Below are 54770 nucleotides of genomic sequence, written 5' to 3' on the forward strand. Positions count from 1 at the left end.
CGGCCTGCACTCCCTGAACGCCGCGCAGCAGCGGGTGGACGCGCTGGCCCGGGTGGCGGTGAACCTGCGCGGGGTGTCCCGGGACCGGCTCGCCCGCGGCGACGCGCTGCTCAGCCCCGGTCGGTTCCGGCTGACCGATCTGCTGGACGTGCGGCTCGCCGGCGACCCGGCCGCCGACCTGCCGGCCACCCTCACCCTGCATGTCGGCTCGGCCGCGGTGCCCGCCCGGGTGCGGCCGCTCGGCCCCGACACGGTACGGCTGCGACTGGCCCGTCCGCTGCCGCTGCTGATCGGCGACCGGGCGCTGCTGCGCGACCCGGGCCGGCACCACGTCGCCGGCGGGGTGACCGTCCTGGACGTGGCCCCGCCGCCGCTGCGCCGGCGGGGCGCGGCGACCGCCCGGGCGACGGTCCTGGCCGGGCTGGACGGCCGGCCCGACCTCGCTGGGGAGCTGCGCCGTCGGGCCCTGGTCCGGGCCGGTGAGCTGACCCGGATGGGCGTGCCGGTCACCGTCGCGCCGGTGGCCGGGGACTGGCTGGCCGACCGGGAGCACTGGCGCCTCCTCGGCGTCCGGCTCACCGAGGAGGTCACCCGGTACGCGGCGGAACACCCCCTCGAACCGGGGGTGCCGGTGGACGTGCTGCGCCAGCGCCTCGCCCTGCCCGACCGGGCCGTGGTGGAGGCGCTGCTGCGGCCGCCGCTGCGGCTGCGCGCCGGGCGGGTCACCGCGGTGGCGGTCGACGCGCTACCGGAGCCGGTGGCCCGGGCCGTCGACCGGGTCCGCGCCGAGTACGGCGACCGCCCCTTCCAGGCCCCTGAGACGCACCGACTCGGCGACCTGGGGCTCGGCCCACGGGAGATCGGCGCCGCCGTCAGGGCCGGCGTCCTGCTGCGGGTGGCGGAGAACGTGGTGCTGCTTCCCGGCGCGCTCGACGATGCGGTGCGGGTCCTCGCGCGCCTGCCGCAGCCGTTCACCCTCAGCGCCGCCCGGCAGGCCCTGGACACCACCCGCCGGGTCGCCGTGCCGCTGCTGGAGCTGCTCGACCGGCGGGGCGCCACCCGCCGGCTGCCCGACGACGCCCGCGAGGTGGTCGCACCGCCGGGCTGACCGGCGCCGACGAAGACGACCCGCCCGGCCGGCGTGGTCGCCTACCGTGACGCCATGGACCCTTCGGCGGTCTGGCGGGACAAGCAGCACCGATGGCGGATTGAGGCGTACCGGGCACCGGACCTGCGCTTCGCCATCTTCGCCACCAACGGCACCACCGAGTCGGCGCCGCTGTGGCTGTTCGGGATGGCCGCGCTGGCGCGATGGCTGATGACGCATGCGATCTCCCTGGACGACCTGGAGAACGACTGACCGGGTGCCCCGGCGGCGTGCGGCGGTGGAGCGGGAGGGGGTGCGATGGCCGGTCAGCTCGCCCTGGTGGCCGTCCTGGTCCTGGTCAACGCGGCCCTCTCCGGCAGCGAGATGGCCCTGGTGACGTTGCGTGAGGGGCAGCTGCGGCGGCTGGGTCGCTCGGGTCGGACCGGTGTCCGGCTGGCCCGGCTGGCCCGGGAGCCGAACCGCTACCTGGCCACCATTCAGCTCTACATCACCCTGGCCGGCTTCCTCGCCTCGGCGGCGGCTGCGGTGTCGCTGGCCGAGCCGTTGGTCGGACCGCTGGGTTTCCTCGGCGGCGCGGCGCACGCCGTGGCGGTGCTGCTCGTGACGGTGGCGCTCACCTTCGTCACGCTGGTGGTGGGCGAGCTGGCGCCGAAGCGGCTGGCGATGCAGTGGGCGGAACGGTGGGCGCTGCTCAGCGCCGCCCCGCTGGACCTGCTGGCCCGGCTGTCCCGGCCGGCGGTCTGGCTGCTCAGCCGCAGCACCGACCTGCTGGTCCGGCTCAGCGGCGGGGACCCGCGGGCGCGTCGGGAGGAGGTGACCGAGGAGGAGCTGCGGGAGATGCTGGTCAGCCAGCGTGGCCTCTCCGCGCAGCAGCGGGAGATCCTTTCCGGGGCGTTCGACATCGCCGGCCGTACGCTGCGGGAGATCCTCGTCGCGCGCCGCGACATGACGGTCCTGCCGGCGTCCGCGCCGGCGACGGAGGCGATGCGACGGCTGGCCGCCGCCGGCCGCTCCCGGGCCCCGGTCGTCGGCCCGGGCGGCCTGGACGACGTACGCGGCGTGCTGCACATCCGCGACCTGGTCGACGCCGGCGACACCACCGCCGGCCAGCGGGCCCGGCCGCCGTTGCTGCTGCCCGGGACGCTCCCGGTCGCCGACGCGATGCGCCAGTTCCGCCAGCGTCACGAGCAGCTCGCCCTGGTGGTCGACGAGTACGGAGGCATCGACGGCCTGGTGACCATGGAGGACCTGCTGGAGGAGGTGGTCGGCGAGCTGTACGACGAGACCGACCGGGACGTGAGCGGGGTGGTCCGGGAGCCGGACGGCGCGCTGCTGCTGCCCGGCGACTTCCCGCTGCACGACCTGCCGGACGTCGGGGTACGGCTGACCTTTCCGCTGTCACGGGACTACACCACGGTCGCCGGCCTGGTGCTGGCCCGGCTGGGCCGGGTGCCCACCGGGGCGGGGGAGAGGGTGCGCCTGCCCGGGCTCACCGTCGAGGTGGTCGAGGTGGCCGACCGGGCGGTACGCCGGGTGCGGCTGCGCGGTCCGGCCGCCGGCTGCCGGCAGGAGTGACCCGGACGGGGGAATCGGCCGGAAAAGCCGCATAACGGGTGCGGATGGGCCGTACCGTGCGGAACGTGAAGGACCGAGGCATGCGGACGTTCATCGCCGTGCTCGCCGGGCTCGCGGTGATCTACTTCGGCGCCACCGGGCACCGGAGCAGCGGCCAGGAGGGCGGCGGGATCTCCGGCGGGGTGGTGCTGCTCGCGCTGCTCGCCGCGGTGCTGGTGTGGCACCTGACCAAGCCCGGGGACAGGCCGGTCAAGTGACGCTCAGCGGGCCGCCGCGCTCCGGCTGACCTCGCCCGCCGACTCCTCGTCCAGCGCCACCCGGACCAGCGCCGAGGCGAGCCGCCCGAAGTCGGCGTCGCCGACCAACCCGGCCAGCCCGCCCGGGTTCGCCGGCAGCCCGAGCCGCTTCGCGCCGGCGAGGGCCCGCCGGTCGGCGTACGGGCGCACGTCCGGCCAGACCGTCTGGGCCTCGCGCAGGAAGATGTCCGCTCCGGTCGGGCCGATCCCCGGGAACTCGGTGAGCAACCGGCGCAGCACCGACGGGTCGCCGTCGGCCTCCCGGTGCATCCGGCGCAGATCCCCGTGCCAGCGGTCCAGGCAGAGCCGGGCGCCGCTGCCGAGCATGGTGGCCGTCCGCTCGTCGTAGCGGCGGTAGTGCCCGCGGCCGAGCGCGTCGACCCGGTCCTGCCAGCCCGCCGCCTCCATCGCCTGCGGCGTCCGGTAGCCGGCCGCGAAGAGCTCCCGGGCGGCGGCGAGCGCAACCCCGGCCCGGATCCGGGTGCTCAGCAGGGTGGTGAGCACGAGCAGCTGGTACAGCGGTCCGGGGCGGTCCGCCAACCGGATTCCCGCCTCCTCGGCGTACGTCCGGCCCTGCCGGTCCAGCAGCACCCGCGCCACGTTCCGATCGTCCCGCATCCCGGCGGTGTACCCGCCCCGCGCCGGGCCAGACCCCCGACCGTGCCCCCGACCCGGAATGCGTCCGACGGCGGCGGGTAACCGGCACAGGTGCGCGGCCGACGCCGCGTGCCGTCCACTCGGAAGGAGCAAGCCCGTGACGAACGTGCAGCAGCCCGAGATGCGCCGGAACGGGAACAACCCGACCGTCCAGGACAGCAAGGGGCCCGGCGTGGGCCATCCGCACAAGGGCGGGACGTCCCAGGCCGACCGGGGACGACCCACGCCGAAGGGTCAGGTCTCGCCGTACGGCCCGCCGGCTGGGCCGGTGGCCGACGACGAGAGCGACGCCCGGGGCTAACGCCCCGGGCCCGACGGCCGCAGCCGCCTCCAGGTGGCTGCGGCCGTCGTTCCGTACACCAGGTGCGGAACGATGTCGGACAGCCAGTCGGTGCGCCGCCACGTCCGCGGATCGGTCACGCCCAGCACGGTCATCGAGCCGTCGGTGGTGGCCATCACGCCACCGCCGAGCAGGCTGGCCGCCACCGGCAGCGGGATCCGCCGGCGGGCCAGCAGCAACCCGAAGGCCGCCCCGGCCGCGATTCCGGTGGTGTACCCGAGCAGAGCCCCGAGGCCCGAGCGGCGGTTGGCCGCCCGGTCCTCGGGCCCGAGGTCGACGTGTGCCACCCCGGCCAGCCGGCCCGCGGTCTCGTCCGGGGTGCTGCTCGCCGGGCGGGCGCGGGCCACCATGTCGAGGTAGCTGACGATGTTCAACGCGGCGGTGCCCACCGCACCGGCGATGGCGCCGTCGACCAGTTCCCTCGTCTTCACTTCGGGTCGCCGGGTTCGCGCTCGCCCTTCGGGCCGAACGTCCGTTCCCCCCGTACGATGCCCCGTTGGCCGCGGTCGTCCTGCAGGATCCGGTTGGCGACCTGGTTCGCCTCCTGGTCCGACGCCCGCCCGGACTGCTCGATCAGATCGCGCAGCCGCGCCCGTTCCTTGTCGTACGCGCTGCTGCCCGGCCGTGGTCCTGGCATCGTTGCCTCCTCCTGTAGACGTGCCCGGGACGTCTACCCGGCGGCGTCGGGGTCATTCGTGCCGGCGACGCTCAGGCGGGGGAGCGGACCACGGCGACCGGGCACGCGGCGTGGTGCAGCACGCCGTGGCTGACCGACCCGAGGAGCAGCCCGCCCAGCTCGCTCCGGCCCTGACCGCCGACCACCAGCAGCTGGGCGTCGCGGGTCGCCTCGGTGAGCGTGGCGACCGGCCGGCCGTGGACCGCGGCGCGGGTGACGGGCACCTCCGGGTACCGCTCGGTGAGCCCGGTGAGCGACTCGGCGAGCACCCGGTCCTCCTCGCCGCGCAGCTGGTTCTCCTCGTAGACCAGGGGTTGCATGTCGCCCGGCCCGCTAGAGGTCGGGTGGGTGTAGGCGTGCACCGCATGGAGCCGGGCGCCGCGCACCGCCGCCTCCGCCACGGCGAACTCGACCGCGGCGCGGGACAGCGCCGAGCCGTCCACCCCGACCACCACCGGCCCGGCCGCGTGGTCCTCGCCCCGGGCCACCAGCACCGGGCAGTCCGCATAGGACGCCACCTGGACCGCCACCGAGCCGACCACCAGCGCGGCGAAGCCGCCCAGGCCCCGGTCGCCGAGCACGATCATGGTGGCGGTGGGGGACTCGCCGAGCAGCACGGCGGAGGCCTCGCCGTCGATGATCTCCCCGGAGACCCGCAGCCCCGGCGCCGCCCCCTCCGCCTCGGCCACCGCCGCGGCCACCAGCTCCTGGGCCTGGTGTCGCAGGCCCCCGCCGGGCGGTCCCTCCGTGAGGGGGCTGACCGGTACGCGCAGCAGCGGCCAGATGAAGCCGTGCACCACCCGGAGCGGGCGGTGCCGGCGGGCCGCCTCGGCCGCCGCGAGGCGCACGGCCCGCATGGCCGGCTCCGAGCCGTCCACGCCGACCACCACCGCCGCGCCGTTCGCCGAGTTCACCGCTGCACCTCCTGGCCGCCGGACGCCCGCGGCCAGTATCGCGGCCGGCGGCCGTTCATGGGCCGATACCGCCGGAGCCGACCGGTGGGTACGCTGTCGGCCATCGCCCGAGGAAGGGAGCCTCGTCGATGGCCGAGCCCGACCAGCCGAGCACCGCGCGGATGATCGACTTCTGGCTCGGCGGCGAGCACCACTTCCCGGTCGACGTGGCCGGGCCCCCGCCTTCGAGGAGGCGTACGGCCCCCGCGCGGTGATCTTCCGTTCGCTGCGCGCGTTCCTCGGTCGGGCGGTCCGGTCGATCGGCGCCGCGGGGGTGGACCGCTGCCTTCTACGGCGCGGTGGCGACGAAGCCGGCCGACTGACGGCGCCCCCGCGGTCCTCCGCCGCTCGACCGCGGGTCCACCGGAGCGCCCGGTGGGTGTGCCGGCGCGTCCCTCGGCCGCCGGTCGGAACCGGGCGTCCGCGATGTCAGCCGACCTCCGTATGATGCTTGCCCCAGAGCAATAATCGTCCCGGAGGATGCACATGCCGGATGCGGCCGGACAGGTGTCGCGCGCCCTGCGCCTGGCCCCGCCCGACCAGTTGGCGGAGGCCGCCGACCGGGCGATCCGTGCGGCGGTGGGGGCGTCGCGCACCGAGGTGTTCATCGCCGACTACCGGTTCAGCGGGCTCTGGCCCCTGCTCGACCCGCAGCTGCCGGGCGCCGGCTACCTCTCCTGTCAGGGCGTGGCCCAGCGCTGCTTCAGCAGTCAGCAGCCCGTGCTGGACGCCGGCGAGGACGGCCGGTGCAGGGCCTACCTGCCGCTGTCGGTCTGGGGCGAGCGGCTCGGCGTGCTGCTGGTCGAGCTTCCCGCCCACCCGGACCCGGCGGCGGTGAAGGTGGCCCAGGAGATGGCGGGCGAGCTGGCGGTGGCGCTGCGCGCGGCCGACCGGGAGACCGACCGTTACCGCCGGGCCCGTCGTCGGGAGCGGCTGAGCATGGCCGCCGAGATGCAGTGGGACCTGCTGCCCGGGCGCAGCGTCACGCACGGCACATTCCTGCTGGCCGGCCAGCTCGAACCGGCGTACACCGTCGGTGGTGACCACTTCGACTGGTCGGTCGACGGCGACCGGCTCACCGTCACCGTGCTCAACGGCGCCGGCAACGGCCTGGCGGCCGCACTGCTCACCGCGGTCACCGTGAACGCGATGCGCAACGCCCGACGCTCCGGCGGGAGCCTGGTCGAGCAGGCCGAGCTGGCCTCGGACACCATCTTCTACCAGCACCGGGGCAGCCGGCACGTGGCGACGCTGCTGCTGGAGCTGGACACCCGGCGCGGCGTGGTCAAGGCGGTGGACGCCGGCTCGCCGCACGTGCTGCGGGTGCGTGGGGGCACGGTCACCCCGATCGCCCTGGAGCAGCAGCTGCCGCTGGGCATGTTCGCCGAGACCCGGTACGACGTGCAGGAGTTCGCGGTGGAGCCGGGGGACCGGCTCTTCGTGGTCAGCGACGGCGTGTACGCCGCCGAGCCCGCTGGCCAGGAGCCTTACGGGGAAAGGGCCATGGCGCGATCGATGCGGTCCACTCGGCTGCAACCGGCGACCGAGGCAGTTGGTACGGTGATGCGCGAACTGCACGCGTACCACGCCGACGCGGATCTCCGTGACGACGCGGTCGTCGTATGCCTGGACTGGCGCGGTTCCGGCCCCCCGGACGACGGATGCGAGCGGTGACCGGACCGGCGGGGCGAACACGAGCGGGACGATCGCAGGGGACATCGGGTGGAGCGACCTCCGAATCTTGCCGCAGCCATCGATGCGGCTGCTGAGGCGCTCGTCGGTGTGCTCGACTCGGCGACCTCCCGGCACACCGTCAGCGTCTCGCCGACCCAGCTGCGGGTGCTCTCGCTGATCATCGCCCACCCGGACACCAACGTGAACCGGCTGGCCGAGCTGCTGGACGTCGTGCCGTCGTCGGCGAGCCGGCTCTGCGACCGGCTGGAGGCGGTCGGTCTGGTCCGTCGGGTGGCGGACCCCCGCGACCGGCGTGAGGTCCGGCTGATTCCGACCGCGGCGGCGGAGACGCTGCTGCGGGAGCTCAACGACCGGCGGCACCAGGCGGTGCAGGCGGTCCTCGACCGGATGCCCAACCGGGTGCAGCACGAGCTCCTGCTGGCCCTGCTCGCGTTCAGCCAGGCCGCGGCGATGTCGGCGCCGCAGACCGGCACCGATTCCGCCGCCCGCACCGCCTGACGGCTCCCGACCGGCCCAGCCGGGGGTCGAGCTGGTCCCATCACTCAGCTAGTGTCCTAGGATGCCTTACGGGTAGTGCCGGGCCGCACAGAAACAGAAAGCTGAGCGACGACGCAAGCAGCCGTCCGAGCCACACGAGAGGGCCCGATATAGTGGCAGCGCAACTCACCGGCCCACGATCCACTCGATCGTGGGCCGCATCGGGGGAGGTCCCAGCCCGGGATCGCAGAGGGCGCCGGCCCTGACCGGCCGGCAACGCGCACGTTCCTCCGCAGCGGCCGACCACGGTCGGCCGCCGGACGGTGCTGCGAAGGGAGGGGTTCGGTGTCGCGTCGCCCGGCTCGCGCGGAGCGTTCGACTTCCGACGGTACGGCGGTCGTGGGGGACCGCGTCCTCACCCTGCCGAACGTGATCAGTTTCGTCCGCCTGGTCGGCGTACCGCTCTTCCTCTACCTCTTCCTGGTCGTCCGCGCGGACGTGGCGGCGATCGTGGTGCTCGCCATCGGCGGCACCAGCGACTGGGTGGACGGCTGGATCGCCCGTCGACTGCACCAGGTCAGCCGGCTGGGAGAGCTGCTCGACCCGCTCGCCGACCGGCTCTACATCCTGGCCACGCTGCTGGCGTTCACCGCGCGGGAGGTGGTGCCGTGGCAGTTCACCGGGGCGCTGCTGGCCCGTGAGCTGCTGCTGCTCGGGTCGCTTGCGGTGCTGCGCCGGTACGGCTACGGCCCGCCGCCGGTGCACTACGTGGGCAAGACCGCCACCTTCCTGCTGCTGGCCGCCTTCCCGATCCTGCTGCTCGCCGCGGCGGCGCCGGGCGCGGCGACCGTGGCCGGCGCGATCGGCTGGGGTCTGGCCTGGTGGGGGCTGGTGCTCTACTGGGTGGCCGGCGCGATGTACGTGGTGCAGGCCAGCCGCCTGGTCCGCGCGATGCGCGCCCCGTCCGGGGGTGCGCCGGCATGAGTTCGACCCCCCGCGACGGCCGGGACCCCTCGGCCCGGGTGTACGCGCCGGACTTCCTCACCGACCTGTTCCGCAACCCCCTCGACCCCGGGTACGCCGACGCGGCGGCCCGCCGTCGGGAGGTCCCGCCATCCGGTCTGCGGCGCTGGGCGGCCCGCCCGGTCACCATGGTGGTCGTGGTGGTGATCGGGTTCCTCTTCTCCGTCGCCTACCGGGAGACGATTGCGGAGGAGCCGAGTCGGGCGAAGGCCCGCGTCGGCCTGATCGCCGAGATCAAGCAGCGGGAGAGCGAGACCGACCGGTTGACCGCGCGCGCGGACCAGTTGCGCGAGGAGGTGAGCCGGCAGCGGGACGCGGCGCTGAGCGGCTCCCAGGCGTCCCGGTTGCGCAACCTGGAGGCGGGCACCGGCCTGCGTCGGGTGCGGGGTGACGGTGTGGTGGTGCGGTTGGCCGACGGCGCCGGGGACAAGGACGCCGTGACCGGCGCCGACGGGGGGCCGTCCCGGGTGTTGTACTCCGACCTGCAGAAGGTGGCCAACGCGTTGTGGGCGGCGGGCGCGGAGGCGGTCGCGGTCAACGGGCAGCGGTTGACCGCGACGTCGACCATTCGCTCGGCGGGGGAGGCGATCCTCGTCGACTACCGGCCGGTGACGGGCCCGTACGAGGTGGCGGCGATCGGTCCGGGTTCGATGAAGGGCCGGTTCGACGACAGCCGCGCGGCGAGCCTGATGCGGGAGGTCGCGCGGACCACCGGCCTGTCGTTCGGGGTGAAGGAGGCCGAGGGCCTCACCCTGCCGGCCGCTCCGCAGCCACGGCTACGCTACGCCGAGCCCTCGGTCAGTCCGAGCCCGTCGCCGTCGGGTTCGGGCGGCGCGGGTTCGACCAGTCCCGGGCCGTCCGGCTCGGGGACCTCTCCCAGCCCCCCCGGAGGTGGCCGATGATCGCGGTGCTGGCGTTGCTCGCCGGTGTGATCCTCGGGGTGTACCTCGACCCCACCGTGCCCGCTGCGTTGCAGCCGTACCTGCCGATCGCCGTGGTGGCCGCGCTCGACGCGGTGTTCGGCGGGGTCCGAGCGAAGCTCGACCGGATCTTCGACGACAAGCAGTTCGTGGTGTCGTTCATCTCGAACGTGCTGGTGGCGGGTCTGATCGTGTACCTGGGTGACCAGCTGGGGGTGGGCGGTCAACTCTCCACCGGTGTGGTGGTCGTGCTCGGGGTGCGCATCTTCGGGAACGTGGCGGCGATCCGTCGCCACCTGTTCCGGGCGTAGGTTTGTGGCGATGAGCGACGAGCACAGGGAGACCGGGACCGGTTGGCCGGCGGCGGAGCCGAAGCGGCCGAAGGGGCCGGCGGGTGAGCCGGATCCGCGGCCGGACGCGCCGGATCCCGACGAGTTGAGTCCGCTTGCGCCGGACGAGCCGGCGGAGCGGGAGGCCGACGTGCCGGCGAGCCCCGAGGCCGAGCCGGAGGGGTCCGCGCCGGCGGCTCGTCCGGTGGCGGACGGGTCGGGGAAGCGGCGGCTGACGTCGGCGGGAGCCATGATCGTTGTGTTGCTGGCGTTGCTGGGCTTCACCCTGGTGGTGCAGTTGAAGACGACCTCGACGGACCCGACGCTCGCGGCGACGCGGGAGGAGGACCTGGTCCGGATCTCGTCGGACCTGGATTCCCGGGAGCGGCGGCTGCGGCAGGACATCGAGGCGTTGGAGGAGAGCCAGCGGCAGCTGCGCTCGGGTGAGCAGGGTCGGCAGGCGGCGCTGGAGGAGGCGACGCGGCGGGCCGACGAGCTGGGCATCCTGGCGGGCACGTTGCCGGCGGTCGGGCCGGGGCTGTCGGTGCAGTTCGTGGGGAGCGGGAAGGCTATCTCGTCGACGCGGATCCTCGACGCCGTGGAGGAGTTGCGGGGCGCGGGCGCGGAGGCGATGCAGATCTCCGGTTCTGACGGGACCGCGGTGCGGATCATCGCGTCGACCTATTTCGTGGACGCGGACGGCGGTGGCCTGGTGGTGGACGGGCGGCGGTTGAGCGGCCCGTACACGATCCTGGTGATCGGTGATCCGGCGACGATGCGTACGGCGTTGAACATTCCCGGCGGGGTGGTCGCATCGGTCAACGATGCCGCCGGTACCGTGAACGTCGAGGAGCGTGCGACTGTCGAGGTTTCGCAGCTGCACGCGCCGATCAAGCTGGAACACGCCCGTCCGGTTTCCTGAACCGGGCGCGGCTCGCGCCGGAACCCCCCGGTGCACCGATGGATGAAGGACGCAGCTGGTGATTCCTGAGGATCTGCGGTACACCGCCGAGCACGAGTGGGTGGTCGGTGGCGACGGCGGCGCCGTCCGGGTCGGCATCACGCACTTCGCGCAGGACGCCCTGGGTGACATTGTGTTCGTCCAGTTGCCGGACGAGGGTGCGGTGGTGGCGGCTGGTGAGCCGCTGGGTGAGATCGAGTCGACGAAGAGCGTGTCGGAGATCTACGCCCCGATCAGTGGGACGGTGGCGGCGCGCAACGAGGCGCTGGGCGACGCCCCGGAGGCGATCAACACGGATCCGTACGGTGCGGGGTGGTTGTTGGAGATCACCCCGGATGATCCGGCGGCGGTCGAGGGTCTGCTGACCGCTGGCGCGTACCGCGAGCTCACTGAGAGTTGAGTGTCGTCCGGGCCGCGGGGGTTGTCTCCGCGCGTCCGGTTGCCCTGCATTTCGGCGCTGGCTAGGCTCGCCCAGTCGACCGAGAAACCCAATAGTTGAGCGTTGTGGAATGCGCCTTCCCGGGCACGGGGAGCCAGCCGCCGGGTGTGTTTGCCCGGCGGCCAGACCCACCATTCACCCCGACGCCGACCGAACAGATCCGTGAGGTGGTCCGCATGACGCGCCCAGACGACGAGTTCCCCCCACTCGACGTCACTTCGACGTTGAATCTCGGTGCGCTCGACGAAGTGCTGGAGGGTCCGGACACCGATGTGGTGCCGAGCCGGATGGCCCCTCAGCTGCCTCCGGGAATGGCGTTGCTGGTGGTTCGCCGGGGCCCGAACGCGGGCGCCCGGTTCCTGCTGGATCACGATGTGACGACGAGTGGTCGGCACCCTGACAGTGACATCTTCCTCGACGACGTGACGGTGTCGCGGCGGCACGCCGAATTCCACCGTGACGGTGGCACGTTCACTGTGCGGGACGTCGGCAGCCTGAACGGCACTTACGTGAACCGGGAGCGGGTCGAGGCGGCGACGTTGAGTAATGGTGACGAGGTGCAGATCGGCAAGTTCCGGGTGGTGTTCATCGCCGGTCCGCGCCCGGAGGAGGAGGCCGGCCGGGGGTGAACGAGCCTGCGGCTTCGACGCCGCCCGGGGCGGCCGGGTCCCATCCGCCGATGAGTATCGGTGAGGTGCTGGGGCAGCTGCGGGCGGAGTTCCCGGACGTCACGATCTCGAAGTTGCGGTTCCTGGAGACCGAGGGTCTGGTGGAGCCGCAGCGGACGCCGGCGGGGTATCGGAAGTACAGCTGGGACGACGTGGCGCGGTTGCGGTTCGTGTTGACCGCGCAGCGGGACCAGTATCTGCCGTTGCGGGTGATCCGTGACCAGCTGGCGGAGTGGGACGCGTCGGGTGGTGGTTCGGGTCGGCAGCGGCCGACGTTGGTGGCGGTCGGTCCCGGTGGTGAGGTGCCGGGTCGGGAGCAGGAGCCCGTCGAGTCGTCGCAGGTGCGGCTGGGGCGGGCGGAGCTGATCTCCCGGAGTGGGATCGACGAGTCGACGTTGGGTGAGTTGGAGCGGCTCGGTGTGCTGGTGTCCGATCCGGCGGGTTGGTTCGACGCGGACGCTCAGATCATCGCGCGGGCGGTGGCGGGGCTGGCGGCGTACGGGCTGGAGCCGCGGCATCTGCGGGGGTACCGGACGGCGGCGGATCGGGAGGTCGGTCTGTTCGCGCAGTTGGTGGCGCCGTTGGCCCGGCAGAGTGATCCGGCGGCGCGGTCCCGGGCGGCGGAGACGGCGCGTGAGTTGGTGATGTTGTCTCAGCAGTTGCACGCGGCCCTGGTGCGGGTGGGGTTGCGGTCGACGTTGGGTCGGTGAGGCGGGTCGGGCGTCGTGGCGGCGTCCGGCCCGGTCCACTTGGTGGTGGACGAGGGAAAGATCTGCCCCGGGAAGCGTGTCGTAGGCTTGCCGGGGTAACGCCGTTCTGGCGAGAAGCGTGGTGCACGTAGCGCATGGGACTCTCGTGTCGCGGTCCGTGTACCGTGCAGGGAAGGGCGCGGTGCGGGCGTAGGTGACAACGACACGGAGGCGGCGGTGCGCGAGCTGAGCGTGGTCGGAGTTCGGGTGGAGCTGCCCAGCAACCAGCCGATCGTCCTGCTGCGGGAGGTCGAGGGGGACCGCTACCTGCCGATCTGGATCGGCGCGGTCGAGGCTACGGCGATCGCCTACGAGCAGCAGGGGGTCAAGCCGGCCCGGCCGTTGACGCATGATCTGCTGCGGGATGTGCTGGCGGCGTTGAAGGCGCCGTTGCGGGCGGTGGAGATCATCGAGTTGAAGGAGAACGTCTTCTACGCCGATCTGCTGATCGGGGACGGTGTGCGGGTGTCCGCGCGGCCGAGCGATTCCATTGCGTTGGCGTTGCGGGTCGGGGCTCCGATTCGTTGTGCCGAGCAGGTCCTCAGCGAGGCGGGGATCGTGATCCCGGATGAGCAGGAGGACGAGGTGGAGAAGTTCCGCGAGTTCCTGGAGCAGGTGCGGCCGGAGGATTTCGCGGGCTGATTCCGGTCCTGGCCGGGTGGTGGCCCGCGATCTGACGTCACGGTGGGTGACGGCATGGTGTCGTTAGTGATCTTCCTGGTGGCTGCGGCGGCGTGTCGCTTCGGTTCCTCCGTGGTAACTCCTGAAGGCCGCTATAGGGTTGCGGCGTCGAGGGGTGCACGTCTTGAAAAGGGCGTGTCACCGCACGGGCGGGGAGGTTGTCCGGATGCACGAGCCGCGAGATCTTGATCCGGGTACGCCGCAGCAGTCGGGCCCGGTGTCGCCCGAAACGGGCGGTGACGGGGCGGTGGGCTACCGGGGTGTGACCGCGTGCCAGGCGGTGGGTATCAGCTACCGGCAGTTGGACTACTGGGCCCGGACGGCGCTGGTGGTGCCGAGCGTGCGGGACGCGTCGGGTTCGGGGACGTCCCGGTTGTACTCCTTCCGCGACCTGGTGGTGTTGAAGGTCGTGAAGCGGCTGTTGGACGCCGGGGTTTCCCTGCAGAACATCCGGAAGGCGATCGAGGCGTTGCGGTCGCGTGGGGTGGAGGATCTGGCGGGGATCACGCTGATCTCGGACGGGACGACGGTGTACGAGTGCCGGTCGCCGGAAGAGGTGGTCGACCTGTTGCAGGGCGGGCAGGGCGTGTTCGGTATCGCGATCGGCGGGGCGTTCAAGGAGATCCTGGGTTCGCTGTCTCTCCTGCCGGCGGAGCCGGCGGCGGGTGGTGGTCAGGAACGGGTGGCGTCCGCGCCGGAGGTGTCGGAGGCGTCGGAGTCGGTGGGGGACGAGTTGGCGGCGCGTCGGGCGCGGCGTCGGGTTGGTTGACACGCCCTGTTGTGCTTGTCGGATCGCGTCGTGGCAATGGCCCGGCGCGATTCGTTTTTGGTGACGGACTGTGTTCGGTGGTGGGCGGGCCGGTGGTGTCGGGCCCGGTCGGCGGGCGGGCCTGGGGGGCGGGTCGCCGGGTCGGTGACGTCGCCGCTGGTCAGACGGTCAGGGAGCGGTTTCGGGGTGGCTCAGGCCAACCCTGTCCGAATTGGATGGTTCTGCGAGTGGATCGCGCGCCGACTTCACCGAAGGTGATGGTCTTGTCGCTGTTGGTTGACGGCCTTTCGGGACGATTTGACTGTCTGTAGTCGATTGTTGTCCGGAATCCGATAGGGCGGCCGTGACCCGATCCGCCCGGCACGCTATGGTCCGACACGGTCGCTGTCGCGTCGACGTCACAGCACATTCGGTGACGCGCCGGCTGCCGATACCCCTCCGCGGCGAAGCCCGCGTGACCCCAACCGGAAGGAACGACATGACGGTCACGGAAGAGACCACTCCCGTATCCCCCTACGAGCGCATCGGCGGCGCCAGTTCGGTCAAGGCCGCGGTGGAGCTGTTCTACGACAGGGTGCTCGTCGACCCGGAGCTTGCCGGCTACTTCACCGAGGTGAACATGGCGGAGCAGCGGCGGCACCTGGCGCTGATGCTGACCGTGGTGCTCGGGGGGCCGAACGAGTACTCCGGTCGCGGGCTGGCCGAGGCCCACCAGCCGCTGAACATCCCGGTGGAGCACTACGTGAAGGTCGGTGAGCACCTGACCGCGACGCTGACCGAGCTGGGGGTGCCGTCGGACATCCTCGCCGACGTGCAGCTCGTGCTGAAGCAGGTGCAGGACCAGGTGGTGGCCTCCGGAAACCGGCCGGGCGCCTGAGCGTGGACGCGGCACGGCTCAAGCAGAGCTGGTCCCTGGTCGGAGCGCACGGCGACCAGGTGCCGCTCTACTTCTATTCGATGCTGTTCCTCGCGCATCCGGAGACCCGGCAGATGTTCCCCACGAACATGGCCGGGCAACGGGACCGGCTGGTCACCGCGTTGGGACATGTGGTGTCCAACGTGGACCAGGTGGACCGCCTGGTCGGGTTCCTCCAGGACCTCGGCGCCGACCACCGCAAGTTCGCGGTGCGGGCCGAGCACTACCCGGCGGTCGGTGAGGCGCTGCTGGCGACGCTGCAGCATTTCCTGGGCGACCAGTGGACCGAGGAGCTGGCCCAGGACTGGGCGGGCGCCTACGGGCTGGTCTCGCAGGTGATGATCGACGCCGCGCAGGCTGCCGAGGCGGTGAGCCCGCCGTGGTGGGTGGCCGAGATCGTCGGGCACGAGCGGCGGACGTTCGACGTGGCGGTTCTGACGTTGCGCCCGCAGTATCTGCTGCCGTTCACGCCGGGCCAGTCCATCGGGGTGTCCCATCCGGCGGTGCGGTCATGGCGGTACTACTCGCCGGCCAACGCGCCGCGCGCCGACGGCACCATCGAGCTGCACGTGCGGGCGGCGCCGGGCGGCGCTGTGTCGTCGAGGCTGGTGTACGGGTCCGCGCTGGGCGACCAGGTCCACCTGGCGGCGCCGGTGGGAGATCGGATGCTGCTGTGGTCGGCGGGTCCGAGCGACCTGCTGCTGCTGGCCAGCGGCACCGGCTGGGCGCCGGTGAGGTCGTTGGTGGAGCAGGTCGCCGCGGAGGGTTCCCGCCGCAAGGTGGACCTGTACGTGGGTGCCCGCTCGCAGATCGAGTTCTACGACAACGACGCGATGGACAAGTTGGCGGCGTCGTATCCGTGGTTGACCGTCACCTATGTGGTGGGGGCGGATCTGCGCCGGCCGGGTGAGTTCGTGCAGCCGGTGGACCGGGCGTTGGCGGACGCGGACTGGCGGTCCCGGCACGTCTACATCTGCGGTTCCGACGAGATGGTCTCCCATTCGGTAACGGCGTTGACCCAGGCCGGGTACCACGCCGGTCAGTTGCACCACGAGGGTTTCGGCCAGCATTGGTACGGCCCAGCGTGGCGGACGGCGGTGGACGACCCATCCACTCCTGACAGTTCCGGAGGTGTCCGGTGAGCACGACCCCGATCAGCAGGTACGACGGAGTGCAGGTCTCCGGCGGTGTACAGGTGCGGATGACCGCCGACCGGGTGCGTCGCTGGGAGTTCGGTAGCGCGTCGTTCACGCGGCGCGGGTACGACCACACCGATGTGGATCGGTTCCGGATGCAGGTGGCCGACGAGTTGGATCTGCTGTCGGCGCAGATCGACAACCTGCGGGCGGAGAACGAGCGGCTCAACGACCATGTGGAGCTGCATCGGCACGGGGTGATTCCGAGCACCGACGCGGCGGCGAAGTTGCCCGCGGCGAAGGAGGTCAACCTGCTGTCGGCGGCGCAGCGGGAGGCCGAGCAGATCATCGCTCAGGCCCACGACTACGCCCGGCGGGTCGCCGAGTACGCGCGGATGCAGTACGAGAGCTACATGCAGGCGGCGGCCGAGGAGGCGAAGCAGGAGGCCGAGCGGGCGGTGACGGAGTACCGCAGCAGCGCCGGCACGAACTTCGACGACTCGGTGGCGGCCCGGGAGGCGTTGCGGATCTACGGCGAGATGATGATCTCGCACATGCAGGCGGCGGCCCGGCACCTCGACGACGGCAGCGAGCAGCTGGCGCGGACGATGGACCGGATCGTGCGGGAGTCGGGCGGCGCGACGCCGGTGGGCGGCGCGCAGCCGCAGGTCGCCCTGCCCCGTCACCACCGCTGACGGGTCGGCCCGCCGTCCGCAACCGGCGGGCCGACCCCTTCACCACGCCGGCGGTTGGCCGTCGCGGAACAACCCGCCGCTGGGGCCGTCGTCCGGGATCCACACCGCCCGGAGCACGGCAAGGGGGCCGACCTCGACGTCCCCGGTCATGTCCCGGTCAGCGTCGATGTCGTGGACGCCCGCAGCGGACCGGGGTGAGCCACCGGCGCGTCAGGGGGTCCCGGTAGCAATCGTCCACCGGGCACCCGCGGGGGTGGTTGACCGCGGCACTCCACTCCTGGCATGGCTGACATCACGCGCAAGACCGTCGATGAATGGTCGAGATGATCGCCCGGCTGCACGACACCGTGGCCACCGACCCGGGCGACGAGCGAGAAGCCGCGCAGGCTGCGGCGAACCTGTGGTCGGGGTTCGGCTACCTCGACGCGCCGACCGATGTGCTGCGCATGTTCGTGCAGGCGATCGAGGTCGGCTACATGACGGCCCTGAACGAGGTCCGCGACGGCAACATCAACGTCGAGCTGTAGAACGACGCGACGCAAAACCAACACCAAGCCTGCCAGGGGTGGTTGATCAGTGGGTTCGGTAGTTCTGCTCCCTGCGCTCGGCGGCCTCGTCGCAGGCAACGCCGGCCTGAACCGCGGCCGCTGTCCTCTGCCGTACCCGAACCGCGGTTCATCCATGAACGTCGCCGTACCGACACGCCCAGCGACGACAAGGGCGCCACACGGTGCGTACCGCAGTCGCAACCGTACGGGCCGTTTGGAGTCGTGATCACGTGGCTGGGAAAGGACTGGACGGGATGATGCTCGGGCTTGTAGCTTGCAGCTGACCGTGACACCACCCGAGGAGGTGAGACCCATGAACGCTGTATCGATGTGGGTGCTCCCCCTTCCCGTCACGGTCGGGCGATTGACGTAGGTGTCGCCGGGAGCGCCTCGCCAACAAGGCACTCCCGAAAGGCAACACCTATGCACTCTCTACAGTTCACCGCCGAGCCGTCGTCGACCGACACGGTCGAGCGCGACTCCACCGTGGGCGACGTCCCCGGACTCCCATCGCCGGCCTCCGGCGCCGATCGCGCGCCCCTCATGTTCGACGTGATCATTGCCGGGTGCGGGCCGACTGGCGCGATGCTGGCCGCCGAACTGCGGCTGCACGATGTGCGGGTACTCGTCCTCGAGAAGGAAACCGAGCCCGTGTCGTTCGTCCGCGTAGTCGGTCTGCATATTCGCAGTATCGAGCTGATGGCAATGCGCGGGCTGCTGGAGCGCATTCTCGAACACGGAAGACAGCGTCCGGCCGGCGGTTTCTTCGCCGCCATCAACAAGCCCGCGCCCGAGGGCCTGGATTCCGCGCACACCTATCTGCTGGGCATCCCGCAGCCGGTCATCGTTCACCTGCTCGAAGAACATACGATCGAACTGGGTGCGCAGGTCCGGCGCGGTTGCGCGGTGGCCGATTTCGAGCAGGACGACGACGGTGTGACCGTCGAGCTGGCCGACGGGGAACAGCTGCGTTCGCGCTATCTCGTCGGCTGTGACGGCGGGCGCAGTACGGTGCGCAAACTGCTCGGCGTCGGCTTCCCCGGCGAGCCCTCGCGGACCGAGACGCTGATGGGCGAGATGGAAGTGGGTGTGCCGCAGGAGGAGATCACCGCCAAGGTGACCGAAATCCTCGAGATCAATAAGCGATTCTGGCTCAGGCCCTTCGGCGAAGGGGTCTATAGCGTCGTAGTCCCCGCCGCGGGAGTCAGCGATCGCGCGGAACCGCCCACCCTCGAGGATTTCACACAACAGTTGCGCACCATCGCCGGAACCGATTTCGGCGTGCACTCCCCACGCTGGTTGTCCCGCTTCGGGGATGCCACCCGGCTGGCCGAACTGTATCGGGTCGGGCGGGTCCTGCTGGCCGGCGATGCGGCACACATCCATCCACCTATCGGCGGACAGGGCCTCAACCTGGGCGTTCAGGACGCATTCAACCTCGGCTGGAAACTGGCCGCACAGATCCGCGGCTGGGCGCCGGAAACACTGCTGGACACCTACCAGGCCGAACGTCATCCGGTCGCCGAGGACGTGCTGGACAACACCCGCGCCCAGATGGAACTGCTGTCCACCGAACCGGGCCCGCAGGCCTTGCGCAGGCTGCTCACCGAACTGATGGACTTCGACGAGGTGAACCGTTATCTGATCGAGAAGATCACCGCGATCGGCATCCGCTACGACTTCGGCGAAGGCCCCGACCTGCTCGGCCGCCGCCTGCGCGACGTCGACGTGAAACAGGGCCACCTCTACGGTCTGCTGCATCGCGGCCGCGGCCTGCTGCTGGACCGTACCGAACGCCTGACCGTCGGCGGCTGGTCGGACCGGGTCGATTACCTCGGTGATCCCACCGCGGTACTGGATGTTCCGTGCGTCCTGCTACGCCCCGACGGCCACGTCGCCTGGATCGGCGACGATCAGCAGGACCTGGACGACCAACTCTCCCGCTGGTTCGGCAAGCCCGCCAACTGATTTCGCCTGAGCAGTGGTCATCCCGCATATACGTGGCGAGATGGCGAGCAGATCTGCGGCGCTGTCGGCCAGGGGCGACGTCGGCGCGGCTGATCGCGCCGCGGCCGACGGCGCGCAGCGCCGGCGCCTGGTCGGGGTTGCGGATCAGGCCGACGGCGCTGTCACCGTGGCGCGATCGTGCGGCCACCCACCGACCGCGCCGAGGTGAGGTCGGTCGGTGGGCGGCCGGTCGTCGTTGCCAGCCGCGTGAGGCAGCATGGACGGGTGACGGAGACGTTCGACGCGTTGGCCCGGCTGGTGGGCGCCGGTGACGTGGTGGTGCTCAGCGGCGCCGGGTTGTCCACCGAGTCGGGGATCCCCGACTACCGGGGGCCCAGCGGCGTGGCCCGGCGGCACACCCCGATGACCTACCAGGCGTTCACCCACGACCCGGACGCGCGGCGGCGTTACTGGGCGCGCAGCCACCTGGGCTGGCGCACGATCGGCCGGGCGGCGCCGAACGCCGGCCACCGGGCGGTGGCGCGGCTGCAGCGCGCCGGCCTGGTCACCGGGGTGATCACGCAGAACGTCGACGGGCTGCACACCGCCGCCGGCAGCAGCGCGGTGGTGGAGCTGCACGGCCGGCTCGACGAGGTCACCTGCCTCGACTGCGGCAACCTGACCTCGCGGGAGGAACTGGACCGGCGGCTGCGGGAGGCAAACCCGGGCTTCGACGCGCGCGTCACCGCCGTCAACCCGGACGGCGACGTGGAGCTGCCCGACGAGGCGGTGGCCCGGTTCCACACCGTCGACTGCGGCATCTGCGGCACCGGCATGCTCAAACCGGACGTAGTGTTCTTCGGCGAGACGGTGCCCGCCGCCCGGGTCGCCGACTGTTTCTCCCGGGTGGCGCGGGCCCGGTCGCTGCTGGTGCTCGGCTCATCGTTGACGGTGATGTCGGGCCGGCGGTTCGTGATCCGGGCGGCGAAGCTCGGCATCCCGGTGGCCATCGTCAACCAGGGGCCGACCCGCGGGGACGGGCACGCCGCCCTCACCCTGGACGGGCCGCTGGGCGAGCTGCTGCCGGCCCTGGCCGACCGGGTCGCCGGCCCCGACCCGACCCGCGAGGCGCCCGCCCCGCCGGCCGGCCCCGCCCTGGCCGAGCCGGCCGCGGTGTAGCGGGCAAGGGGTACGACATCTGCCGGTGACACCGGCGCTGGTAGCGTTGACCATGCCGGTACCACCCACGCGGGAGAGACCGCCCAGCAGCACCCGGGCGGCGCCGAAGGGGCAGATTCCTCCCCGGAACCTCTCAGGCAAAAGGACCTCGTGGGCAGGCGCTGTGGAGCGCTTCGCGCGTGACTCAGGGGGAGGCCGACCTGTCGACCTCGCCCCCCGCAAGGAGCGCCGCGAACATGACCGCTGAGCAGTTCGCCGACCGTCACATCGGCCCCGACCCGGACGACGAACGCCGCATGCTGGAGACCGTCGGCTACGGCTCGGTCGACGAGCTGATGGACGCGGCGATCCCCGAGGTGATCCGCTGGCACGGCACCCTCGACCTGCCCGCCCCGGCCAGCGAGCGGGAGGTGATCGCCGAGCTGCGCGCCCTGGCCGCCCGCAACACCGTCGCCGCGTCGATGATCGGGCTGGGCTACCACGGCACCCACACCCCGGCGGTGATCCGCCGCAACGTGCTGGAGAGCCCCGCCTGGTACACCGCGTACACGCCGTACCAGCCGGAGATCAGCCAGGGCCGGCTGGAGGCGCTGCTGAACTTCCAGACCATGGTCACGGACCTGACCGGGCTGGCCACCGCGAACGCCTCCATGCTCGACGAGGGCACCGCCGCGGCCGAGGCGATGACCCTCGCCCGCCGCGCGTCCAAGAGCAAGAGCCCGGTGTACGTCGTCGACGGCGACACCCTTCCGCAGACCATCGCGGTGATCACCAGCCGGGCCGAGCCGCTCGGCATCGACGTGCGGGTGCTCGACCTGGGCGCCGAGGAGCTGCCGGGCGAGTTCTTCGGCCTGCACCTGCAGTACCCGGGGGCGTCCGGGGTGGTCCGTGACCACGCGCCGCTGGTCGCCGCGGCGCACGCCGGCGGGGCGCTGGTCACCGTGGCGGCGGACCTGCTGGCGTTGACGATGCTGCGGCCGCCGGGGGAGATCGGCGTCGACATCGCCGCCGGCACCACCCAGCGGTTCGGCGTACCGATGGGCTTCGGTGGGCCGCACGCCGGCTACCTGGCGGTACGGGCGGGCCTGGAGCGGATGCTGCCCGGCCGGCTGGTCGGGGTGTCCCGGGACGCGGACGGCAACCCGGCGTACCGGCTGGCCCTGCAGACCCGGGAGCAGCACATCCGGCGGGAGAAGGCGACCAGCAACATCTGCACCGCGCAGGTGCTCCTCGCGGTGATGGCCGGCATGTACGCGGTCTACCACGGCCCGGACGGGCTGCGGGCCATCGCCCGGCGTACCCACGACATGGCGGCGCGGCTCGCCGCCGGCCTGCGCACGGTCGACGGCGTGGACGTCGTGCACGACACGTTCTTCGACACCGTGCTGGCCCGGGTCCCCGGGCGCGCGGAGGCGGTCGTCGCCGACGCCGCCGGGCGCGGGGTGAACCTGCGGCTGGTCGACGCCGACCACGTCGGCATCTCCTGCGACGAGACCACCACCGGCGCCCACGTGCAGAAGGTGTGGGACGCGTTCGGGGTGCCCGCCTTCGACGGCGCCGGCGGTGACGCGCTGCCGGACGAGCTTCGTCGCACCAGTGACTTCCTCACCCACCCGGTGTTCCGCAGCCACCACTCGGAGACGGCGATGCTGCGCTACCTGCGGCGGCTGTCGGACTTCGACTACGCCCTGGACCGGGGCATGATCCCGCTCGGGTCGTGCACGATGAAGCTCAACGCCACCACCGAGATGGAGGCGATCACCTGGCCGGAGTTCGCGCACATCCACCCGTTCGCCCCGGACGCGCAGACCGCCGGGTACCGGGAGATGATCACGCAGCTCGAGGCGTGGCTGGCGGAGGTGACCGGTTACGACGCGGTCAGCGTGCAGCCCAACGCCGGGTCGCAGGGTGAGCTGGCCGGGTTGCTGGCCATCCGGGCGTACCACCGGGACCGGGGCGCGGGGCACCGCGACGTGTGCCTGATCCCGTCGTCGGCGCACGGCACGAACGCGGCCAGCGCGGTGATGGCCGGCATGCGGGTGGTCGTGGTGGCCTGCGACGCCGACGGCAACGTCGACCTGGTCGATCTCGACGCGAAGATCGACAAGCACCGGGACGCCCTGGCGGCGATCATGGTGACGTACCCGTCCACGCACGGGGTGTACGAGACGGGCATCGCGCAGTTGTGCGCGAAGGTCCACGACGCCGGCGGTCAGGTGTACGTCGACGGGGCGAACCTCAACGCGCTGGTCGGGTTCGCCAAGCCGGGCAAGTTCGGGGCGGACGTGTCGCACCTGAACCTGCACAAGACGTTCTGCATCCCGCACGGCGGCGGCGGCCCGGGCGTCGGCCCGGTGGCGGTCCGCGCGCACCTCGCGCCGTTCCTGCCCGGTGACCCGTCCGGCGCGCACGTCGACGGCCGGCCGGCGATCTCCGCGGCGCGGTACGGCTCGGCGGGGATCCTGCCGATCCCGTGGGCGTACCTGCGGATGATGGGCGCCGAGGGGCTGACCCGGGCGACCGGGGTGGCCGTCCTGGCGGCGAACTATGTGGCGGCGCGGCTGCGCAATCACTTCCCGGTGCTGTACGCCGGCAACAAGGGCCTGGTGGCGCACGAGTGCATCCTGGACCTGCGGCCGCTGGCCAAGTCGACCGGGGTGAGCGTCGACGACGTGGCCAAGCGCCTCATCGACTACGGCTTCCACGCCCCGACGATGTCGTTCCCGGTGGCGGGGACGCTGATGGTGGAGCCGACCGAGAGTGAGGACCTGGCCGAGCTGGACCGGTTCTGCGACGCGATGATCGCCATCCGGGCGGAGATCGACAAGGTGGGCTCGGGGGAGTGGCCGGCCGGGGACAACCCCCTGGCGAACGCGCCGCACACCGCGGCGATGGTCTCCGGTGACGAGTGGCCGCACCCGTACCCGCGGTCGGTGGGCGCCTACCCCGGGGCGGTCGACCGGATGGCGAAGTACTGGCCGCCGGTGCGGCGGGTCGACGGCGCGTACGGCGACCGGAACCTGGTCTGCTCGTGCCCGTCGCCGGAGGCGTTCGAGAGCTGAGGTGGCTGCGCCGGGGCGGTCGTCGTGCCGCCCCGGCCGGTGCGCCGACCTGGGGAGGGCCGTCCCCCGGTGGGGGACTAGCGTAGGTCTGCGGAGGCGTTCCGTTACGGAAAGTAATCAGTTAGGCGACGAGGGCGTGCCGGGCGGGACCGCGGTGCGGGGCGATGGTGCTGCCGTCGGGGAGCAGTTCACCGGTGTCCTCGAAGATGATGACACCGTTGCAGAGCAGGCTCCAGCCCTGCTCACGGAAGCAGGCGATGACCCGGGCGGCTTCCCGATCGGTCGCCTCGGCGGAGGGGCAGGTGGGTTGGTGCTGGCACATCGGGGTCTCCGGACTGTGGGGGCACTGTGTCATGGTTCACATGACCAGTGACGCACAGTACCAAGCGGAAGTGCGCGGTATCGAGCAGCCATCCGTCATGTTCGCCCGAAATCCACTGAACGGATGAGGAAGAATGGGCCAACCGGCGTGGAAACGCTCCCACAGACGTTGATCAACGTACCCGGAGCGCCGGACGACTGTCGCGGCCGGCTCGTCGAGCGGGCCCGGCTGGAGTGGCGCTGCGGCGACGGCGGCGACCCGGCCGCGCTCGCGCAGGAGTTCCTCACCGGCCACGGCGTCGCCGTCGCCGACCTGGGCCGCCCGGCCCGCCACCACGCGGACGGGGCCTGCGGCGCCGCGCTGTACCTCTCCGCCGCCGCCGGTGCGCTGCTGGCCGGCGGCGCGCCCGGCGCGGCCACCCCCGTGCCGGCGCTGCCCGACCTGGTGGTCGTCGTCTACGACCACGCCGACCGGCACGGTGGTCGGCCGGCTCCCGGGACCGGTCGGCACCGGCCGGCCGACCTCCGCCGGGCCGCCGCGCCCGATGCGGTCCCGGGACCGGCGACGGCCGCCCGGCGGCCCGACCCGGCGGCGCCGCGGTGGTGGCTCGGCGCGTGGCGGGAGAGCTGGACCCCCGGGCAGCACGCCGACGCCGTCGAGGCGGTCCGCGCGGCCATCGGTCTGGGCGATGTCTACCAGGTCAACCTCGTCGGCCACGCCGCCGCGCCGTACGCCGGCGACCCGCTGCCCGCCCTGGCCCGGCTCGGCGCGCTGCCCGGCGCCCGGTACGGCGGCACGCTGGCCGGCCTGGACTGGGCGATCGGCTGCGCCTCCCCGGAGACCCTGGTCGAGGTCGACGGCGGCCGGCTGGTGACCCGGCCGATCAAGGGCACCCGGCCGGCCACCGCCGCCGGCCGGCGGGAACTGCTCGCCTCCGCCAAGGAACGCGCCGAGCACGTGATGATCGTCGACCTGGAGCGCAACGACCTGGCCCGGGTGGCCCGTATCGGGTCGGTGCGGGTCGACGAGCTGTTCGCCGTACGGCGGTGGTGCGACCTGTGGCAGGCGGAGTCGACGGTGTCGGCGGCGGTCGGCGACGGCCTGGGCCTGGCGGACCTGCTGCGGGCGGTCTGCCCGGGCGGGTCGGTGACCGGGGCGCCGAAGCTCGCCGCACTAAACCGGATCGCGGCCCTCGAGCCGGTCGGGCGGGGGGCCAGCATGGGCGCGTTCGGCTGGGTGGGGTCCGGCCGGATCGACCTGGGTCTGACGATCCGCACCGCCGCGGCGGACGTCGACCGGCTGCACGTGTGGGCCGGCGGCGGCATCACCTGGGGCAGCGACCCGGCGGCGGAGGTCGCCGAGGCGGCGGCGAAGGCCGCCCCGGTGCGCGGGCTGCTCGCCGCCGGCTGACCGGGCCGGCCGGGTCAGCCGGCGGCGAACTCGTCCAGCGCCGCCACCACGGTCTCGGTCATGCCGTGGCCGGTGCCGTGCCCGCCGGTCTCCACGATCTCCAGCCGGGCGTCCGGCCAGGCCCGGGTGAGCTGCCAGGCGATGTCCGGCGGTCCGCTGACGTCGAGGCGGCCCTGCACCAGCACGCCCGGGATGCCGGCCAGCCTGCCGGCGTCGCGCAGCAGCGCGCCGTCGCGCATGAACCCGCCGTTGCTGAAGTAGTGGGTGACCAGCCGGGCGAACCCCATCCGGAACACCGGGTCGGCGTAGCGGGGGCTGGGCCGGTGGCCGCCGGCGAGGGAGACGTGCACGTCCTCCCAGGCGCACCAGTCGCGCGCCGCCCGGTCGCGCACCTCGAGGTCCGGGTCGGCGAGCAGTCGGGCGTACGCGGCCGACAGGTCGCCGTCGCGGTCGGCCGCGGGCACCCCGTCGCGGAAGCGGGCCCACTCCTGCGGGAAGATCCGGCCCATGTCGCGGGTGACCCACTCGATCTCGCGGCGGGTGTTGGCCACCACGCTGAACAGCACCAGGGCGGTGACCCGGTCGGGGTGGCGCTGGGCGTACGCCAGGGCGAGCGAGGAGCCCCAGGAGGCGCCGTGCAGCAGCCAGCGGTCGATCCCGAGGTGGCGGCGCAGCCGCTCGATGTCGGCGAGCAGGTGCGGTGTGGTGTTGACCGACAGGTCCACTGCCGGGTCGGCGGCGTGCGGGGTGCTGCGGCCGCAGCCGCGCTGGTCGAACAGGACGATCCGGTACGCGGCCGGGTCGAACATCCGGCGCCAGCCGGCGGTGGCGCCGGAGCCGGGTCCGCCGTGCAGCACCAGCGCGGGCCGGCCGTCGGGTTTGCCGCAGGTCTCCCAGTACAGGCGCTGGCCATCGCCGACGTGGAGCATGCCGTGGGCGTACGGCTCGATCGGTGGATACATCCCGGTTCCCCTCCCGCGGACCAGATACAACAGCGCTGTTACATTAGCGGACGTGACCGGATCCCCCGACCGTGAGGCGCTGGGCACCCTGCTGCGCCACGTGCTGGAGCTGCTCGACGGCGACGTCGCCGCCGTCTACGCCGACCTGGGACTGGCCGACTACCGGCCACGCTTCTCACCGCTGGTGCGGGTACTGGCGGCCGACGGTCCCCTCGCCATCCGCGACCTCGCCGCCCGGGTCGGGGTCACCCACTCCGCGGCCAGCCAGAGCGTGGCCCAGATGAGCCGCGCCGGCCTGGTCGCCCTCACCGCCGGCGCGGACGCCCGGCAGCGCATCGTCACCCTCACCGACCGGGCGTACGCGCTGCTGCCGGCGATCGAGGTCGAGTGGGCGGCCACCACCACCGCGATGCGGCAGCTCGACACCGACCTGCCGGTGCCCCTGGCCGACGAGCTGTGCGCGGTCCTCGCCGCCCTGCGCCGCCGGCCACTGCGCGACCGGATCGCCGACACCGGCCTGGCCGCTCGAGCGCCAGGCCAGGCACGACCGGACGGAGCGGGGTGACGGCCGGCGAGCGGCGGCGCCGCCGGTAGGGTCCGGTGGTGACCATCGAGTACAGCGGCACCGGCGACCCCGCCCGCAGCCTCGCCCTGCTCTGGCGCACCCGGGAGAAGGCCAGCCGCAAGGGCGGCGACCTGAGCGTGGACCGGATCGTCCGGGCGGCCATCGAGGTCGCCGACGCCGAGGGGCTGGCCGCCCTGTCCATGCGCCGGGTCGCCGAGCGGCTCGGTGTGGGCACGATGTCGCTCTACACGCACGTGCCGGGCAAGGGCGAACTGCTCGACGTCATGCTCGACACCGTCTACGGCGAGACCGCCCGACCCGAGGACGTCCCCGGCGGCTGGCGTGGGCGACTGGCGCAGATCGCCCGGGAGAACTGGGCGCTGTACCTGCGCCACCCGTGGCTGCTCCAGGTCGCCACCACTCGCCCCCCGCTGGGCCCGAACCTCACCGCCAAGTACGAGTACGAGCTGCGCGCGGTCGACGGCATCGGCCTGACCGACCTGGAGATGGACGCCGTGGTCACCCTCGTGGGCGGCTACGTCCACGGCGCGGTACGCGGCGCGGTGGAGGCCACCCAGGCGGCCCAGCGCACCGGCATGACCGAACAGCAGTGGTGGCACGCCCACGCCCCGTACCTGGAGAAGGCGATGGACCCGCGCCGGTTCCCCCTCGCCGCGCGGGTCGGCACCGCCGCCGGACAGGAGTACCAGGCCGCCGCCGACCCGGCCCGGGCCTTCGAGTTCGGCCTGGCGCGGATTCTCGACGGCATCGAGATGCTCGTCCGGGACCGGCCGCCCGGCGGCTGAGCGGCGGGTGCGCGCACCGGCGGCCGTAACGGACGGATAGCCTTCCGGGCATGAATATGCGCCCGATCCGGATCATCGGCGACCCCGTACTGCGCACCCCGTGCGAGCCGGTGACGAGTTTCGACGACGACCTGCGCGCCCTGGTCGCCGACCTGATGGACACCCTGCTCGGCGCGCCCGGCCGGGCCGGCGTGGCCGCCCCGCAGATCGGGGTGAGCGCGCAGGTGTTCGTCTACGACGCGGACGGCCACCGCGGGCACATGATCAACCCGACGCTGGAGCTCTCCGAGGAACTGCAGGACGACGACGAGGGCTGCCTGTCCATCCCGGGGCTGTACTTCCCGACCCAGCGGGCGATGCACGCCACCGCGAACGGCTTCGACCAGCACGGTCAGCCGCTGACCATCTCCGGCCGCGGTTTCCTGGCCCGCGCCCTGCAGCACGAGACCGACCACCTGGCCGGCCGCCTCTACGTCGACACGCTGCGCGGCGACACCCGCCGCAAGGCGCTGCGGGAGATCCGCGCCGGCCGCTTCGACTCACCCAGCCGGGGACGCTGATCACGCCGGAACACCCTCGCCGTCACCCACGGTGGCGCAGGCCGCACTCGACAAAGTCGGCGACGCGGGTGAAGCCGAGCCGGCCGTAGAGCCGCAGCGCCGCCGGGTTGTCCGCCCGCACGTTGAGGGTGACATGGTCGACGCTGTCGCGCAGCCGGGCGCAGAGCGCGGCCACGGCGGCGCCGGCCAGGCCGCGTCCCCGCGCCCGCGGGTGAGTGGTCACGTTGCCGACCGCGGCCACCCGCCAGGTGGGTGACCAGACGTGGACGCCGGCGACGGCGACCAGCTCATCGGCCTCCCGGATGCCCACGTACTGGCCGGTGTCGAGCATCCGGGGGTCGAACCAGTTGCCGGGGTACGCGACGGAGTAGAGGTCCAGCAGCTGGGGCAGGTCGCCCCGACCCAGCACCTCACCGGCGGGGGCTGCCCGGGTCAGCCGCGCCGGGTCGGTCAGCGCCATCCGGTGGTGCCCGACCGCGCTTTCGATGACGAACCGGTCCGCGAGCGCCTCGTCGAGGCCGGGGGAGAGGTGGGCCCACAGCCGGGCCGGCAGCACCGGCGCGAGCTCGGTCAGCAGCGTCGCCAGCTCCGCGGCCCGCGCCGGCGACGCGAACGCCAGCAGCGTCGGCAGCGCGACACCGTGGTAGAGCAGCGCCACCTGGTCCCCGCGGCGGAACCACGAGGTGTACGGCCAGAAAAAGTCGTCGAGGTCCCCGAGCTGGTACGCGTGCAGCACCGGGTCCCGGCTCAGCAGCTCGGCCAGAGCGGCCCGGTCGTGTTCGGCGCGGATGGGCACCGGACGATGATCACACGGCGGCGATCAGCAGTCGGGACGGCGTTCCGGCTCGGCGGGCAGGTTCTCGTGGGCCCAGCGGGCCAGCGCCTCCAGGGCGGGCACCAGCGCCGCGCCCCGGTCGGTGAGCTGGTAGCTGACCCCCAGCGGCGGGCCCTCCCGCACGGTCCGGGACACCAGTCCCACCCGGGCCAGTTCGCCGAGGCGGTCGGAGAGCACCGATTCGCTGATCCCGGGCAGCGCGCGGGTCAGCTCGGCGAAGCCGGCCGGACCGGTGGCCAGGGTGCCCAGCAGCACGCCGTTCCACCGCTTGCCGAGGAACGCGAAGGCGCGGGTGATCCCCCCGTCGCACGTGCGCGGTGTCTCGCCGGCTTCCGGCCCGACCGTCATGCCGCCAGAGTACCGGCAGCACCGACCAGGCAAGGCGCTACTAAAAAGCTAGCTGCTACCTTTGCAGGAGCAACCCCTCCGGTAGAGCGAGGAACCCTGATGACCGACCTGATCACCCTGCACTCCGAGGCGCAGGCGCAGCTGTTCACCGACGCCCGCACCGCCAACACCTTCACCGACGAGCCCGTCACCGACGCGCAGCTGCGGGCCATCTTCGACCTCGCCAAGTACCCGCCCACCGCCGCGAACACGCAGCCGCTGCGGGTGCTCTATGTCCGCGACGGCGAACCCCGCGAACGGCTGCTCACCCACATGAGCGAGGGCAACCAGGCCAAGACGGCCGCCGCGCCGGTCGTCGCCGTGCTGGCCGCCGACACCGACTTCCACGAGTTCGTCCCGCGGGTCTTCCCGATCCGCCCGCAGATGCGCGACGACCTCGCCGGCGACGTGCAGGCCCGCGAGCGGATGGCCCGGTTCAACGCCACCCTGCAGATCGGTTACTGGCTGCTCGCCGTCCGCGCCGCCGGGCTGGCCGCCGGGCCGATGGGCGGCTTCGACGCCGACGGCCTCGACAAGGAGTTCTTCGCCGACAACGGCTGGAAGTCCCTGCTCGTGGTCAACATCGGCAAGCCCGGCCCGGACGCCTGGTTCCCCCGCCTGCCCCGCCTCGACTACGACGACGTCGTCCGGCACGCCTGACCGGCCGCCGGCCGGTCGGCGCGCCCACCGGCCGAACCCGCACCCGGGTCAGCCGGCCAGCCACTGGTCGTAGCCCAGCTTCCCGACCAGGGCGAGGACCACCACCAGCAGCACCACCCGCACGAAGCCGGAGCCGCGCCGCAGCGCCATCCGCGCGCCCAGCGCGGCTCCGGCGACGTTGCACACCGCCATCGCCGCGCCCAGCAGCCACCACACGTGCCCGGTGCACGCGAACACCACCAGCGCGCCCAGGTTCGTCCCGGCGTTGACCACCTTCGCCATCGCCGAACCGTGCACGAAGTCCGCGCCCACCAGGGCGGTGAACGCCACCACCAGGAACGTCCCCGTACCCGGGCCGATCAACCCGTCGTACAGGGCGATGCCCAGGCCGGCCACCGCCACCGCCGCGACCACCCGCCGCGGCGTGCGCCGCGCCGGCTGCGCCACCACCCCCAACCGGGGCCGCGCCAACACGAACACCGCCACCGACACGAGCACCACCAGCACCACCGGCCGGTACGCGCCCGCCGGCACCGCCCCCGCGAGGACCGCGCCGAGCCCGGCAGTCAGCACCGCCAAACCCGCCGCCGGCCCCGCCACCGTCCAGTCCAGCTTCGTGCGCCGCGCGTACGTCACCGCCGCGGTCGACGTGCCGAAGATCGCCGCCAGCTTGTTCGTACCCAACGCGGTCGCCACCGGCATCCCTGGCGCGGCCACCAGCAGCGCCGGCAGTAGCAACAGCCCACCCCCGCCGACGACGGCGTCCACCCAGCCCGCCATGGCGGCCGCGGTCAGCAGGGTGGTCAGCGACAAGGGGTCCACGGGCGGCAATTCTTCCCACCGCCGGGCGGCCGGCGAGACCACCTGTGGCCAGGCTCACCGCCCCCCGCCGGCAGCCTCAGCGGCCCCGCCGCCGCCGCAACCACAGACCGGCCGACGCCACCGCCACGAACACCAGCACCGAACAGACCAACGCCTTGAGCACCCGGCAACTCTGCCACGGGGACGTAGGGTGTGCAGGTGCGCCTGGCCACCTTCAACCTGCTGCACGGGCGATCCCTCACCGACGGACTCGTCGACCCCGACCGGCTCACCGCCGCCGTCACCGCCCTCGACGCCGACGTCCTCGCCCTGCAGGAGGTCGACCGCGACCAGTCCCGCAGCGACAACCTCGACCTCACGGCCATCGCCGCCCGCGCCCTGGGCGCCCCCGAACACCGCTTCGCCGCCGCCGTCGTCGGCACCCCCGGCGAACAGTTCCGCCCTCTGACCCACGACGACGACGGCCACGGCGAACCCTGCTACGGCATCGGCCTGGTCAGCCGCCACCCCGTCCGCTCCTGGCAGGTCACCCGGCTACGGCCCGCCCCCGTACGATCCCCGATCTACGTCCCCGGCCCCGGCGGCGGGCTCATCCTGCTGCGCGACGAACCCCGCGTCGTCCTCGCCGCCGTCCTGGACACCCCGCACGGTCCGCTCACCGTCGCCGCCACCCACCTGTCCTTCGTCCCCGGCTGGAACATCCTCCAACTGCGCCGCGTCGTCCGCGCGCTGCGCGCCCTGCCCGCCCCGCGGATCCTCCTCGGCGACCTCAACCTGCCCGCCGGCCCCGCCGCGCTGGTGTCCCGGTGGCGTCCCCTCGTCCGCCGCCCCACCTACCCGGCCGGGCAGCCCCGCGTCCAGCTCGACCACATCCTCGCCGACCGGCAGGGCCTCGACCGGCTTCCGCCCGTCACCGCAGTCGACACCCCGCTGTCGGCCATCTCCGACCACCGGCCCCTCATCGTCGATCTCGGCTGAGCGGCACGCTCGCAGCGAACGTCCAGCCACGCCACCTACCGTCGGCGGCGACCCCCGCGGCGCGACGGAACGCACAAACCCCTCCGGGACCGCCCTCGCCCGTGGTAGCGATGGTGAGACGAGGGGAGGGGCCAGCCCATGCCGCCGACCGGCCTACCGCTGCTGATCCTGGTCGGCGTCACCGCCACCGGCGCCGCGGCCGTCACCGTCCGCACCTGGCGCCGCCACCGCCTCCGCTGGCAGGTCCTCACCCGACCCGCCGCCGTCCTGCTCACCGAGGCCCTCGTCCTGCTCACGGTGGGACTCGCCGCCAACCGCGCCGAAGGCTTCTATCCCACCTGGGCCGACCTGCTGCCCGCCCACGCCACCCGCCACGACACCGGCCCCGCCCGGCCGGGCCACCTCGACCACTGGATCACCGCCCAGGCCCGGCGCGCCCCCACCACCCCCGTGGCGTTCCCCTGGCACCCGCCGCGGGGGAACCGGTGGCCGGTCACCGCCGCCCCGACCGTCGTCGTGCCCGCCGACTATCCGCTGCACCCCACCTGGCGGTACCCGGTCGTCACGGTCCTCGCCGACCACGCCACCCCCGCCCAGGAGGCCGCGGCGGCCCGCACCGTCGAGGACCGCACCGCCGCGACCATCGTGGTCTTCGCCCACCTCCGCGCCACCGCCACCGTCGACACCCTCACCGAGACCCTGCCCGACAGCCTCGCCCGCGACCTGCGCGTCACCACGCACAGCTGGGCGCTGATCGCGCCGGCCGACGTCGCCGGGCTCGCCGGGGCCGTCGTCCGCGCCGCACCCACCCGCTACCCGGCCCTCGCCCTGCTCGAGGACACCCCGGAACCCGCCGCCGACGTCGTACCCGCCGACCTGCCCACCACCGAAACCGTCACCGTCGTCCGCGCACCGCAGCGGCACCCCGGCCCCGCCGCCGACCAGCTCCCCACCGCCCTGCTCTGGGCCTGCCAGCAGACACCGCCGCCGCTGAGCGCCCCCGCGCCGCTGATCCCACCGCCCCCGCAGCACCGCCACACCCACCCGTCCCGCACCGCACCGCCGACCGGACACTGACCATGGCCCCCGACAGCCTCGCCGCCGCGCTCACCGCCACCGCCGGAGCCGTCCTCGCCGCCGTGCTGCTCTCCGCCACCTGGGACCATGGCGCCGGCACCCGCCGCGCCGCACTCCGCACCGTCACCACCGCCCTGTGCCTGGCCACCGCCCTGGCCGCCGCCGGCATCTGGATCAATCGCCAGGTCGACACCGTGACCACCTGGTCCGCCCTCCTCGGCCGGGACACCAGCACCGCGGCCACCGCCGACCCCGCTCCCGCCGGCGCCACCGGCGGCCGGATCGTCACCTTCACCGCCACCGGCACCGCCAGCGGGCTCACCCTCGCCGTCCACGCCTACCTGCCGGCCGCCTACGACCGGCAGCCCACCGCACGGTTCCCCGTCATCGAGGCCCTGCACGGCTACCCCGGCTCACCCGCCTCCTGGCTCAACCGGCTCGCCGCCGCCCACCACCTCGACCAGGAGATCGTCGCCGGCCGGATGGCCCCCACCGTCGTGCTGTTCCCCCCACAGACACCCCACGCCCTGCTCGACACCGAATGCACCAACCTCGCCCACGGACCGCAGGCCGAAACGTTCCTCACCGTCGACGTACCCACCGCCGCGGAAACCCACCTGCGGGTACGCACCGACCGCGCCGGATGGGGCCTCATCGGCTACTCCGCCGGCGGCTACTGCGCCGCCAACCTCGCCCTGCGCCACCCCGAGCGGTACGCCACCGCCGCCAGCCTCTCCGGCTACGCCGACCCCGGCATCACCATCGGCGACGGCACCGAACACACCCTCAACGACGACGCCTGGCGGCTGCGCCACCTACCGAACCCGGCCGTCGCCCTCTACCTGTCCGCCGGCCGCGCCGACCGCAAGGCCCACCGCGACGCCGACACCCTCACCCACCTCGCCCGCCCACCGCTCTGCGTCACCACCGTCTACGTCGACGGCGGCGGCCACAGCATGTCCGTCTGGGAAGCCGCCGAGGACCCCGCCTTCGACTGGCTCTCCGGCTGGCTCGGCCGCCCCGTCGGCTGACGCACGGCTCAGTCGAGCCCGGCCGCCCGCCGCGCCGCCCGCACCGCGTTGCGGAACAACATCGCCACCGTCGTCGGCCCCACCCCACCGACCCGCGGCGTGATCGCCCCCGCCACCTCGGCACACGACTCGTCCACGTCCGGCAGCAACCGCCGACCCTCGTACCGCACCCCGCCACCGACCACCACCGCACCCGGACGCACGTGCTCCGGCCGCACGATCCCCGGCACCCCGACCGCCGCCACCAGGATCTCCGCCCGCCGCGTGTACCGCGGCCAGTCCGCCACCCCGGTGTGCACCACCGTCACCGCGGCGTTCGCCGTCGGCCGCTTCTGCGCCAACAGCATCGCCAACGGCCGACCCAACGTGGCGCCCCGACCCAGGATCACCACTTCCCGGCCCGCCACCGGCACCCCGTGGAACGCCAATAACGCCTCGATCCCCGCCGGCGTACACGGCAACGGTCCCGGCAACCCCAACGCCAACCGGCCCATGTTCACCGGGTGCATCCCGTCGACGTCCTTGTCCGGATCCAGCACCTGCAACGCCCGGTCGTAGTCCAGCCGCCCCGGGATCGGATGCTGCACCAACACCCCGTGTACATCGGGGTCGGCGTTGAAGTCCGCCAGCACCCGGTGCAGGTCCGCCTGCGACGCCGACGCCGGCAGGTGCACGTGCGGGGAAGCGAACCCCAGCTGCGCCGCCTGCCGCTGCTTGATCCGGATGTACCCGGCACTGGCGTCGTCATCGCCCACCAGCACCGTCGCCAACGCCGGCGTCACTCCCGCCGCACGCAGGGCCGCCACATCCTCGGCGACCTCCGCCAACACCTGCTCCGCCACCGGCCCACCCGGCAGCAGCCGGGCCGTCGTACCCGTAGAAGACATGCCACACCTCGCCCGCGGAGGCCCAGGCGGTCGACCTCCGCGACGAGCTCCCCGATGGTTGCTGCCATCCCCGGTGCCGCCAGTCGCGTCAGCGGTCAGCCTGCCACATCCCAGCCGCCGATCGCCTCCGCCATCGTCTGCCACCTCGGCAGGGAAGCCAGTACCTCGTCCGCACGCCGCCGCCGTCGCGGCGCCGACGCCACCCCCAGGTCCGCCACCGCCGCGTCGAACGCCGGCCGCAACGCCACCTCCCGCTCCGGGGCGTCCGCCGCCAGGATCGCGTGACACCGGGCGTACGTCGCCACGATCCAGAACATCGCCTCCCGGTGCGCGCCCGCCCCGATCAGCTCCGCGCTGCCGTCCACCACCACCGGCCGGGCCGCCGCACTGATGTCCGCGCTGAAAGCGAACCGGGTACGCGCCACCCGCGCCGCCTCGTCGAACGTGGCCGCCAGCCCGGCCAGATGCCCCCGCACCCGCTCCGGACCCACCCCGCCACCGTCCAGCAACGCCAGCAGCTCCGGATACCGCTCGCCCAGCCCGTGCGCCGCCAGCACCTCCCCGGCGAGCACGTACCGACGGCGCACCGTCGGATTCCGCAACGCCGCCACCACCGGCAGCACCGCCACCACCGACGTCGGAAACAACCACGCCAGTACCTGCTCGTGCAGCGGCGCCGTCGCGTCCAGCACCCGCAGGCCGTCCTCGACCCGAGCGCGTACCCCCGCACACCGCCGCCGCACCCACACCGGATCCGCGAACCCCGCCGCCACCCGGTCCCGCATCGCCGCCAACCGCCCCGCCGGATCCAGGATCACCGTGTCCGTACGGAAACACGGCGCGAACACCCACGACCCCAGCACGCCCTCCGGCGACCCCAGGTCCTCCCAGGTCAGCGTGGAGACCTCCAGCAGCACCCCACGGTGGCGGAACTTGCCCACCTTCGCGGCCGGCTCGTCCCGCACCAGCAGCACGTCCACGTCCGACGACGCCGGCAGCACCACATCCTCCGGCAACCCCACCGTCGACCCGCTGAAGAACGCGCCCCGCACACCCGGCTCCCGCCGCGCGTGCTCGCGCACCCAGTCCACCGCCACCGCCCGCGCCTCACCCAGGTTCATTCCGCAGATGGTGCCACCGGGTCCGGCCGTAGGCCGTCTCACGCTGATCCCTCCGTCCCAGGGCGGGCGACCCGCTGTGGGAGCTGCCTGCGCGGGTGGATCAGGGCCGGTAACCAGTCACCGGGGCCCGGCACCGCCAGGCCGCGGAACTCTCGCGGTCTGGCGGTGGACGAACCCCGAGCGGGAATGGTGGAGAGATCATTCGCTGCGTGCGGTCTCCGGGCCGGTGATGCGTTCCAGCAACGGCAGGGTGGAGGCGATGATGCCGAGGCAGGCGACCAGGCCGACGATCACGATCGCGGAGAACTCGAGGCCTGGAGCGGTGAGCGTGTAGCCCATCTGCGCCTTGAGGAACAGCTGGGCGGCGAGGAAGCCCATGCCGATCGCGACCACGGCGACGGCGAGCATCGGTACGGCGCTTTCCAGGGCAACCACGTCGCGCAGGATCCGCACCGGCGCGCCACTGAGGCGCAGCAGACTGAACGGGCGCTTGCGCTCGGTGAGGCCGCCGACCACGCTGACCGCGAGGCTGCAGCCGGCGAGTGCGAGGCTGGCGACGATGACGACGTTGGCCAGCTGTTTCCACCCACGCAGCTGGTCGGCGAAGTCCGACTCGAACTCACCGGGAGCGTTCGGGGCCACCCAGAAGTTCGGGAACTCGCGCGACAGGAGCGTGCGCGACCGCTCAAGCGCGGCCGCCGAACCGTCCGTGCCGACGACGATCGACACCACCGGCAACCGCTGGAGATCATCGAGGGAGACGGATGCGGTGGGCCAGACCCTCGCGGAGGACGCCGACTCGCGGTAGGGGATGAAGTTGTCCGCCACGGCGGCCACGGTGACGCCTCCGGCGCACCGGCCGTACGCCGTCGGGATGTCGGTGCATGCGATCACCCCGGGCTCGTCCTTCCTGACCGGGTTCAGCCGGATCACCGTGGCGCTCCGCACGCCCGGGATCGAGCGCAGCTCGGCCAGCAGCGTGTCGGGAACCGAGGGCGGGTCGTCGTAGAAGGCGGTGGACATGGTGCCGGCATCCGTCGAGCCGATCCGCGCCGGGCCACGGTTGGCGACGATCGTGGTGATCACGCCGATGGCCACACTCGTGACGAAGAGGGCCAGCATGATGCCGCTGATCGCCCGGAAACCGGCCTTCGGGTTGTCGGCAAGGCGTCGCGCGGCGATGAGCGTGGCGGGACGGCGGGCGCGGCTGGCCATGAGGCGGGCGCAGGTCATCGTGAGCCAGGGTCCGGCCAGGACCAGGCCGGTCATGATGAGCAGCAGCCCCGGCAGGAACACCGCGGTCTGGCCGTCGGACGTGTCGGGCCTGCGGCCGATGACGAACGTCAGCTCGGCGACCCCCAGCACGAGCGGGATCAGCCGGTAGGCGCGAGGTGGACGTGGGGTGACCTGCCGCGTGACGCCGAGCGGGGAGATCCGGACGCGCCGCAGCGAGACCCACGCCGCCAGCGCCGCGCCGGCCGGGACACCGAACGCGACCACCAGGACGTCCAGCGGTCGCAGGAACATGTCACCAGGGAAGAACCGCATGCCGGTGAACGGGATCGCGGCGAGCTGACCGCGCAACGCGAAGAACAGCGCGAAGCCGAGGGCCGTACCGGCGATGGCCGCCGCGGCCGCCTCGGTTGCCGCGATCACCGAGATCTGCTTGGGCGTCGCACCGACCAGGCGCATCGCCGCGAACCGCTGCTCCCGGCGTGCGGCGCTGAGCCGGGTCGCCGTACCGATGAAGATCAGCACCGGAAACAGCAGCCCACCGGCAATTACACCGAGGATGAGGTCCACGACGGTCTCGGGGAGCGCGGGAATTCTGTCGCCGACGCTGGTGAGCTGTCTGGCGTTCGGCAGCTTGGCGACCTCGTCGGGGGTGTGCCCGACGATGACGAGCAGGGTATCCGGTGACGGCAGCGCGGCCGGGCCGATCGTGCCGAGGTTCCGTCCGGGATAACGGTCGCCGAGTTGGACGGCGGGGGTCACTGCCAGCAGCGTGGTGAGCGCCGGCGAGACGTAGTACTCCCCGGGACCCGGCGTCTTCGGGATGCCGACCGGGGTCGGCGACCCCGGTCCGGTGGCGGCGACGTCGACCCGCGAGATCTGCTTGCCGTGGAAGTAGTCCCGGCGGGTCGACCACCACAGCGGATCCGCGCCGCCTCCCGCCGAAGCATGGGGGTACAGCGACGCGTACCGCGTGAGCTGCGCGTTGACGGCGTTGACCCCGGCGAGGGTGACCAGCAGCAGCCCGGCACCCACCGCGACCGCGGCGGCGATGATGACGAGGCGGGTGAGCGCCTCCCGCCCGCCGGACACGGCGAGGCGAAGCCCGAAGCGGATCACGATGCGATCCGGTCCGGCGCAGTCACACGCCCGTCGCGCACGATGACCTCGCGGTCGGCGTACGCGGCGACCCGTGGTTCGTGGGTGACCAGGATGACGGTGGTGCCCTGCTCGCGGGCCGCGGTGACCAGCAGGTCCATGACCTGCTCGCCGGTGAGCGAGTCGAGCGCACCGGTCGGCTCGTCGGCGAAGAGGACCTCCGGCCCGGCGACCAGGCCGCGGGCGAGGGCCACCCGCTGGGCCTGCCCCCCGGACAGCTCGCCCGACCGACGCTGCTCCATCCCGTCCAGGCCGAGCCGCTCGAACCAGTCATACGCCTTACGCAGCGCCTCCGTCCGGCGGGTCCCGCTCAGCAGGAGCGGCAGGGCCACGTTCTCCGCGACGGTCAGCTCGGGGACGAGCTGACCGAACTGGAACACGAACCCGAAGCGGTCGCGGCGCAGGCTGCTGCGCTGGGTCTCGGTCATGGCGTCGACCCGCACCCCGTCGAACAGCACCTCGCCGGAGTCCGGAACGAGGATGCCGGCCAGGCAGTGCAGCAACGTCGACTTGCCCGAGCCGCTGGGCCCCATGACGGCGACGATCTCACCCGCGTCCACGGCGATGCTGGCGCCCCGCAGCGCCGCGGTCTCGCCGAACGAGAACACGACGTTCCTCGCTTCGATCGTGGTCATGGCCGCACCGTCTTCTTCAGGGCGTCCAGCCGGGCGCCGGTCATCTCGATCCACCGGAGGTCCGCCTCCAGGTGGTACAGCCCGTGATCGGCGAGCATCGCGTCGACGAGGTTGCCGCCGCGCTTGATCTCGGTGAGCTCGCGCATCCGCTGCAGGTGTGCGCTGCGCTGGGCGTCGAGGTACTCGCCGGCGGGGCGGTCAAGCATCAGCGCGAGCACGACCTTGGCGAAGAGCACGGTCTGCAGGTGCGGTTCCGGCTCGACCGGCTGGGTCAGCCACTGCTCGACCTCGGTCGCACCACGGTCGGTGATGATGTAGCGCTTGCGGTCGGGTCCATCGCCGGGGCCCACCTCGCTGATCACCACCTTGCCGTCGCGAGCCAGCCGGCTGAGGGTCGAGTAGACCTGACCGAACGGCAGCGGCCTGCCGCGGCCGAAGTACGCGTCGTATTCGCGCTTGAGGTCGTACCCGTGGCTGGGCTCTCGTTCAAGCAGGCCGAGGAGGGTGAGAGGAACGCTCATGCCACGCAGAATACACTGAGGGTATACCTCGCGTATATACTCTCGGAATTCCAACCTCACGGAAGGGCGGCCGAAGTCGCAACTGGTCTGGGGCAACACGAACGACCACGTTCGTCGCCGCATCCAAGACGCCGTGCGGGTGGCTCGCGTGGACGACCAACTGCCGGCAGAGCTCCGCCAACGACCTGACTCGACCGTCAGAGCCTGGTGGAGCGTTCGGGCGTCCAGCGGATCACCGGCTTGGGCTGGGGGAGCGGGGCGCGGGGCCGGCCCACCGCCGGCATCGGATTTGCCGGTACGACCTCCAGCAGCACCCCGCGGTGGCGGAACTTGCCTAGCTTCACGCCCGGCTCGTCGCGTACCAGCAGCACGTCCACGTCGGACGACGCCGATAGCACCGCCTCATCCGGCAGCGCCACCGTCGAACCGCTGAAGAAGCCGCCCTGCACCGCCGGGTCACGGCGCATCTGCGCGCGTACCCAGTCGACCGCCACCGCCCGCGCCTCGCCTACCCGGATTCCGGCGATCCTGCAATCAGCGGCATCGTCAGGCTACGGCGGCAGCGGCGCCACGTGGGCTCGGCGCCTAACAGGCCGCCGTACCGCCGTTAGCGACGGTCCTGATCCCCGGGGCGTCGCGGACCGTGCGGAAGTTCGTCCGGAAGGCGTTGAACGCGGTGGAGTCCTCGAGCTGCAGCAGGGCCTCGTCGGACTGACGCAGCGAGTTGTAGCTGAAGTTGTGACTGCCGACCCAGGTGACGGTCCGGTCCGCGCCACCGTAGTAGTTGCCCTCGACCTGGAGGTACTTGCTGTGCGTCCAGACGCTGTCGCCGAAGCAGTAGTACTTGACGACCGGCCCGCCGTAGGGGCTGCCCGTCGCGGCGAGGAGGTTCTTCATGGCGCCGACTTCAGAGCGGCTGTTCTGGTCGTACCGCTGCACCACCTCGACGTAGCAGCCCGCGTTGTCCAACTCCCACAGCTTCTTGGCGACGTAGGTGCGGCTGAAAATGACCTGGTTGACCCGGATGATGGTGCGGTGGGTGCCGTCCTGCGTGCCCACGGCGGAATTGCCGAAACAGGAGACGTGGTTGAGCGCGGTCATGATCGTATCTTCGCTCGCGTCGTTGTACGGCTGTCCGTTGCTTTCCTCCCGCGGATAGAAATAGACCTTCGCGTTGCCAGAGGCCACCGCGGGCCGGCCGGTGTCGTAGTAGTTGTTGTTGACCGCGCCAGCCTTCAGGTCGTCGAAGTAGCCGCTGTAGGCGTTGTAGATGTTGGCGTTTCCCACCAGTACGAGCGCGGAGTTCCACCCGCGGAGTCCGTCCCGACCGGCGTGCAGGTTGGCCGTCGACTGGACCACCACGTCCGAGGCGCCCTGGGTGCTGGAGAACAGGAAGAACTTGTTGTGGTTGATCGACCCGACGTTGCTCAGCACCCGGTCGCCGATGCAACCGCGACCCGCCGGACAGAACAGAATCCACGACGGCGCGCTGAGGTCGGTGCCGAGCGCCGTCACCAGGGAGGCGTACGGGGCCTTGGCGCGGTCGTTGTCGTTGAAGATGACCTGGACGTTGACCCCCCGGTTCTTCGCGGCGATCAAGGCGTTGGGCACGGTGGGGTCGGCCGCGTAGAACATCGACATCCTGACGCGGGAGCCGGCCGGCGCGCCGTCGATCAATCCCACGACGTGCGTCTGGATTGCCGCCTTCTCAGCGGCTGTACCGAGCGGATTGTTGAAGACGGCGGTGGTGGTCGGTACCGCGAACGCGGGCTCCACGCCGACGGACAACGCCGCGGCCACGAGGCACGCGGATGCGGCGAACGACGACATGACCTTGCGTAGGGACACGGACCCTCCGGGGTGAACTCACGGCGCCTGCCAATGAAGTGGCGGGCCTAGGTGTATTGGAGACGGGGCTGGCGCAGCGCCCTGATAAGGGCGAGCGCGCCGAACGCCGCCAGCGACAGGCCGGCGCCGACCCCGGTTAACGTGCTCGGTGCCACGCGGGTGGTCAGGCCGACGATCAGCGCCACGACCGCGGTGAATGTGACCAGGATGCCCAGTGGGATGAGGTTCCGGTCACGGAGAAGCCGCGCGAGCGGCAGGAAGTGGACGCCCACCACGGCGCAGATCCACACCGGAATGTAGCCCGGCCGACCGAGCACCCCCAGCAGTGCCGCGCCCAGGCCCGCCACTGCGAACTCGACATCCACGATGCTCCCGTACCGCCGGCCGGCCGCCCGGTTGTTGATCGCGGCGGTCGACGCCGGGGCTGGAGAAGCCGACCACCGCTTCGGCGATCGCGCCGAGCCGGGCGGCCATGCTGCCAAGGGTCAGCCACGGGTGCAGCCAGGCGGGCGGGGCCGCGTGCCCCCAGCCGAACCAGGCCACCCCGAAGAACCCCTCCACCAGGGCGGTGATGCCGCCGTCGCGGCGCGACTGCCGTGCCGTCTCCATGGGTGGCGACTCTAGCCCGCGAGTTCACCCACTTCCGGATCATGGTGACCGAAGGTTATGGGACCGTTGCACGCTGCGCAGCCGCTCCTGCCTGGCCTCGTCGACCAGCCTTGCGAATTTCTGCCGGTATTGCACCGTAAGTCCGGGATCGCCGGAAATCTCCAGGTTGATCGCCCGGATCGCGCCTCGAATGCGGGGTCGGCGAACTCGGCGGTGGTGGCGCGCATCACGGTCTTGACGATCTCTTCCGCTAGCCGACGGCCGCCCGCGCCGCGATGACTTCAACCGGGCACTTCCCGCGGTCTGGGCAGGGCGATCACGGAGGCAGCGCTGGCCGCGGGGGATCGCGTCGTGGGAGCGGCGCCCAACGTCGACCGGCTGAAGGACGACCACGTCAGACGGGCCGACAATGCAACCGGGCTGTGGATCCGTCAGAGCCCGGCTGATCTGGTGGCGTGGAACACATAGCGACCGTCATGCGGCAGGTGCGTGCTGCCAACGGCCCTGGACCTCTGGCTGCTTCCCTGGACGCCGAGGCGCATCCAGCAACTGCGCCCGGACCGCGATCCGCCGGGCCTCGTTCCGATCAAGCCGCAGGGGAGCCATGACCCGACGCTAAACACCCGGTCCGACAGCGCGCCCACCCACGAGACCCGCCAGCGCCCGGTTCGTGCGGTTCGACCGGACCGCCGCCCGCTGCTGAACCGCAGTCACCTCGATGTACGTCTGCGACGACGCCAACGACGCGTGCCCCAGCAGGCGCATGATCTCCGCCGCGCTCGCCCCGTCCTCCGCCAACCGGGTCGCGAACGTGTGCCGCAGCGCATGCAGCCGCGCCCCACGGGGCACCCGGTCACCGATGCCGGCCCGCCGGTAACAGGACTCCACCAGGTACTGCAGACCGCCCCGGCGCAGCAGCTCGCCCCGCCGGTCCACCAGCAGCGCGGAATCCGGCCGCACGCTGCGCGCCCCGAACCGGCGGGCGCGACTGTCCAGATAGTCCAGCAGGACCCGGTCCAGGTCGTCCTCGATCGGCACCACCCGCGGACGTCCGCCCTTGCCCGCCACGTCGACCCGTCGTTCCCCGGGCCGACCGGCCACCGACGCCACCCGCAGCGCCAGCAGCTCGGACAGGCGCAGCCCGGCGCAGAGCGCCAACGCCAGCACCGCCACGTCCCGCTCCGGCCACGGATCGCGCTGCCGGCCGTCCTCGCGGGCCACCGCGGCGAGCAGTTCCTCCGGGGTGTCCTCGCCACGCAGCGGCTTGGGCTGGGGGAGCGGGGCGCGGGGCCGTCCCACCGCCGGCATCGGATTTCCCGGTACGACCCCCTCCGCAACCAGGAACGTGAAGAAGCTGTTCCACGTCGACCAGGCCCGGTGCACGGAGGCGGCGGCGCGGGGCGCGGCGAACCGGGCGAACGCGGCGCGCATGACCCGGGGGGAGAGGGCGGTGATCATCAGCTCGTCGCGGGGGAGGGGAGCGGTGGCCGCTTCCTCGCTCACCAGCACGGTGACGCTGGTGAGGTCCCGCCGGTACGCCGCCAGGGTGTGCGGGGAGGGCTTGCGGGTGGCCCGGGTGGTCAGGAACTCCTCGATCAGATCTCGTACCGGTTCGTCCTGTTTGTCATGCATAAGGGATATTATGCATGATTCTCGCGTTCCCGGCCATCGAGGAAGGGGAGCGGTGGAGGTGATCGGCATGCTGGCGGCGCACCCACCGCTGCGGATGTTCGCGGATGGCCTGCGGCTCACCGACGGGTGTCAGTGCCACCGAACGGGTGGAGCAGCGAATGCCGCCTGTCGGCGCGGGGCATCCGCGTCGGCTGCTGCGCGCAACGCGATCTGTTCGACCGCCTCGGACCTTCGCCGTCAGCACCTGGGCTGCGCCTGCCGGCCGCCTCTCTCAGAGGAGGCCCGGAAACCCCAACTTGACATAATGTACATTATCGAATCGACGTCGCCTCGCGCGGCCGGGGCGCCCCGACGCCTCGGCCCGTGTCGTTTCTCAGCGAACTTGAGCCACGGCTGTGTTAGCTGAGCCATCTGTCAGTTCTTCTCATCAAGATCTGTCGTGATCATCGAGAAGACGGCCAGGTCATGCGCCTCTTCGCCATCCCATTCGGCCATCCGCAGTGTGCCCTCCCGCTGGTATCCGGCCTTTTCAGCGACCCGCAGGGAATCGACGTTGTCAAGGCGGGCGTGCAACTGGACCCGCCGCATCCCGCCGTCAGTGAGCGCCCATCGGCCGACCGCGCGGGCCGCCTCGGTCGCGTGGCCTCGACCGCGCCGACCGGCCTGCACCCCGTAGCCGATTTCGCTGCGTCCAGCCTCCCAGTCGGTGTCACGCAACCCGATGCTGCCGACGATCTCGCCGCTGATCCCCTCCACTATCGCCAAGAGCACACCCCCGCCGTCCAACCGCCGCTGGTGCACCTCAGCCAGCCACCCGTCCACGTCAGCGACGGCCCCAGGGGAACCCGGCGGCAGTGCCGTCCGGTCCCCCGCCGCCACGAACGCCACCACCTGGACCGCGTCCTGCGACCCGAACTCACGAATCTCCAACCCACCGGAGATGATCTTCACTGGAGGAAACATGGTGAGCAGCGTAACCGTCGAGGAGCACCGTCCCCACTGATAATCAGCCGTAGCGAGCGTTGCGATGCCGCCCGATCAAGATGGTGAGAAGAGCGAGCCTCCGCTGATTCTCATCATCCTGAGCCACCGCAGGTCAGGAGGCTGCGGGTGGCTCAAGTTCACTGAGAACGGACAGCCCGGTTCGCGCCGTGGGTCGCGGCCCTCGCGGCTGGCGTGGTCGCGGCTCATGACTCCTCCATGTCCGGCACCGGTGAGATCGTTGCACCGGCAGACAGCAGTCTCTCCGCCAGCGCGCGACAGCGCCTCCCGAGCTCCGGAGGGTCGAGTACCTCGAAGTCGTGCCCCAGCAGGAGCACGTGCATGAGCACGAAGTCGAGGCTGCCGGCGCCACTGAGCACCTCGCAGAGCTCGCTCCCTCGCCGTCGTACGACGGCCGCCGACGCCGGAATCTGCGCGCGCACCGTGTCAGCCGACGCGTGCACGAGGAAGCGCGCATGGTGCGAGTAGACCCGACTCGCCACACCCTCCTGCACGTACGTCGCCGCGTCGGGCGCCGCGCGCGGGCGGAAGCGCCAGGTCCGTGCGGACACATCGGTCATCCGGTCGACGCGGAAGCTGCGCCAGTCGTCGCGATCGAGGTCGTAGGCGAGGAGGTACCAGCGCCGGTCGGAGGCGACCAGACGGTAGGGCTCGACCCGCCGCCGTCGCACCTCGCTTCCGGACGGGTAGTCGAAGCCGGCCTCGACCTCGTCGCGGCAGGCTCTGGCCAGCGTCATGAGCACCTCGGGGTCGACCGGCGTACGGCCTCCGCCGAAGGACTCCACCGAGCCGGAGAGTGCGCGCACCTCGTGCCGCAGCCGGGTGGGCAGCACCCGGTCGAGCTTGGTCAGCGCCCGGAGTGCGGCATCGCCGGCGCTGGCGACCCCGCCACCCGCGCCGGCGAGCAGCGAGACCGCGGTGGCGATCGCCTCCTCGTCGTCGAGAAGCAGCGGCGGCAGGTCCTGCCCCGGACCGAGCTGATAGCCACCGCCGACACCCTGGCTGGCATGCACCGGATAGCCGAGCGTGCGCAGCCGCTCGACATCACGCCGTACCGTGCGCGGCGTGACCCCGAGCCGGTCGGCGAGCTCGGGGCCGGTCCAGACCTGGCGCTGCTGCAGCAGCCCGAGCAGGGTGAGCACCCGCTCCGTCGTACCCCGCTCGCCACCGCTTGCCACGTCCATGTCGCCCACCCTGCCAGAGACAGCGGACCGATCCTGTCCGCTAGAGGTGTCAGGGTGGCTCCATGGATGCAGACGAACTCGACTGGAACCGGGCGCTGCGCGAGCAGTGGGAGTTCCACTGGAACGATCAGCTCCGAGCCCGGCTCCACGGCCTCACCGACGACGAGTACTTCTGGTCGCCGGTGCCGGGCGCCTGGAGCGTGCGGCCGCGCGGCAGCTCGACGGCGCCCTTGCAGGTCGGTGCCGGGGACTTCACGATGGACTACGCCTTCCCCGAGCCGGCCCCCGCGGCCTTCACCACGATCGCCTGGCGACTCGGTCACGTCATCGTCGGCGTGCTCGCCGCGCGCAACGCGGCGCACTTCGGCGCGCCGGCGGCGTCGTACGAGACCTGGGAGTACGCCGGCAGCGCGGCCACCGCGCTCGACCAGCTCGAGGCCCAGCTCGACGTCTGGCTGGCCGGGGTGCGCGGCCTCGGCGAGGCCGGGCTCCGGGTCCCGGTCGGCGCGAGGGAGCCCTTCCCCGAGGCGCCCATGGCCGATCTGGTGCTGCACATCCACCGCGAGCTGATCCACCACCTGTCCGAGGTCTGCCTGCTGCGCGACCTCTATCTGCACACGAAACCCGCTACGAACGGAGCAACCCGATGAGCCGCCACATCCAGGTCACCCTCGACGCCCACGACCCGCGTGCGCTGTCGTCCTTCTGGCGCGACGTACTGGGCTACGTCCACCCCGGCCCGCCCGGAGTCGACCTGCCCGAGGACGCCGACCCGCTGGCCGCGTGGGACGACTTCCTCGCGCGGGTCGGCGTACCGGAGGAGCAGCGCAACACGAGATCGGCCATCGAGGACCCGGACGGGCACGGCCCACGGCTGTTCTTCCAGCAGGTGCCGGAGGACAAGGTCGCCAAGAACCGCGTCCACCTCGACGTCCGTGCGGCTCCCGGACTGCAGGGAGAGGAGCGGATGGCGGCGCTGGAGGTCGAGTGCGGCCGGCTCGTCGCGCTGGGAGCGACGCGGGTACGTCGCTACGAGCCCGCTCCCCCGATGAGCGCCGGCTTCATCGTGATGACCGACCCGGAGGGCAACGAGTTCTGCCTGGACTGACGCAGCTCGGCTGTAGTTGCGGAAGCCGCGGCCGGTCTTGCGGCCGAGGTAGCCGGCGGTGACGAGGTGCTCCAGCAGCGGGTGCCCCGTGAGCCAACGCCGCTCGACCGTCACGTCCGGATGCAGCACGTCGTAGCTCAGCATGTGTCCCGGGCGTCCCCCGGCCCGTCCATGGCGTCGGGAACTGTCCGCCGTCGCCCGCCTCGGGCGAACGCGTCGGATAGGGCTTCGGGTGGCGCAGGACGTGCATGCCGGCCGCGTCGTACAGCACCCGGTTGACGAAGGCTCCCATGCTGCCGTCGAGCTTGAATCGGGGGTGGTCGCGGCTCCAAACTGGCACCAGCGGCCATCATTGCCGAGGCGCTCGGGTACTCCCCCGATCGAGCGCCAAGCGAAGGCATCCGGCGCGGAATACGCCCAGTACGGCGCCGCTGTCATCGACGCCGGCCTGTCTGCTGCGCAGTAGGTCCCGGCTCACTCGGGAGGACCAGCACGACAAGCGTGCGCCCAACGAACGAGCGAACCCCCGGCTGCCGTGGCTGCACCGGGGGCCAACCTGACTCACGCATGTTTCTAACTCGTCTCACGGTGTCCGCGAGGGCCTCGGTCAGGTGCCGACGTAGGCCGCGAGGTGCTCGCCGGTGAGGGTGGAGCGGGCGGCGACGAGGTCGGCGGGTGTGCCCTCGAAGACGATCCGGCCACCGTCGTGGCCGGCGCCGGGGCCGAGGTCGATGATCCAGTCGGCGTGCGCCATGACCGCCTGGTGGTGCTCGATGACGATGACCGACTTGCCGGAGTCGACGAGCCGGTCGAGCAGGCCGAGCAGCTGCTCGACGTCGGCGAGGTGGAGGCCGGTGGTCGGCTCGTCGAGGACGTAGACGTCGCCCTTCTCCCCCATGTGGATGGCAAGCTTGAGCCGCTGCCGCTCGCCGCCGGACAGCGTGGTGAGCGGCTGGCCGATGGTGAGGTAGCCGAGCCCGACGTCGGCGAGCCGCTCGAGGATCTTGTGCGCGGCCGGGGTGCGCGCCTCGCCGGCGCCGAAGAACTCCTCGGCCTCGGTCACCGACATCGCGAGCACCTCGCTGATGTCGCGGCCGCCGAGGTGGTAGTCCAGCACCGACGGCTCGAACCGCTTCCCCTCGCACACCTCGCAGGTGGTGGCGACGCCGGCCATCATCGCCAGGTCGGTGTAGATGACGCCGGCGCCGTTGCAGTTGGGACAGGCACCCTCGGAGTTGGCACTGAACAGCGCCGCCTTCACGCCGTTGGCCTTCGCGAACGCCTTGCGGATCGGGTCGAGCAGTCCGGTGTACGTGGCCGGGTTGCTCCGGCGCGAGCCGCGGATCGCGCCCTGGTCGATCGCCACCACCCCGTCCCGGCCGGCCACCGAGCCGTGGATCAGCGAGCTCTTGCCCGACCCGGCCACGCCGGTCACCACGACCAGCACGCCGAGCGGGATGTCGACGTCGACATCCTGCAGGTTGTGGGTGCCGGCGCCGCGCACCTCCACTGCCCCCGACGGCGTTCGCACCGACGGCTTCAAGGAGGCCCGGTCGTCCAGGTGCCGCCCGGTGAGCGTGCCGCTGGCCCGCAGCCCCTCGATGGTCCCCTCGAACACCACCTCGCCACCGGCAGTGCCAGCGCCGGGGCCGAGATCGACGACGTGGTCGGCGATCGCGATCGCCTCCGGCTTGTGCTCCACGACGAGCACCGTGTTGCCCTTGTCGCGCAGCTGCCGCAGCAGGTTGTTCATCCGCTGGATGTCTTGGGGATGCAGGCCGATGGTGGGCTCGTCGAAGACGTAGGTGACGTCGGTGAGCGACGACCCGAGGTGCCGGATCATCTTGGTGCGCTGCGCCTCGCCGCCCGACAGCGTGCCCGACGGCCGGTCGAGCGAGAGGTAGCCCAGCCCGATCTCCACGAACGAGTCGAGGGTGTGCCGCAGCGTCGTGAGCAGCGGCGCCACCGACGGCTCGTCGAGGTCGCGCACCCATGTGGCGAGGTCGCTGATCTGCATCGCGCAGGCGTCCGCGATGCTGATCCCCTTGATCTTCGACGAGCGGGCCGCCTCGCTGAGCCGTGTGCCGCCGCACTCGGGGCAGGTGGTGAAGGTGACGGCCCGCTCCACGAAGGCGCGGATGTGCGGCTGCAGCGTGTCGACGTCCTTGGAGAGCATCGACTTCTGGATCTTCGGGATCACGCCCTCGTACGTCAGGTTGATGCCCTCGACCTTGATCTTGGTCGGCTCCTTGTGGAGCAGGTCGTGGAGCTCGCGCTTGGTGAACTTGCTGATCGGCTTGTCCGGGTCGAAGAAGCCGCAGCCGCTGAAGATGCGGCCGAACCAGCCGTCCATGCTGTAGCCGGGGATCGTGAGCGCACCCTCGTTGAGCGACTTGCTGTCGTCGTACAGCGCAGACAGGTCGATGTCGTTGATCGAGCCCCGGCCCTCGCACCGCGGACACATGCCGCCGGTGATGCTGAAGCTGCGCCGCTCCTTCACGGTCTTCCCGCCGCGCTCCAGCGTGACCGCGCCCGCTCCACTGATCGAGGCGACGTTGAAGGAGAACGCCTGGGGCGAGCCGATGTGCGGCTGCCCGAGCCGGCTGAAGAGGATGCGCAGCATCGCGTTGGCGTCGGTGGCGGTGCCGACCGTGGAGCGGGGGTCGGTACCCATCCGCTGCTGGTCGACGATGATCGCGGTCGTCAGCCCGTCCAGGACGTCGACATCGGGCCGCGCCAGCGTCGGCATGAAACCCTGCACGAAGGCGCTGTAGGTCTCGTTGATCATCCGCTGCGAGTCCGCGGCGATCGTGTGGAACACCAGTGAGCTCTTGCCAGAGCCGGAGACGCCGGTGAAGACCGTCAGCCGGCGCTTCGGGAGCACGACGCTGACGTCCTTGAGGTTGTTCACGCGCGCGCCCTGCACGCGGATCAGATCGTGGCTGTCGGCAACGTGCAGCGCAGGCGATTGTGTGTCCGTCGTCGTGGCCGTGCTCATCGTGTCTCCCTCTGTTACGCGGGGCTGCCTTCGCGGTATCCGTCGGCGTCGCCTGGCTCGATCTGACCAGCTTCGAGCAGTACGTCTGGTTCTGGGTCGTCGGCGCGGTCGCTGTCTACCTGATCGGCGGTGTCGGCCGGGGTGGCGCGGCGTCCGTCCGGCTGACGCTGGTCGGGGTCGCGCTCGGCGCATGAACCAAGGTATCCACGCCGCTTTGGCCCGTGGAGCCCCTGTGACCTCGGCCACACGGCGCGCCCGGCCAAGGCGTCAGACCACCCAACGGCCGTCGCGCATCAGCTCGCGGTCGGGCAGCTCGTTCACCTCGCGTCACGCCTGGATGCGGCGCGGGGAGATGCGGAACCAGTGGTACGGGGTGGCCAGCGCACGCGGGTCGAAGCCGGTGCGCGCGGCGAACCGGTCACCCCGCTCCTGCGGCAGCGCGTCGATCTCGAGGACCTCGACTTCGCTCTCGATCATGGACACGTCGCGGGTGTGGCCCAGCCGACGAGGCACCGGCCACCCAGACGCCGATGTCGTGGGTGAGCCGATGCTCGGTGTCGCGACGACGCTGAGCGCGGGAGCGGGGGTCGGCACTCATCGGTCCTGAAGCAGCCCGAGGACGTTGCCATCGGGGTCGGTGACGGTGGCCACCAGGCGGCCGCCACCGACGTCGTGCGCGGGCTCCTTCACGATGGCACCCGCGGCGGTCACCTCGGCCAGCTTCGCCTCGATGTCCGGCACGTGCCAGTAGGCCACCGGCGAGGTCATGCCCTGCGGTCCACCGCCCGGCACCAGCCCGATGTGCTGGCCCTCGGCCTCGAAGCCGACGTAGTAGGACCCGTCGGTCTGCGGCGGGACGCCAAGCAGGGCGGTGTACACCGCCTTGGCCGTCGCCAGGTCGGAAACGGGATGCAGCACGGTCTTGATTCCCTGGGTGGAAGAGCCGGTCATGATCACTCCTGAAGTCGTGGGTCTGGTCGGGATTGTCCGTCTTGAAGGCGAACGGGAAGTCCGGAAATCGACAGCCCGATCGCCCCGGATGGCGATTTCGCCGTTGGCCGTTCGGCTTAACCGGGCCCAGCCCGAAGGAGGATCACCGGGACCATCTCCGGGCGGTCGCGATAAGGGCCAGGGAGGCGTCCGGGTCGTCGTGCGGGAGGAAGCTCGTGTGAATGGTGAGGTCCATGGCAGTCAGGCTAGGTGCGGCTCGGGGGCCGGCGCTTCTCGATTCCTGATCGGTCTGGTCACCTGTTTCGCCACGCACGGCGGCATCCCCGCCGTCGCGCGCGCCGCCTGCCGCCGATAGACGCTGGGCGGCACACCGACCAACTCGGTGAAGCGACTGCTGAAGGTACCCAGCGACGCGCAGCCGACCGCGAAACAGACCTCGGTGACGCTGAGGTCGCCACGACGCAGCAGCGCCATCGCGCGCTCGATGCGCCGCGTCATCAGATAGGCGTACGGCGACTCGCCGTAGGCGCGCCGGAACTCGCGACTGAGGTGCCCGGCCGACATGTTCACGCCGCGGGCGAGCGCCTCGACGTCCAGCGGCTGCGCGTACTCCCGGTCGATCCGGTCGCGAACGCGGCGCAGCCGCGCGAGGTCGCGCAGGTGCTGGGCTGCGGCGGGTCTGCTCGTCACCTGCGCGATCGTGCCACGACGCACCGCAGTTGCCCAGCGTCGCTGGCGTCCCACCCACTCCGCGTCCACCCTGCCCCGGTTTGTCCGCGCTCAACGACATCGAGTTCTTCGAGGAGGCCTACGAGCTCAAGGGTCGCGAGCAGCACGAGAGCAGTCGATGCTGCTCGGGCGCGAACACGTCTCGCTACCAGTCGTCGGGTATGCGGTCAGGCGGGTAGCGGCCGCGGCCCGTGCCACAAGGTGTGCGCCAGGAAGCGACGGAGCGCGCGGCCCGACAGCACAGCTGGGTCAAATGCTCCAACCGCCCGCGCCGCCGCGGTCCGTCCGGCCCCGCGCATCATCGAACCGGCGGCGGGCCCCGGCGGACGCGCGCAGGTCGCGAACCTGGCGGTCGCCGTCGACCGGGGTACGCCGGGTCCGGCGCCAGAGCCAGGCCGCCATCACGGCCAGCACGACGATGATCAGGATGATGAGCCACCGCATGGCGGCCTCCGTCCGGCGGCTAATGCTTCGGGCACGGCGGCTGCGGCGGGACCGGCTGCTGCTGCCGCTGGGTCGGCTCGTCTGAATGCACCCGGACAGGGTACGGCGACGCTCCGTTGTGGGCGGTCCAGTGGACGTCCGGGAACGCCTTGACCGGGCGGACCGCACAGACCCGCTCATGCTGTCGCCGCAGGCCACGGCCTCGAGATCGCGGTCGTGGCCGCACGCGACCGAGGTTGCAACAGACACCGCGAATGTGGTCCGGTCGACCGGCACCACTCCTCCCCCACGATGACACGGGGGTGAAGACGAGGAGAATTCACAGCCCGCGCGGCCGCTTCCGGCTTCCGGCGAGCGGGCGTTCCTCGGTTGTGAACGCAGGATCTCTGGCACACCAGTGGGGATCGAAACCGCCGGCCGTCATCGCCCTGCTCGCCGACGCCGTGCTCGGCGAGGGCCGGGACCTCGCGGCGGTCGACGACGTGTATGAGCGGATGTTCGCCGACATCACCGCCGACCGCGCGACCGGCTCGGGTTCGTCGCCAGCCACGAGGGCATGAAGATCAGTCTGCGGTGAGCGGCAGCTCGACCGGCTCGGCCGCCGCGCCGGCCGGCGCGGAATGCTGCGGCGCGGGGCGGGCCGGCAGTCGCGAGTGCCGGTGGTTGCGCACGGCCACCTCGCAGGTTACGAGGCGGATCGGCGGGGGCGGCGCGGTGAACGGTCCCGGCCCCCAGCGCACCCAGAGCGCGACCCGGCCGGCGTCGGCCTCGGCGAGCAGCTTCTCCACGGTACGCCGCCGGTCGGTGCGGTCCACCTCGACCACGACAGGACGACCGACGGGACGAGCACAGGCGACGTCCACGACCGAGTGCCGGTTCTGGTACGGGGCGGGCAGCGGGACCACACTCGTGGCACGCCGGTACACCCGGAAGCCCTGGGCCTCACCCCACGCGCCGACCGCGTCGACGAGCAGCGCGGTGACCTCGCCGGTCGGCCGGTCCACGAACGTGAGCCGGTCCAGGTGCGCCGCCAGCGAGGCGGCGAGCGCGTCGTCGTTCACGGTCCGCCCCGGTTGCCGCCCGGGACGACCAGCCCGGTCTCGTAGGCGACGACGACCGCCTGCGTTCGGTCCCGCAGGCCGAGCTTGCCCAGCAGTCGGCTCACGTGCGTCTTCACGGTCTCGTCGCTGACCACGAGCCGCTCGGCGATCTCCGGGTTGGACAGGCCCTCGGCGAGCAGTCGCAGCACCTCGGTCTCCCGCGGGGTGAGCACCCCGAGCGGGGCCGCGTGCCGGGGCGGTCGCGGGCGCAGCCGCGCGAACTCCCCGATCAGCCGCCGGGTCACCGTCGGCGCGAGGAGCGCCTCGCCGGCCGCGACGATCCGGACGGCGTCGAACAGCCGCTCGGCTCCGTCCATCACCGGCATGCGCACGTCCATGAGGACCACGTCGGGCCGCCGCTCCCGGCAGACCCGCACCGCCTCGGCGCCGTCGGCGGCGCTGCCGACCACAGTGAGGTCCGGCTGCGTGTCGAGGGGCGCGGCGAAGCCGGCCCGAACGACCTCCTGGTCGTCGGCGACGACGACCCGCACCGGCTCGCTCATGCCGCCACCTCGCTGGCATTCGGCGACGTCACGAGGCCCATGGGCGCTGCAACGTGATTCGCTCGCTGACGCTCGCTCATTGGTCCACCCGGTGGCCCGGCGCCGCCCCACCATGTAGAGCGCGGCGACCGCGGCGGCGAGCACCGCGATCGGCGGCCGGGGGTGCAGCGCGAGCGTGAGTGATGCCGCCGCCGCCGTCGTCGCGGCGGCCCACAGCGGCCGGGCCCGCAGCAGCGCCACCGGCGCGGTGGCGCAGACGGCGAGGAGCAGCGCGGCCGGCAGCAGGGCATCGGAGACCACGCCGCGCAGGACGGTCTCCACCAACGCGGTGAAGCTGAGCAGCGCTGCGGCGACCGCTGGCAGTTCGGGCAGGCCGGTGACCCGTCCGACGGCGCCGGCGGGCCGGCCGTGCGCATCTGCCTCCATGCCGCCATTGTCGCGGCATGGTCGGTCCGCCGCGTCCCCCGGGTGCCCGTCCCTCGCGCGGGGGACCCGCCGCCGGTGCGTCACCCGGAGCCCGGCACCCGAAGACGGCTCCGTGGCGGGACGACCGGGCGTCGCCATCCTGCTGTACGTCGCGCCGATCCTGACCGTGGTCGTCACGGACCCTCGGTGGCTGAAGCGGATCGACCGGGTCTCGCCGATGACCGCCGGCCTGAAGATCCAGGCGACGACGGCGCTGGATTCGCTGACGATCGGACCGCGGCAGGGCCTGGGCGTCCTGGCCCTGTGGGCGGCGGGCGCCCTGCTGGCGGGCCTGCTCTCGCTGCAACTGCGCGACGCGTGACTCGGAGCCTCGTGATCGTTCGCAACGACCGCCACGAGGCCCCGATCGGGCACTGCGCCTACGACCGCTTGCGGGCGGCGGCCAGGAAGTCGTGGTTCAGCCGCCC

Annotated in this window: 63 protein-coding genes and 1 riboswitch; of the genes, 36 read left to right on the forward strand and 27 right to left on the reverse strand. The window is 72.3% G+C overall.

Annotated elements, in window-relative coordinates; translation table 11 throughout:
- From SLP03_RS15435 to SLP03_RS15450, 4 genes are all read left to right on the forward strand, one after another.
- Positions 1–1108, forward strand: a 1108-nt coding sequence (locus SLP03_RS15435; protein ID WP_319461280.1) for a SelB C-terminal domain-containing protein, incomplete at its 5' end; no start/stop codon positions are given.
- Positions 1109–1162: 54 nt separating this feature from the next.
- A complete protein-coding gene (locus SLP03_RS15440) occupies positions 1163–1360 on the forward strand; it encodes a hypothetical protein (RefSeq protein WP_089014379.1) in 198 nt (65 codons plus the stop codon).
- Between the two features lie 45 nt (positions 1361–1405).
- Entirely contained in the window at positions 1406–2683 is a 1278-nt protein-coding gene (locus tag SLP03_RS15445) for a hemolysin family protein (RefSeq protein ID WP_319461281.1), read from the forward strand.
- 80 nt (positions 2684–2763) lie between these two features.
- Positions 2764–2940, forward strand: a complete 177-nt coding sequence (locus tag SLP03_RS15450) for a hypothetical protein (protein WP_319461282.1) — start codon at positions 2764–2766, stop codon at positions 2938–2940.
- 3 nt (positions 2941–2943) lie between these two features.
- On the opposite strand, the gene SLP03_RS15455 is transcribed toward SLP03_RS15450, so the two are convergent.
- A complete protein-coding gene (locus SLP03_RS15455) occupies positions 2944–3597 on the reverse strand; it encodes a hypothetical protein (protein ID WP_319461283.1) in 654 nt (217 codons plus the stop codon).
- Between the two features lie 136 nt (positions 3598–3733).
- On the opposite strand from SLP03_RS15455, the gene SLP03_RS15460 reads away from it, so the two are divergent.
- A complete protein-coding gene (locus SLP03_RS15460; RefSeq protein WP_319461284.1) occupies positions 3734–3937 on the forward strand; it encodes a hypothetical protein in 204 nt (67 codons plus the stop codon).
- Here the strand turns inward: SLP03_RS15460 and SLP03_RS15465 are convergent.
- The 3 genes from SLP03_RS15465 to SLP03_RS15475 form a co-directional block, all read right to left on the reverse strand.
- On the reverse strand, positions 3934–4407 hold the full coding sequence (locus SLP03_RS15465; protein WP_319461285.1) for a hypothetical protein: 474 nt from the start codon (positions 4405–4407) through the stop codon (positions 3934–3936). The two genes, SLP03_RS15460 and SLP03_RS15465, sit on opposite strands and share 4 nt — an antisense overlap.
- Positions 4404–4613, reverse strand: coding sequence for a phosphatidylethanolamine-binding protein (locus SLP03_RS15470; RefSeq protein WP_319461286.1), 210 nt, complete (start codon positions 4611–4613; stop codon positions 4404–4406). The genes SLP03_RS15465 and SLP03_RS15470 overlap by 4 nt, the downstream gene beginning before the upstream one ends.
- 71 nt (positions 4614–4684) lie before the next feature.
- A complete protein-coding gene (locus SLP03_RS15475) occupies positions 4685–5566 on the reverse strand; it encodes a universal stress protein (RefSeq protein ID WP_319461287.1) in 882 nt (293 codons plus the stop codon).
- A gap of 128 nt (positions 5567–5694) precedes the next feature.
- On the opposite strand from SLP03_RS15475, the gene SLP03_RS15480 reads away from it, so the two are divergent.
- The 19 genes from SLP03_RS15480 (at position 5695) to gcvP (ending at position 23799) form a co-directional block, all read left to right on the forward strand.
- Positions 5695–5820 (forward strand): hypothetical protein, encoded by a 126-nt coding sequence (locus tag SLP03_RS15480; RefSeq protein ID WP_319461288.1) that lies wholly within the window; start codon positions 5695–5697, stop codon positions 5818–5820.
- Positions 5821–6091: 271 nt separating this feature from the next.
- A complete protein-coding gene (locus SLP03_RS15485; protein WP_319461289.1) occupies positions 6092–7279 on the forward strand; it encodes a PP2C family protein-serine/threonine phosphatase in 1188 nt (395 codons plus the stop codon).
- A gap of 48 nt (positions 7280–7327) precedes the next feature.
- Positions 7328–7798: a MarR family transcriptional regulator gene (locus tag SLP03_RS15490; RefSeq protein WP_319461290.1), complete on the forward strand. Its 471-nt coding sequence runs from the start codon at positions 7328–7330 to the stop codon at positions 7796–7798.
- Positions 7799–8122: 324 nt separating this feature from the next.
- The gene (locus SLP03_RS15495) at positions 8123–8761 is read left to right on the forward strand and encodes a CDP-alcohol phosphatidyltransferase family protein (protein WP_319461291.1); all 639 of its coding nucleotides are present in this window, start codon (positions 8123–8125) and stop codon (positions 8759–8761) included.
- Positions 8758–9702, forward strand: coding sequence for a DUF881 domain-containing protein (locus tag SLP03_RS15500; protein WP_319461292.1), 945 nt, complete (start codon positions 8758–8760; stop codon positions 9700–9702). The genes SLP03_RS15495 and SLP03_RS15500 overlap by 4 nt, the downstream gene beginning before the upstream one ends.
- Positions 9699–10031, forward strand: coding sequence for a small basic family protein (locus tag SLP03_RS15505; protein WP_319461293.1), 333 nt, complete (start codon positions 9699–9701; stop codon positions 10029–10031). The genes SLP03_RS15500 and SLP03_RS15505 overlap by 4 nt, the downstream gene beginning before the upstream one ends.
- Positions 10032–10041: 10 nt before the next feature.
- The gene (locus SLP03_RS15510) at positions 10042–10971 is read left to right on the forward strand and encodes a DUF881 domain-containing protein (RefSeq protein WP_319461294.1); all 930 of its coding nucleotides are present in this window, start codon (positions 10042–10044) and stop codon (positions 10969–10971) included.
- Between the two features lie 58 nt (positions 10972–11029).
- Positions 11030–11410, forward strand: coding sequence for a glycine cleavage system protein GcvH (gene gcvH / locus SLP03_RS15515; protein WP_319461295.1), 381 nt, complete (start codon positions 11030–11032; stop codon positions 11408–11410).
- Between the two features lie 215 nt (positions 11411–11625).
- Positions 11626–12078, forward strand: a complete 453-nt coding sequence (locus SLP03_RS15520; RefSeq protein WP_319461296.1) for an FHA domain-containing protein — start codon at positions 11626–11628, stop codon at positions 12076–12078.
- A gap of 50 nt (positions 12079–12128) precedes the next feature.
- Positions 12129–12827: a MerR family transcriptional regulator gene (locus SLP03_RS15525; RefSeq protein WP_319461297.1), complete on the forward strand. Its 699-nt coding sequence runs from the start codon at positions 12129–12131 to the stop codon at positions 12825–12827.
- A 216-nt stretch (positions 12828–13043) separates the two neighbouring features.
- Positions 13044–13508 (forward strand): bifunctional nuclease family protein, encoded by a 465-nt coding sequence (locus tag SLP03_RS15530; RefSeq protein ID WP_210778061.1) that lies wholly within the window; start codon positions 13044–13046, stop codon positions 13506–13508.
- Between the two features lie 205 nt (positions 13509–13713).
- Complete coding sequence (locus tag SLP03_RS15535) at positions 13714–14316, forward strand: MerR family transcriptional regulator (RefSeq protein WP_319461298.1); 603 nt, start codon at positions 13714–13716, stop codon at positions 14314–14316.
- 478 nt (positions 14317–14794) lie between these two features.
- The gene (locus SLP03_RS15540) at positions 14795–15193 is read left to right on the forward strand and encodes a group 1 truncated hemoglobin (RefSeq protein ID WP_319461299.1); all 399 of its coding nucleotides are present in this window, start codon (positions 14795–14797) and stop codon (positions 15191–15193) included.
- A 2-nt stretch (positions 15194–15195) separates the two neighbouring features.
- On the forward strand, positions 15196–16374 hold the full coding sequence (locus tag SLP03_RS15545) for a globin domain-containing protein (RefSeq protein ID WP_319461300.1): 1179 nt from the start codon (positions 15196–15198) through the stop codon (positions 16372–16374).
- Positions 16371–17063, forward strand: coding sequence for a cell division protein DivIVA (locus SLP03_RS15550; protein ID WP_319461301.1), 693 nt, complete (start codon positions 16371–16373; stop codon positions 17061–17063). Before SLP03_RS15545 ends, SLP03_RS15550 begins: the two co-directional genes overlap by 4 nt.
- Before the next feature lie 323 nt (positions 17064–17386).
- The gene (locus SLP03_RS15555) at positions 17387–17590 is read left to right on the forward strand and encodes a hypothetical protein (RefSeq protein ID WP_319461302.1); all 204 of its coding nucleotides are present in this window, start codon (positions 17387–17389) and stop codon (positions 17588–17590) included.
- A gap of 564 nt (positions 17591–18154) precedes the next feature.
- Positions 18155–19579, forward strand: coding sequence for a rifampin monooxygenase (rox, locus tag SLP03_RS15560; protein WP_319461359.1), 1425 nt, complete (start codon positions 18155–18157; stop codon positions 19577–19579).
- A 264-nt stretch (positions 19580–19843) separates the two neighbouring features.
- Positions 19844–20737, forward strand: coding sequence for an NAD-dependent protein deacetylase (locus SLP03_RS15565; RefSeq protein WP_319461303.1), 894 nt, complete (start codon positions 19844–19846; stop codon positions 20735–20737).
- Between the two features lie 60 nt (positions 20738–20797).
- Positions 20798–20896, forward strand: a riboswitch (glycine riboswitch).
- A gap of 77 nt (positions 20897–20973) precedes the next feature.
- The gene (gene gcvP / locus SLP03_RS15570) at positions 20974–23799 is read left to right on the forward strand and encodes an aminomethyl-transferring glycine dehydrogenase (RefSeq protein ID WP_319461304.1); all 2826 of its coding nucleotides are present in this window, start codon (positions 20974–20976) and stop codon (positions 23797–23799) included.
- Positions 23800–23920: 121 nt separating this feature from the next.
- Here gcvP and SLP03_RS15575 read toward each other — a convergent pair whose 3' ends face one another.
- Positions 23921–24121: a DUF5999 family protein gene (locus SLP03_RS15575; protein WP_242801458.1), complete on the reverse strand. Its 201-nt coding sequence runs from the start codon at positions 24119–24121 to the stop codon at positions 23921–23923.
- Positions 24122–24244: 123 nt separating this feature from the next.
- On the opposite strand from SLP03_RS15575, the gene SLP03_RS15580 reads away from it, so the two are divergent.
- A complete protein-coding gene (locus SLP03_RS15580) occupies positions 24245–25531 on the forward strand; it encodes a chorismate-binding protein (protein ID WP_319461305.1) in 1287 nt (428 codons plus the stop codon).
- 14 nt (positions 25532–25545) lie between these two features.
- Here SLP03_RS15580 and pip read toward each other — a convergent pair whose 3' ends face one another.
- The gene (pip, locus tag SLP03_RS15585) at positions 25546–26493 is read right to left on the reverse strand and encodes a prolyl aminopeptidase (RefSeq protein ID WP_319461306.1); all 948 of its coding nucleotides are present in this window, start codon (positions 26491–26493) and stop codon (positions 25546–25548) included.
- Between the two features lie 52 nt (positions 26494–26545).
- Here pip and SLP03_RS15590 point away from each other — a divergent pair, with 52 nt between their 5' ends.
- From SLP03_RS15590 to def, 3 genes are read left to right on the forward strand one after another with little or no spacing between them, the layout of a single operon-like run.
- Complete coding sequence (locus SLP03_RS15590) at positions 26546–27058, forward strand: MarR family winged helix-turn-helix transcriptional regulator (RefSeq protein ID WP_319461307.1); 513 nt, start codon at positions 26546–26548, stop codon at positions 27056–27058.
- A 38-nt stretch (positions 27059–27096) separates the two neighbouring features.
- Positions 27097–27864 carry a TetR/AcrR family transcriptional regulator gene (locus SLP03_RS15595; protein ID WP_319461308.1) on the forward strand — a complete coding sequence of 256 codons (768 nt, stop codon included), beginning with the start codon at positions 27097–27099 and terminating at the stop codon, positions 27862–27864.
- A gap of 50 nt (positions 27865–27914) precedes the next feature.
- Positions 27915–28424: a peptide deformylase gene (gene def / locus SLP03_RS15600; protein WP_319461309.1), complete on the forward strand. Its 510-nt coding sequence runs from the start codon at positions 27915–27917 to the stop codon at positions 28422–28424.
- Positions 28425–28446: 22 nt separating this feature from the next.
- Here the strand turns inward: def and SLP03_RS15605 are convergent, their stop codons facing one another.
- Together SLP03_RS15605 and SLP03_RS15610 are read right to left on the reverse strand one after the other, a co-directional pair.
- Complete coding sequence (locus SLP03_RS15605) at positions 28447–29220, reverse strand: GNAT family N-acetyltransferase (RefSeq protein WP_319461310.1); 774 nt, start codon at positions 29218–29220, stop codon at positions 28447–28449.
- Between the two features lie 24 nt (positions 29221–29244).
- Entirely contained in the window at positions 29245–29607 is a 363-nt protein-coding gene (locus SLP03_RS15610) for a helix-turn-helix domain-containing protein (protein ID WP_319461311.1), read from the reverse strand.
- A 99-nt stretch (positions 29608–29706) separates the two neighbouring features.
- Between SLP03_RS15610 and SLP03_RS15615 the strand changes: the two genes are divergently transcribed.
- On the forward strand, positions 29707–30306 hold the full coding sequence (locus SLP03_RS15615; RefSeq protein WP_319461312.1) for a malonic semialdehyde reductase: 600 nt from the start codon (positions 29707–29709) through the stop codon (positions 30304–30306).
- 48 nt (positions 30307–30354) lie between these two features.
- On the opposite strand, the gene SLP03_RS15620 is transcribed toward SLP03_RS15615, so the two are convergent.
- Positions 30355–31128, reverse strand: a complete 774-nt coding sequence (locus SLP03_RS15620; RefSeq protein ID WP_319461313.1) for a sulfite exporter TauE/SafE family protein — start codon at positions 31126–31128, stop codon at positions 30355–30357.
- 198 nt (positions 31129–31326) lie between these two features.
- On the opposite strand from SLP03_RS15620, the gene SLP03_RS15625 reads away from it, so the two are divergent.
- From SLP03_RS15625 to SLP03_RS15635, 3 genes are all read left to right on the forward strand, one after another.
- Entirely contained in the window at positions 31327–32106 is a 780-nt protein-coding gene (locus tag SLP03_RS15625) for an endonuclease/exonuclease/phosphatase family protein (RefSeq protein ID WP_319461314.1), read from the forward strand.
- Positions 32107–32244: 138 nt separating this feature from the next.
- Positions 32245–33183 carry a hypothetical protein gene (locus tag SLP03_RS15630; RefSeq protein WP_319461315.1) on the forward strand — a complete coding sequence of 313 codons (939 nt, stop codon included), beginning with the start codon at positions 32245–32247 and terminating at the stop codon, positions 33181–33183.
- A gap of 2 nt (positions 33184–33185) precedes the next feature.
- A complete protein-coding gene (locus SLP03_RS15635) occupies positions 33186–34214 on the forward strand; it encodes an alpha/beta hydrolase (RefSeq protein WP_319461316.1) in 1029 nt (342 codons plus the stop codon).
- 8 nt (positions 34215–34222) lie between these two features.
- On the opposite strand, the gene SLP03_RS15640 is transcribed toward SLP03_RS15635, so the two are convergent.
- From SLP03_RS15640 to SLP03_RS15690, 11 genes are all read right to left on the reverse strand, one after another.
- The gene (locus SLP03_RS15640) at positions 34223–35101 is read right to left on the reverse strand and encodes a bifunctional 5,10-methylenetetrahydrofolate dehydrogenase/5,10-methenyltetrahydrofolate cyclohydrolase (protein ID WP_319461317.1); all 879 of its coding nucleotides are present in this window, start codon (positions 35099–35101) and stop codon (positions 34223–34225) included.
- A gap of 95 nt (positions 35102–35196) precedes the next feature.
- Positions 35197–36222 carry a hypothetical protein gene (locus tag SLP03_RS15645; RefSeq protein ID WP_319461318.1) on the reverse strand — a complete coding sequence of 342 codons (1026 nt, stop codon included), beginning with the start codon at positions 36220–36222 and terminating at the stop codon, positions 35197–35199.
- Positions 36223–36420: 198 nt separating this feature from the next.
- Complete coding sequence (locus SLP03_RS15650) at positions 36421–38574, reverse strand: FtsX-like permease family protein (protein ID WP_319461319.1); 2154 nt, start codon at positions 38572–38574, stop codon at positions 36421–36423.
- Positions 38571–39248 carry an ABC transporter ATP-binding protein gene (locus tag SLP03_RS15655; RefSeq protein ID WP_319461320.1) on the reverse strand — a complete coding sequence of 226 codons (678 nt, stop codon included), beginning with the start codon at positions 39246–39248 and terminating at the stop codon, positions 38571–38573. The genes SLP03_RS15650 and SLP03_RS15655 overlap by 4 nt, the downstream gene beginning before the upstream one ends.
- Complete coding sequence (locus tag SLP03_RS15660) at positions 39245–39769, reverse strand: PadR family transcriptional regulator (protein WP_319461321.1); 525 nt, start codon at positions 39767–39769, stop codon at positions 39245–39247. The genes SLP03_RS15655 and SLP03_RS15660 overlap by 4 nt, the downstream gene beginning before the upstream one ends.
- A 197-nt stretch (positions 39770–39966) precedes the next feature.
- Positions 39967–40263 carry a hypothetical protein gene (locus tag SLP03_RS15665; protein WP_319461322.1) on the reverse strand — a complete coding sequence of 99 codons (297 nt, stop codon included), beginning with the start codon at positions 40261–40263 and terminating at the stop codon, positions 39967–39969.
- 91 nt (positions 40264–40354) lie between these two features.
- The gene (locus SLP03_RS15670; RefSeq protein WP_319461323.1) at positions 40355–41617 is read right to left on the reverse strand and encodes a phospholipase D-like domain-containing protein; all 1263 of its coding nucleotides are present in this window, start codon (positions 41615–41617) and stop codon (positions 40355–40357) included.
- 47 nt (positions 41618–41664) lie between these two features.
- Entirely contained in the window at positions 41665–41982 is a 318-nt protein-coding gene (locus SLP03_RS15675; protein ID WP_319461324.1) for a hypothetical protein, read from the reverse strand.
- 859 nt (positions 41983–42841) lie between these two features.
- The gene (locus SLP03_RS15680; protein ID WP_319461325.1) at positions 42842–43858 is read right to left on the reverse strand and encodes a tyrosine-type recombinase/integrase; all 1017 of its coding nucleotides are present in this window, start codon (positions 43856–43858) and stop codon (positions 42842–42844) included.
- Positions 43859–44272: 414 nt separating this feature from the next.
- Positions 44273–44809, reverse strand: coding sequence for a GNAT family N-acetyltransferase (locus tag SLP03_RS15685; protein ID WP_319461326.1), 537 nt, complete (start codon positions 44807–44809; stop codon positions 44273–44275).
- A gap of 236 nt (positions 44810–45045) precedes the next feature.
- Complete coding sequence (locus SLP03_RS15690) at positions 45046–46044, reverse strand: YafY family protein (RefSeq protein ID WP_319461327.1); 999 nt, start codon at positions 46042–46044, stop codon at positions 45046–45048.
- Positions 46045–46106: 62 nt separating this feature from the next.
- Between SLP03_RS15690 and SLP03_RS15695 the strand changes: the two genes are divergently transcribed.
- Together SLP03_RS15695 and SLP03_RS15700 are read left to right on the forward strand one after the other, a co-directional pair.
- Entirely contained in the window at positions 46107–46694 is a 588-nt protein-coding gene (locus SLP03_RS15695; RefSeq protein ID WP_319461328.1) for a DinB family protein, read from the forward strand.
- Entirely contained in the window at positions 46691–47152 is a 462-nt protein-coding gene (locus SLP03_RS15700) for a VOC family protein (RefSeq protein WP_319461329.1), read from the forward strand. The genes SLP03_RS15695 and SLP03_RS15700 overlap by 4 nt, the downstream gene beginning before the upstream one ends.
- Positions 47153–47759: 607 nt before the next feature.
- On the opposite strand, the gene SLP03_RS15705 is transcribed toward SLP03_RS15700, so the two are convergent.
- The 5 genes from SLP03_RS15705 to SLP03_RS15725 all read right to left on the reverse strand — a co-directional run bounded on the left by SLP03_RS15705 (position 47760) and on the right by SLP03_RS15725 (position 52274).
- On the reverse strand, positions 47760–50150 hold the full coding sequence (locus SLP03_RS15705) for an excinuclease ABC subunit UvrA (protein ID WP_319461330.1): 2391 nt from the start codon (positions 50148–50150) through the stop codon (positions 47760–47762).
- A gap of 327 nt (positions 50151–50477) precedes the next feature.
- A complete protein-coding gene (locus SLP03_RS15710; protein WP_319461331.1) occupies positions 50478–50633 on the reverse strand; it encodes a hypothetical protein in 156 nt (51 codons plus the stop codon).
- 111 nt (positions 50634–50744) lie between these two features.
- Entirely contained in the window at positions 50745–51101 is a 357-nt protein-coding gene (locus SLP03_RS15715) for a VOC family protein (RefSeq protein ID WP_319461332.1), read from the reverse strand.
- A gap of 240 nt (positions 51102–51341) precedes the next feature.
- Positions 51342–51791: a helix-turn-helix transcriptional regulator gene (locus tag SLP03_RS15720; protein WP_319461360.1), complete on the reverse strand. Its 450-nt coding sequence runs from the start codon at positions 51789–51791 to the stop codon at positions 51342–51344.
- Between the two features lie 288 nt (positions 51792–52079).
- Positions 52080–52274: a hypothetical protein gene (locus tag SLP03_RS15725; RefSeq protein WP_319461333.1), complete on the reverse strand. Its 195-nt coding sequence runs from the start codon at positions 52272–52274 to the stop codon at positions 52080–52082.
- A gap of 371 nt (positions 52275–52645) precedes the next feature.
- Here SLP03_RS15725 and SLP03_RS15730 point away from each other — a divergent pair, with 371 nt between their 5' ends.
- Positions 52646–52834 carry a hypothetical protein gene (locus SLP03_RS15730; protein ID WP_319461362.1) on the forward strand — a complete coding sequence of 63 codons (189 nt, stop codon included), beginning with the start codon at positions 52646–52648 and terminating at the stop codon, positions 52832–52834.
- A 3-nt stretch (positions 52835–52837) separates the two neighbouring features.
- Here SLP03_RS15730 and SLP03_RS15735 read toward each other — a convergent pair whose 3' ends face one another.
- Together SLP03_RS15735 and SLP03_RS15740 are read right to left on the reverse strand one after the other, a co-directional pair.
- Positions 52838–53335: a hypothetical protein gene (locus SLP03_RS15735; RefSeq protein ID WP_319461334.1), complete on the reverse strand. Its 498-nt coding sequence runs from the start codon at positions 53333–53335 to the stop codon at positions 52838–52840.
- On the reverse strand, positions 53332–53877 hold the full coding sequence (locus SLP03_RS15740; RefSeq protein WP_319461361.1) for a response regulator transcription factor: 546 nt from the start codon (positions 53875–53877) through the stop codon (positions 53332–53334). The genes SLP03_RS15735 and SLP03_RS15740 overlap by 4 nt, the downstream gene beginning before the upstream one ends.
- Positions 53878–54415: 538 nt before the next feature.
- Between SLP03_RS15740 and SLP03_RS15745 the strand changes: the two genes are divergently transcribed.
- Positions 54416–54664 (forward strand): hypothetical protein, encoded by a 249-nt coding sequence (locus SLP03_RS15745; RefSeq protein ID WP_319461335.1) that lies wholly within the window; start codon positions 54416–54418, stop codon positions 54662–54664.
- The last annotated feature ends 106 nt before the right edge of the window (positions 54665–54770 follow it).

It is taken from the genome of Micromonospora sp. RTP1Z1, from assembly GCF_033804685.1.
In the GTDB taxonomy this organism is placed as follows: Bacteria; Actinomycetota; Actinomycetes; order Mycobacteriales; family Micromonosporaceae; genus Micromonospora.

Excerpts from the sequence above, each read along its gene's own strand:
- SLP03_RS15505 (WP_319461293.1), top strand. The coding sequence starts at position 9,699 with ATGATCGCGGTGCTGGCGTTGCTCGCCGGTGTGATCCTCGGGGTGTAC.
- SLP03_RS15455 (WP_319461283.1), bottom strand. The coding sequence starts at position 3,597 with ATGCGGGACGATCGGAACGTGGCGCGGGTGCTGCTGGACCGGCAGGGC.
- SLP03_RS15655 (WP_319461320.1), bottom strand. The coding sequence starts at position 39,248 with ATGACCACGATCGAAGCGAGGAACGTCGTGTTCTCGTTCGGCGAGACC.
- SLP03_RS15540 (WP_319461299.1), top strand. The coding sequence starts at position 14,795 with ATGACGGTCACGGAAGAGACCACTCCCGTATCCCCCTACGAGCGCATC.
- SLP03_RS15725 (WP_319461333.1), bottom strand. The coding sequence starts at position 52,274 with ATGCGGTGGCTCATCATCCTGATCATCGTCGTGCTGGCCGTGATGGCG.
- SLP03_RS15690 (WP_319461327.1), bottom strand. The coding sequence starts at position 46,044 with ATGGACGTGGCAAGCGGTGGCGAGCGGGGTACGACGGAGCGGGTGCTC.
- SLP03_RS15520 (WP_319461296.1), top strand. The coding sequence starts at position 11,626 with ATGACGCGCCCAGACGACGAGTTCCCCCCACTCGACGTCACTTCGACG.
- SLP03_RS15470 (WP_319461286.1), bottom strand. The coding sequence starts at position 4,613 with ATGCCAGGACCACGGCCGGGCAGCAGCGCGTACGACAAGGAACGGGCG.
- SLP03_RS15440 (WP_089014379.1), top strand. The coding sequence starts at position 1,163 with ATGGACCCTTCGGCGGTCTGGCGGGACAAGCAGCACCGATGGCGGATT.
- SLP03_RS15705 (WP_319461330.1), bottom strand. The coding sequence starts at position 50,150 with ATGAGCACGGCCACGACGACGGACACACAATCGCCTGCGCTGCACGTT.
- SLP03_RS15615 (WP_319461312.1), top strand. The coding sequence starts at position 29,707 with ATGACCGACCTGATCACCCTGCACTCCGAGGCGCAGGCGCAGCTGTTC.
- SLP03_RS15510 (WP_319461294.1), top strand. The coding sequence starts at position 10,042 with ATGAGCGACGAGCACAGGGAGACCGGGACCGGTTGGCCGGCGGCGGAG.
- SLP03_RS15740 (WP_319461361.1), bottom strand. The coding sequence starts at position 53,877 with ATGAGCGAGCCGGTGCGGGTCGTCGTCGCCGACGACCAGGAGGTCGTT.
- SLP03_RS15535 (WP_319461298.1), top strand. The coding sequence starts at position 13,714 with ATGCACGAGCCGCGAGATCTTGATCCGGGTACGCCGCAGCAGTCGGGC.
- SLP03_RS15450 (WP_319461282.1), top strand. The coding sequence starts at position 2,764 with ATGCGGACGTTCATCGCCGTGCTCGCCGGGCTCGCGGTGATCTACTTC.
- SLP03_RS15715 (WP_319461332.1), bottom strand. The coding sequence starts at position 51,101 with ATGACCGGCTCTTCCACCCAGGGAATCAAGACCGTGCTGCATCCCGTT.
- SLP03_RS15695 (WP_319461328.1), top strand. The coding sequence starts at position 46,107 with ATGGATGCAGACGAACTCGACTGGAACCGGGCGCTGCGCGAGCAGTGG.
- SLP03_RS15630 (WP_319461315.1), top strand. The coding sequence starts at position 32,245 with ATGCCGCCGACCGGCCTACCGCTGCTGATCCTGGTCGGCGTCACCGCC.
- gcvP (WP_319461304.1), top strand. The coding sequence starts at position 20,974 with ATGACCGCTGAGCAGTTCGCCGACCGTCACATCGGCCCCGACCCGGAC.
- SLP03_RS15500 (WP_319461292.1), top strand. The coding sequence starts at position 8,758 with ATGAGTTCGACCCCCCGCGACGGCCGGGACCCCTCGGCCCGGGTGTAC.
- SLP03_RS15480 (WP_319461288.1), top strand. The coding sequence starts at position 5,695 with ATGGCCGAGCCCGACCAGCCGAGCACCGCGCGGATGATCGACTTCTGG.
- SLP03_RS15660 (WP_319461321.1), bottom strand. The coding sequence starts at position 39,769 with ATGAGCGTTCCTCTCACCCTCCTCGGCCTGCTTGAACGAGAGCCCAGC.
- def (WP_319461309.1), top strand. The coding sequence starts at position 27,915 with ATGAATATGCGCCCGATCCGGATCATCGGCGACCCCGTACTGCGCACC.
- SLP03_RS15645 (WP_319461318.1), bottom strand. The coding sequence starts at position 36,222 with ATGAACCTGGGTGAGGCGCGGGCGGTGGCGGTGGACTGGGTGCGCGAG.
- pip (WP_319461306.1), bottom strand. The coding sequence starts at position 26,493 with ATGTATCCACCGATCGAGCCGTACGCCCACGGCATGCTCCACGTCGGC.
- SLP03_RS15610 (WP_319461311.1), bottom strand. The coding sequence starts at position 29,607 with ATGACGGTCGGGCCGGAAGCCGGCGAGACACCGCGCACGTGCGACGGG.
- rox (WP_319461359.1), top strand. The coding sequence starts at position 18,155 with ATGTTCGACGTGATCATTGCCGGGTGCGGGCCGACTGGCGCGATGCTG.
- SLP03_RS15700 (WP_319461329.1), top strand. The coding sequence starts at position 46,691 with ATGAGCCGCCACATCCAGGTCACCCTCGACGCCCACGACCCGCGTGCG.
- SLP03_RS15680 (WP_319461325.1), bottom strand. The coding sequence starts at position 43,858 with ATGCATGACAAACAGGACGAACCGGTACGAGATCTGATCGAGGAGTTC.
- SLP03_RS15485 (WP_319461289.1), top strand. The coding sequence starts at position 6,092 with ATGCCGGATGCGGCCGGACAGGTGTCGCGCGCCCTGCGCCTGGCCCCG.
- SLP03_RS15640 (WP_319461317.1), bottom strand. The coding sequence starts at position 35,101 with ATGTCTTCTACGGGTACGACGGCCCGGCTGCTGCCGGGTGGGCCGGTG.
- SLP03_RS15580 (WP_319461305.1), top strand. The coding sequence starts at position 24,245 with ATGAGGAAGAATGGGCCAACCGGCGTGGAAACGCTCCCACAGACGTTG.
- SLP03_RS15635 (WP_319461316.1), top strand. The coding sequence starts at position 33,186 with ATGGCCCCCGACAGCCTCGCCGCCGCGCTCACCGCCACCGCCGGAGCC.
- SLP03_RS15445 (WP_319461281.1), top strand. The coding sequence starts at position 1,406 with ATGGCCGGTCAGCTCGCCCTGGTGGCCGTCCTGGTCCTGGTCAACGCG.
- SLP03_RS15575 (WP_242801458.1), bottom strand. The coding sequence starts at position 24,121 with ATGTGCCAGCACCAACCCACCTGCCCCTCCGCCGAGGCGACCGATCGG.
- SLP03_RS15525 (WP_319461297.1), top strand. The coding sequence starts at position 12,129 with ATGAGTATCGGTGAGGTGCTGGGGCAGCTGCGGGCGGAGTTCCCGGAC.
- SLP03_RS15555 (WP_319461302.1), top strand. The coding sequence starts at position 17,387 with ATGATCGCCCGGCTGCACGACACCGTGGCCACCGACCCGGGCGACGAG.